This window comes from Pelomonas sp. Root1444 (assembly GCF_001426885.1).
In the GTDB taxonomy this organism is placed as follows: Bacteria; Pseudomonadota; Gammaproteobacteria; order Burkholderiales; family Burkholderiaceae_C; genus Pelomonas.
Genome location: NZ_LMFP01000026.1, coordinates 1 through 55,703, shown reverse-complemented (window position 1 = coordinate 55,703; position 55,703 = coordinate 1). Strand labels below are relative to the sequence as shown.

General features: G+C 66.9%; 55 protein-coding genes and 1 pseudogene (1 of these 56 running past the window's edge). 18 read left to right on the top strand and 38 right to left on the bottom strand.

Annotation, left to right across the window (positions count from 1 at the left end):
• From ASD35_RS16740 to ASD35_RS16640, 21 genes are all read right to left on the bottom strand, one after another.
• On the bottom strand, positions 1-518 hold the 5' portion of the coding sequence (locus tag ASD35_RS16740; RefSeq protein ID WP_056876100.1) for a pyridoxine 5'-phosphate synthase. It extends 250 nt beyond the left edge of the window; the window shows 518 of its 768 coding nt (coding positions 1-518); its start codon is at positions 516-518; its stop codon lies off the left edge, out of view.
• A gap of 119 nt (positions 519-637) precedes the next feature.
• A complete protein-coding gene (locus tag ASD35_RS16735; protein ID WP_157275619.1) occupies positions 638-1,066 on the bottom strand; it encodes a hypothetical protein in 429 nt (142 codons plus the stop codon).
• A 73-nt stretch (positions 1,067-1,139) separates the two neighbouring features.
• Positions 1,140-2,588 (bottom strand): hypothetical protein, encoded by a 1,449-nt coding sequence (locus ASD35_RS16730; protein ID WP_056876098.1) that lies wholly within the window; start codon positions 2,586-2,588, stop codon positions 1,140-1,142.
• Positions 2,589-2,711: 123 nt separating this feature from the next.
• On the bottom strand, positions 2,712-3,482 hold the full coding sequence (gene recO, locus ASD35_RS16725; RefSeq protein WP_056876097.1) for a DNA repair protein RecO: 771 nt from the start codon (positions 3,480-3,482) through the stop codon (positions 2,712-2,714).
• Positions 3,483-3,492: 10 nt separating this feature from the next.
• Complete coding sequence (gene era / locus ASD35_RS16720) at positions 3,493-4,404, bottom strand: GTPase Era (RefSeq protein ID WP_056876096.1); 912 nt, start codon at positions 4,402-4,404, stop codon at positions 3,493-3,495.
• The gene (rnc, locus tag ASD35_RS16715; protein WP_200956062.1) at positions 4,401-5,105 is read right to left on the bottom strand and encodes a ribonuclease III; all 705 of its coding nucleotides are present in this window, start codon (positions 5,103-5,105) and stop codon (positions 4,401-4,403) included. The genes era and rnc overlap by 4 nt, the downstream gene beginning before the upstream one ends.
• A 16-nt stretch (positions 5,106-5,121) precedes the next feature.
• Positions 5,122-5,508 carry a DUF4845 domain-containing protein gene (locus ASD35_RS16710; RefSeq protein WP_056876094.1) on the bottom strand — a complete coding sequence of 129 codons (387 nt, stop codon included), beginning with the start codon at positions 5,506-5,508 and terminating at the stop codon, positions 5,122-5,124.
• Positions 5,509-5,515: 7 nt separating this feature from the next.
• The gene (gene lepB / locus ASD35_RS16705; RefSeq protein WP_056876093.1) at positions 5,516-6,493 is read right to left on the bottom strand and encodes a signal peptidase I; all 978 of its coding nucleotides are present in this window, start codon (positions 6,491-6,493) and stop codon (positions 5,516-5,518) included.
• Positions 6,494-6,527: 34 nt separating this feature from the next.
• Complete coding sequence (gene lepA / locus ASD35_RS16700) at positions 6,528-8,336, bottom strand: translation elongation factor 4 (protein WP_056876092.1); 1,809 nt, start codon at positions 8,334-8,336, stop codon at positions 6,528-6,530.
• Positions 8,337-8,851: 515 nt separating this feature from the next.
• Positions 8,852-10,321, bottom strand: coding sequence for a DegQ family serine endoprotease (locus ASD35_RS16695; protein ID WP_056876091.1), 1,470 nt, complete (start codon positions 10,319-10,321; stop codon positions 8,852-8,854).
• 63 nt (positions 10,322-10,384) lie between these two features.
• Positions 10,385-10,930, bottom strand: a complete 546-nt coding sequence (locus tag ASD35_RS16690; RefSeq protein ID WP_056876090.1) for an RseA family anti-sigma factor — start codon at positions 10,928-10,930, stop codon at positions 10,385-10,387.
• Complete coding sequence (locus tag ASD35_RS16685; RefSeq protein WP_056876089.1) at positions 10,927-11,502, bottom strand: sigma-70 family RNA polymerase sigma factor; 576 nt, start codon at positions 11,500-11,502, stop codon at positions 10,927-10,929. Before ASD35_RS16685 ends, ASD35_RS16690 begins: the two co-directional genes overlap by 4 nt.
• Positions 11,499-11,918, bottom strand: coding sequence for a hypothetical protein (locus tag ASD35_RS16680; RefSeq protein WP_056876088.1), 420 nt, complete (start codon positions 11,916-11,918; stop codon positions 11,499-11,501). The genes ASD35_RS16685 and ASD35_RS16680 overlap by 4 nt, the downstream gene beginning before the upstream one ends.
• A gap of 12 nt (positions 11,919-11,930) precedes the next feature.
• Entirely contained in the window at positions 11,931-13,175 is a 1,245-nt protein-coding gene (gene fabF, locus ASD35_RS16675; RefSeq protein ID WP_056876087.1) for a beta-ketoacyl-ACP synthase II, read from the bottom strand.
• A 38-nt stretch (positions 13,176-13,213) separates the two neighbouring features.
• Complete coding sequence (gene acpP, locus ASD35_RS16670) at positions 13,214-13,453, bottom strand: acyl carrier protein (RefSeq protein WP_056204266.1); 240 nt, start codon at positions 13,451-13,453, stop codon at positions 13,214-13,216.
• 87 nt (positions 13,454-13,540) lie between these two features.
• Positions 13,541-14,284 carry a 3-oxoacyl-ACP reductase FabG gene (gene fabG / locus ASD35_RS16665; protein WP_056876086.1) on the bottom strand — a complete coding sequence of 248 codons (744 nt, stop codon included), beginning with the start codon at positions 14,282-14,284 and terminating at the stop codon, positions 13,541-13,543.
• 1 nt (position 14,285) lies between these two features.
• Entirely contained in the window at positions 14,286-15,233 is a 948-nt protein-coding gene (gene fabD, locus ASD35_RS16660) for an ACP S-malonyltransferase (protein ID WP_056876085.1), read from the bottom strand.
• Between the two features lie 56 nt (positions 15,234-15,289).
• On the bottom strand, positions 15,290-16,288 hold the full coding sequence (locus tag ASD35_RS16655; protein ID WP_056876084.1) for a beta-ketoacyl-ACP synthase III: 999 nt from the start codon (positions 16,286-16,288) through the stop codon (positions 15,290-15,292).
• A complete protein-coding gene (gene plsX / locus ASD35_RS16650; RefSeq protein WP_056876083.1) occupies positions 16,285-17,379 on the bottom strand; it encodes a phosphate acyltransferase PlsX in 1,095 nt (364 codons plus the stop codon). Before plsX ends, ASD35_RS16655 begins: the two co-directional genes overlap by 4 nt.
• A 105-nt stretch (positions 17,380-17,484) precedes the next feature.
• On the bottom strand, positions 17,485-17,670 hold the full coding sequence (gene rpmF, locus ASD35_RS16645; protein ID WP_056876082.1) for a 50S ribosomal protein L32: 186 nt from the start codon (positions 17,668-17,670) through the stop codon (positions 17,485-17,487).
• Positions 17,671-17,834: 164 nt separating this feature from the next.
• Positions 17,835-18,398, bottom strand: coding sequence for a DUF177 domain-containing protein (locus ASD35_RS16640; RefSeq protein ID WP_056876081.1), 564 nt, complete (start codon positions 18,396-18,398; stop codon positions 17,835-17,837).
• Between the two features lie 32 nt (positions 18,399-18,430).
• Here ASD35_RS16640 and ASD35_RS16635 point away from each other — a divergent pair, with 32 nt between their 5' ends.
• Together ASD35_RS16635 and ASD35_RS16630 are read left to right on the top strand one after the other, a co-directional pair.
• On the top strand, positions 18,431-19,006 hold the full coding sequence (locus ASD35_RS16635) for a Maf family nucleotide pyrophosphatase (protein ID WP_056876080.1): 576 nt from the start codon (positions 18,431-18,433) through the stop codon (positions 19,004-19,006).
• Complete coding sequence (locus ASD35_RS16630) at positions 19,003-19,764, top strand: SAM-dependent methyltransferase (RefSeq protein WP_056876079.1); 762 nt, start codon at positions 19,003-19,005, stop codon at positions 19,762-19,764. Before ASD35_RS16635 ends, ASD35_RS16630 begins: the two co-directional genes overlap by 4 nt.
• On the opposite strand, the gene ASD35_RS16625 is transcribed toward ASD35_RS16630, so the two are convergent.
• On the bottom strand, positions 19,761-21,230 hold the full coding sequence (locus ASD35_RS16625) for a DEAD/DEAH box helicase (protein ID WP_082580225.1): 1,470 nt from the start codon (positions 21,228-21,230) through the stop codon (positions 19,761-19,763). The genes ASD35_RS16630 and ASD35_RS16625 overlap by 4 nt on opposite strands.
• A gap of 38 nt (positions 21,231-21,268) precedes the next feature.
• Positions 21,269-22,360, bottom strand: a complete 1,092-nt coding sequence (locus ASD35_RS16620; RefSeq protein ID WP_056876078.1) for a glycosyltransferase — start codon at positions 22,358-22,360, stop codon at positions 21,269-21,271.
• Between the two features lie 113 nt (positions 22,361-22,473).
• Between ASD35_RS16620 and ASD35_RS16615 the strand changes: the two genes are divergently transcribed.
• The 14 genes and pseudogenes from ASD35_RS16615 to ASD35_RS16550 all read left to right on the top strand — a co-directional run bounded on the left by ASD35_RS16615 (position 22,474) and on the right by ASD35_RS16550 (position 37,668).
• Positions 22,474-24,345, top strand: coding sequence for an SLBB domain-containing protein (locus ASD35_RS16615; RefSeq protein WP_082580224.1), 1,872 nt, complete (start codon positions 22,474-22,476; stop codon positions 24,343-24,345).
• A gap of 55 nt (positions 24,346-24,400) precedes the next feature.
• Positions 24,401-25,576, top strand: a complete 1,176-nt coding sequence (locus tag ASD35_RS16610; RefSeq protein WP_235538376.1) for a Wzz/FepE/Etk N-terminal domain-containing protein — start codon at positions 24,401-24,403, stop codon at positions 25,574-25,576.
• Between the two features lie 56 nt (positions 25,577-25,632).
• A pseudogene (locus tag ASD35_RS28595) lies at positions 25,633-25,869 on the top strand (GDP-mannose 4,6-dehydratase); the annotation flags it as partial.
• Between the two features lie 281 nt (positions 25,870-26,150).
• Positions 26,151-27,467: a class I SAM-dependent methyltransferase gene (locus ASD35_RS16600; RefSeq protein WP_056876076.1), complete on the top strand. Its 1,317-nt coding sequence runs from the start codon at positions 26,151-26,153 to the stop codon at positions 27,465-27,467.
• A gap of 5 nt (positions 27,468-27,472) precedes the next feature.
• On the top strand, positions 27,473-28,831 hold the full coding sequence (locus ASD35_RS16595; protein WP_235538375.1) for a hypothetical protein: 1,359 nt from the start codon (positions 27,473-27,475) through the stop codon (positions 28,829-28,831).
• Positions 28,828-29,394, top strand: a complete 567-nt coding sequence (locus ASD35_RS28135) for a DapH/DapD/GlmU-related protein (protein WP_056876074.1) — start codon at positions 28,828-28,830, stop codon at positions 29,392-29,394. The genes ASD35_RS16595 and ASD35_RS28135 overlap by 4 nt, the downstream gene beginning before the upstream one ends.
• 21 nt (positions 29,395-29,415) lie before the next feature.
• Positions 29,416-30,387 carry a hypothetical protein gene (locus tag ASD35_RS27655; protein WP_056876073.1) on the top strand — a complete coding sequence of 324 codons (972 nt, stop codon included), beginning with the start codon at positions 29,416-29,418 and terminating at the stop codon, positions 30,385-30,387.
• A gap of 23 nt (positions 30,388-30,410) precedes the next feature.
• Positions 30,411-31,253: an alpha-1,2-fucosyltransferase gene (locus ASD35_RS27650; protein WP_162254478.1), complete on the top strand. Its 843-nt coding sequence runs from the start codon at positions 30,411-30,413 to the stop codon at positions 31,251-31,253.
• A gap of 9 nt (positions 31,254-31,262) precedes the next feature.
• Positions 31,263-32,324, top strand: a complete 1,062-nt coding sequence (locus ASD35_RS16575) for a hypothetical protein (RefSeq protein WP_157275617.1) — start codon at positions 31,263-31,265, stop codon at positions 32,322-32,324.
• 11 nt (positions 32,325-32,335) lie between these two features.
• Positions 32,336-33,328: an SDR family NAD(P)-dependent oxidoreductase gene (locus tag ASD35_RS16570; RefSeq protein ID WP_056876070.1), complete on the top strand. Its 993-nt coding sequence runs from the start codon at positions 32,336-32,338 to the stop codon at positions 33,326-33,328.
• Positions 33,329-33,336: 8 nt separating this feature from the next.
• A complete protein-coding gene (locus ASD35_RS16565; RefSeq protein ID WP_056876069.1) occupies positions 33,337-34,164 on the top strand; it encodes a glycosyltransferase in 828 nt (275 codons plus the stop codon).
• Positions 34,161-36,104, top strand: coding sequence for an HAD-IIIA family hydrolase (locus tag ASD35_RS16560; RefSeq protein WP_082580221.1), 1,944 nt, complete (start codon positions 34,161-34,163; stop codon positions 36,102-36,104). The genes ASD35_RS16565 and ASD35_RS16560 overlap by 4 nt, the downstream gene beginning before the upstream one ends.
• Positions 36,101-37,087 carry a GHMP kinase gene (locus ASD35_RS16555; protein WP_056876067.1) on the top strand — a complete coding sequence of 329 codons (987 nt, stop codon included), beginning with the start codon at positions 36,101-36,103 and terminating at the stop codon, positions 37,085-37,087. Before ASD35_RS16560 ends, ASD35_RS16555 begins: the two co-directional genes overlap by 4 nt.
• 8 nt (positions 37,088-37,095) lie before the next feature.
• Positions 37,096-37,668, top strand: coding sequence for an SIS domain-containing protein (locus ASD35_RS16550; protein WP_082580220.1), 573 nt, complete (start codon positions 37,096-37,098; stop codon positions 37,666-37,668).
• 52 nt (positions 37,669-37,720) lie between these two features.
• Here the strand turns inward: ASD35_RS16550 and ASD35_RS16545 are convergent, their stop codons facing one another.
• The 8 genes from ASD35_RS16545 to ASD35_RS16510 are packed head-to-tail and all read right to left on the bottom strand — an operon-like array spanning position 37,721 to position 46,164.
• Positions 37,721-39,592, bottom strand: coding sequence for a nucleoside-diphosphate sugar epimerase/dehydratase (locus ASD35_RS16545; protein WP_056876066.1), 1,872 nt, complete (start codon positions 39,590-39,592; stop codon positions 37,721-37,723).
• A 9-nt stretch (positions 39,593-39,601) separates the two neighbouring features.
• Positions 39,602-40,186, bottom strand: coding sequence for a sugar transferase (locus ASD35_RS16540; protein ID WP_056876065.1), 585 nt, complete (start codon positions 40,184-40,186; stop codon positions 39,602-39,604).
• Between the two features lie 8 nt (positions 40,187-40,194).
• On the bottom strand, positions 40,195-41,355 hold the full coding sequence (locus tag ASD35_RS16535; protein WP_056876064.1) for a DegT/DnrJ/EryC1/StrS aminotransferase family protein: 1,161 nt from the start codon (positions 41,353-41,355) through the stop codon (positions 40,195-40,197).
• A 19-nt stretch (positions 41,356-41,374) separates the two neighbouring features.
• On the bottom strand, positions 41,375-42,043 hold the full coding sequence (locus ASD35_RS16530; RefSeq protein WP_056876063.1) for a class I SAM-dependent methyltransferase: 669 nt from the start codon (positions 42,041-42,043) through the stop codon (positions 41,375-41,377).
• On the bottom strand, positions 42,040-43,266 hold the full coding sequence (locus tag ASD35_RS16525; RefSeq protein ID WP_056876062.1) for a glycosyltransferase family 4 protein: 1,227 nt from the start codon (positions 43,264-43,266) through the stop codon (positions 42,040-42,042). Before ASD35_RS16525 ends, ASD35_RS16530 begins: the two co-directional genes overlap by 4 nt.
• The gene (locus tag ASD35_RS16520) at positions 43,263-44,351 is read right to left on the bottom strand and encodes a glycosyltransferase (protein ID WP_056876061.1); all 1,089 of its coding nucleotides are present in this window, start codon (positions 44,349-44,351) and stop codon (positions 43,263-43,265) included. The genes ASD35_RS16525 and ASD35_RS16520 overlap by 4 nt, the downstream gene beginning before the upstream one ends.
• A complete protein-coding gene (locus tag ASD35_RS16515; protein ID WP_082580219.1) occupies positions 44,348-44,941 on the bottom strand; it encodes an acyltransferase in 594 nt (197 codons plus the stop codon). Before ASD35_RS16515 ends, ASD35_RS16520 begins: the two co-directional genes overlap by 4 nt.
• On the bottom strand, positions 44,938-46,164 hold the full coding sequence (locus tag ASD35_RS16510; RefSeq protein ID WP_056876060.1) for a lipopolysaccharide biosynthesis protein: 1,227 nt from the start codon (positions 46,162-46,164) through the stop codon (positions 44,938-44,940). Before ASD35_RS16510 ends, ASD35_RS16515 begins: the two co-directional genes overlap by 4 nt.
• Before the next feature lie 43 nt (positions 46,165-46,207).
• On the opposite strand from ASD35_RS16510, the gene lysS reads away from it, so the two are divergent.
• Entirely contained in the window at positions 46,208-47,725 is a 1,518-nt protein-coding gene (gene lysS / locus ASD35_RS16505) for a lysine--tRNA ligase (protein WP_056876059.1), read from the top strand.
• A 97-nt stretch (positions 47,726-47,822) separates the two neighbouring features.
• Here lysS and ASD35_RS16500 read toward each other — a convergent pair whose 3' ends face one another.
• From ASD35_RS16500 to ASD35_RS16470, 7 genes are all read right to left on the bottom strand, one after another.
• Positions 47,823-48,203 carry a DUF4148 domain-containing protein gene (locus ASD35_RS16500; RefSeq protein ID WP_056876058.1) on the bottom strand — a complete coding sequence of 127 codons (381 nt, stop codon included), beginning with the start codon at positions 48,201-48,203 and terminating at the stop codon, positions 47,823-47,825.
• A gap of 183 nt (positions 48,204-48,386) precedes the next feature.
• Positions 48,387-49,175 carry an enoyl-CoA hydratase gene (locus ASD35_RS16495; RefSeq protein ID WP_056876057.1) on the bottom strand — a complete coding sequence of 263 codons (789 nt, stop codon included), beginning with the start codon at positions 49,173-49,175 and terminating at the stop codon, positions 48,387-48,389.
• The gene (locus ASD35_RS16490; RefSeq protein WP_162254477.1) at positions 49,172-50,260 is read right to left on the bottom strand and encodes a DUF3108 domain-containing protein; all 1,089 of its coding nucleotides are present in this window, start codon (positions 50,258-50,260) and stop codon (positions 49,172-49,174) included. Before ASD35_RS16490 ends, ASD35_RS16495 begins: the two co-directional genes overlap by 4 nt.
• 7 nt (positions 50,261-50,267) lie before the next feature.
• The gene (locus ASD35_RS16485; RefSeq protein WP_056876055.1) at positions 50,268-51,974 is read right to left on the bottom strand and encodes a M61 family metallopeptidase; all 1,707 of its coding nucleotides are present in this window, start codon (positions 51,972-51,974) and stop codon (positions 50,268-50,270) included.
• Complete coding sequence (locus tag ASD35_RS16480; protein WP_056876054.1) at positions 51,974-52,411, bottom strand: DUF3429 domain-containing protein; 438 nt, start codon at positions 52,409-52,411, stop codon at positions 51,974-51,976. Before ASD35_RS16480 ends, ASD35_RS16485 begins: the two co-directional genes overlap by 1 nt.
• Before the next feature lie 4 nt (positions 52,412-52,415).
• Positions 52,416-53,117 carry a DsbC family protein gene (locus ASD35_RS16475; RefSeq protein ID WP_235538374.1) on the bottom strand — a complete coding sequence of 234 codons (702 nt, stop codon included), beginning with the start codon at positions 53,115-53,117 and terminating at the stop codon, positions 52,416-52,418.
• Positions 53,118-53,168: 51 nt separating this feature from the next.
• Positions 53,169-54,290 (bottom strand): FAD-dependent monooxygenase, encoded by a 1,122-nt coding sequence (locus ASD35_RS16470; RefSeq protein WP_056876052.1) that lies wholly within the window; start codon positions 54,288-54,290, stop codon positions 53,169-53,171.
• Positions 54,291-54,428: 138 nt separating this feature from the next.
• Here ASD35_RS16470 and ychF point away from each other — a divergent pair, with 138 nt between their 5' ends.
• A complete protein-coding gene (gene ychF / locus ASD35_RS16465) occupies positions 54,429-55,520 on the top strand; it encodes a redox-regulated ATPase YchF (protein ID WP_056876051.1) in 1,092 nt (363 codons plus the stop codon).
• The last annotated feature ends 183 nt before the right edge of the window (positions 55,521-55,703 follow it).

Here is a 55,703-nt window from a genome sequence, read left to right as displayed (position 1 = left end):
GCGCTGGCGAAGGTCTCGGTGTAGAGCTCGATGCGGTCGGCGCCCAGTTCGGCCACGGCCGCCATGGCCGCCGGGTTCGGGTCCATGAACAGGCTGACGCGCACCCCGAGGTCCTGGGCTTCGCGGATCAGCGGGCGCAGCCGCTCGGCATCGGCCGGCAGCGTCCAGCCATGGTCGGAGGTGAACTGCTCCTCCGAGTCGGGCACGAAGGTGACCTGGTGCGGCCGGTGGCGGCGCACGAAATCCATCAGGTTCTGCGTCGGGTTGCCCTCGATGTTGAACTCGGCCTGGGGCCAGTCCTTCAGGAAGGCGGCGAGGTCGTCCACGTCGCCCGTGCGGATGTGGCGCGCATCGGGCCGCGGGTGCACCGTGATGCCATGCGCCCCGGCCAGCAGGCATTGCTCGGCCGCACGCAGCACGCTGGGAATGCCGAGGTGGCGGGTGTTGCGCAGCAGCGCGACCTTGTTGACGTTGACCGACAAGGCGCAACGGACACTGGAGGGAGCGAAAGGGTTCATCCTGGAAGCAGCGGCGGGGGCGGCGGGTAGCCCGGATGGTAGTGGAGCGGGAACCGCCGCCTCGCCGGGCACGGTAAAGCCGTCGGCACCTGGCCCGGCGGCTGCGACGAAGCGGCTTTTCAGCGCGCCGAGGCCGTGCGCAGCACCATCAGCAGGCCATCGCGCACCTCGCCGACGGGCGGCAGCCACACGATGGCGAAGCGCTGCGCGGGGTCGCCTGCCGCGATGAAGCGCTGCTGCCGGGCCGGGTTGCCGGGGTCCACCCGGGCGGGGCCGGCCGCGGGCCTCCAACCAGGCGTCGTCCTCTGCTGGTAATGGCCCAGCACCCGCTCCCAGGGGGCATCGCCGGGCAGGCGGTAGAGCTGGGTGTCCACCGCCACGTTCACGCCGGCGGCCGGCAGCAGCAACTCGCGGCTGGCCGCCACGTTGGCACGCCGCGCGGCGGACAGCGACGGCTCGCCGAAATGGTCCCAGTCCACCGCGACGGCGCCGGCCGGCGGGGCGGGCAAGGCGACGGCGGGTGCGGCGTCCACGACGGCGCTGCTCATGGCCAGACCCGCGGCGAGCCAGAGGCTGGTGCGCAACCGCGCGCGGCGAGCCGGGTCTGCAAGGATTTGTCGTTCATGGCTTGGCATGTTCGCGGGTGACGATCCAGGTGCCGTTGAAGGCCGAGCCGGCGCCACTGCTGGCGGCCTGCTCCAGGTCCGGCAGGCCGTTCGGCAGCTGACGCGTGGCGACGCTCGGCACCAAGGCCCAGAACAGCTTGTCGTCGGCACTGACCTGAGCGCTGATCTTCGCATCCATGGCCGCCTTGACGCCGAACTGCGTCCACTCCTTCAGCACCGAGGCGGCGATGCCCACGCCGGGATGGGCGCGGCCGGCGGTCTTGTCGACGATGGTCAGCACGCTCTTCAGCGTCGCGTTGATCAGGTCGCCCTGCTCCTTGGCGTCCGTCGTGATGCTCTTGACGGCCGCGCTCACCGCGCCGGCGAAGTAGCCGGCGGTCTCCGCGTTGACGTAGCGCTGGCCGCCGCCGGGCGCCTGCACCTGGGCCTCGAAGCGGGCGGCCGGATCCTCGTTCTTGCCGTTGCCCAATGAGATCTGCGCCTGGATCTCGCCGAGGGCGTCGAAGTCCTTGGCATTCAGCGAGGCCTTGGCGTAGGACGCCAGCGCCGAGCCGTTGGCGGTCTCGCGGTTGGCGGCCAGCTCGCGCATCACGCCGTTGGTGTCGCTGAGAACGAGCTGGCCCATGCTGCGCCGCACGCTCTCGGCCGCGTCGCCGCGGCCGCGGCTGGCCAGGTCGGTCATCACCGAGGCGGCGTCGGCGAAGACGCGCGCCTTGGTGTCGGCATCGCCGATGCGGCTGGCAACCTTCAGCAGTTGCTCGAGCGCCGCCGTGTCGGTGCGCACCGCGCCGACGCCGCCCATGGCGCCGCCGACGAGGAGGGTCTCGTTGGCTGCCGCCTTCAGCACCGCCAGGCGCTGATCGGGCTGCAGGCTCTGCAGCGCCTGCTGCGCGGTGGCGGGGCTGTTCTCCATGCTGCCGATCACCTCGGCGATCGCGCGGGCCTGCGGGTCGTGCAGGCGCGACTCGTGCATCGTGTCGATGGCGGTCTGGTCGGTGGACGCGCCGGCCAGCTGGCCGATGAAGTCGAGCTTGGTCTGGTTGCTGCCGTGCTGGCCGACGGCGGCGGCCAGCGCGGTGATGTTGTCGTCGGCCAGCAGGCGGTCGCGCGAGGTCTGGCGGCCGGTCGTGCGGTCAAAGGCCTGCGACAGCCTGGCCAGTTCGGCGCCACCCAGGTCGCGCGCCATCTCGTTGAAGAAGTCGCGGCGCTCGCCATGGCTCAGCCCGCCATTGCCGAACCACGCGTCGTCGTTCATCTCGTCGGCGATCTTGCGCAGCTCGTCCGCGCCGAGCTTGCCGATCACCGCGCGGCTGTCTGCCGCGTCGAGGTTGGACAGGATGGACTTGACGCTCTTGATGTCGTCGTTGGTGACGGGGTTGAACCACCCCGTCTCCATGTGATGGCGGATGTCCTTGACGGCGGTGTCGACGGTATTGGGCGGCATGGGAGGCGCTTTCGTTTGGACTGCAAGGCACCGGGGCTGCCATGCAGCACCAGCTCGTGCGCACATTCTTCGCAGCGACCGGCCGCGCCGAAAGCTGCGTCTGCCCCTAGCCCCGGCGCGACCCTAGCTGCGGCTGACCCTAGCGCCGTCCAGCAACTGCTGCACTTCGACCATCAGCGAGCGGGTGCGCAGCGACTGGTGGCCCAGGTGGTAGTGCAGCAGCCCGCGCAGCGTCGTCTTCAGCGCCGGCAGCTCGGCCGCGCAGGCCTGGCGCAGCGCGGCCGGGCTGCCATGCAGCAGGGCCGCCTGCAGCTGGATGAGCAGGCTGCCGGGCAGGTGGGCGTCGCCCGTGGGCGGGATCAGGCCGGATTCGGGCGAGAGCTGATACCGCCGCGCCGGCTCGATGGGCGTCTGCGTGGGCGTGACGACGCTGAGGTCGGGCAGCAGCCCGAGTTCGGCCAGCAGCTTGATCTCGAAGGCGCGCAGCGCGGCATCGCCCTCGGCCAGGTGCGCCAGCGCATCGGCGTAGGCGTCGAAGAGCTGCGGGTGCGGGTCGTGGCGGGCCAGCAGCTTGAGCAGCAGCTCGTTGAGGTAGTAGCCGGAGAACAGCGCGGCGCCGCTGGGCAGCGTGGCGCCGCCGCCCCACTCGGCGCTGCGCAGCGTCTGCACCTCGCCGCCATCGGCCTTGGCCGGCTTGCTTAGGCTGACCGAGATGCGCTGCAGCGGCAGCAGCACCGCGCGCAGCTGCGAGTACGGACGCTTGGCGCCCTTGGCCGCCACGGCGACGCGGCCGGACTCGCGCGTGAACAGGTCGAGGATGAGGCTGGACTCGCTCCAGTCGTGCTGGTGCAGCACGTAGGCCTGCTGAAGCGCCGGCGGGCGCGTGAGCCTCATCGTGTGGCGATCACTCGTAGCCGTAGCTGCGCAGATGCTCTTCGGTATCCGCCCAGCCCGAGCGCACCTTCACCCACAGCTCCAGGAACACGCGGCCGTCCATCAGGTGCTCCAGCTCCTGGCGCGACTCCGAGCCGATGCGCTTCAGGCGCTCGCCACCCTGGCCGATGATCATGCCCTTGTGGGCGTCGCGCTCGACGACGATGCTGGCGCTGATGCGGCGCAGCTCGCCCTCCTCCTCCCACTTGTCGATGACGACGGTGGACGTGTAGGGCAGCTCGTCGCCGGTGAGGCGGAACAGCTTCTCGCGGATGATCTCGCTGGCGAGGAACTTCTCGCTGCGGTCGGTCAGCGCGTCTTCCTCGTAGAACCAGCCCTGCTCGGGCAGGTAGGGCTTGAGGATCTTGAACAGGCGCGTGACGTCGGCCTCCTTCTTGGCCGACAGCGGCACGAACTCGGTGAAGTTGCGGCGCTCCTGCATGCCCTTGAGCCAGGGCGCCAGCTCGGCGCGGCGGTGCACGGCGTCGAGCTTGTTGGCGATCAGCACGACCGGCTTGTCCTCGGGCAGCAGGCCCAGCACCTTGGCGTCGTCCAGCCCGAAGCGGCCGGCCTCCACGACGAACAGCACCAGGTCCACGTCGGCCAGCACGCCGTGCACGGTGCGGTTCAGCGTGCGGTTCAGCGCGGCGTTGTGCTTGGTCTGGAAGCCCGGCGTGTCGACGAACACGAACTGCGCCTCGTCCACCGTGCGCACGCCGGTGATGCGGTGGCGCGTCGTCTGGGCCTTGTCGGAGGTGATGCTGACCTTCTGCCCGACGAGGGCGTTCAGCAGCGTGGACTTGCCGACGTTGGGCCGGCCGACGATGGCGATGAGGCCACAGCGCTGCGGAACTTCGGATGCGGGCTTGGTGGTCTCGGTCATGGTTTGCCTCGTTCGGCGGTCGATCTGTCCTGAAGGCGATCCAGCAGGCGGCGGGCGGCCTCCTGCTCGGCGATGCGGCGCGAGCGGCCTTCGCCCAGTTCTGCCACGTCGAGCGCCGGCACCGCGCATTCGACCTCGAAGGTCTGGGCATGCGCCTGGCCGCGCGTCGCCACGATACGGTAGCTGGGCACCGCGATGCGGCGGGCCTGCAGCCATTCCTGTAGAGCGGTCTTGGCGTCCTTGCCGAAATCGCCGGTGCTGCTGGCGCTGGCGATGGTCTCGGCCAGCAGGCGACGCACGATGGCCAGCGCCGCGTCGTAGCCGCCGTCGATGTAGGCCGCACCCAGCACGGCCTCGACCGCATCCGCGAGGATGGACGGTCGCTGCGCGCCGCCGCCGCGGGCCTCACCGTCGGACATCTTCAGCACCGCCGGCAGGCCCAGGGCCAGGCCAAGCTTATGCAGGCTGTCCTCGCGCACGAGATGGGCGCGCACACGCGTCAGGTCGCCTTCGTCGGAGCCGGCGTGATGTTCGTAGAGCAGGCTGGACACGGCCAGGCTGAGCACGGCATCGCCGAGGAATTCCAGGCGCTCGTTGTGGTCGGCACCATAGCTGCGGTGGGTCAGGGCCCGCGCCAGAAGCTCGGGTCGCTGGAAGCGGTGGCCGAGGCGGCGTTGCAGGTCGTCCAGCGCGGCGTTCATCGGCACGGGGCTGGCGTCAACGCGACTTGCCCCGGTACTTGATGAGCAGGTAGACCGGCCCGGCCAGGTCGATCTCCTTGTCATAGGCGAACTCGATGACGACCTTGTCGTTGCCGTCCTTGCTGATCGAGAGATCGCTGCTCTTGATGCTCTGGATGGAGTACTCGACCTGGGTGGCCCTCTCGAACTCCTGGCGCACCTGCGGCACGGTGGCCGGGTTGCCGGCGGCGATGCGGTCGACGACCTTCTTCACCGTGTAGTACTCGAGCACGGTGGGAAAGACCTTCATGGCGACGACGGCCAGCACCGCGATGATGCCGCCCCAGAACAGCAGGCCGATCAGCGAGAGGCCGCGCTGCGGGCGGGAGGATGACGATGGCGTGGAACGACGGCAGGAAGTCATCTGGGCATCAATCGAAGAAGGTACCGACACGCTTGAGGTTACCGAAATTCATCCAGACCATGAAGGCGCGGCCGACGATGTTCTCGTCCGGCACGAAGCCCCAGAAGCGCGAATCGCGCGAGTTGTCACGGTTGTCGCCCAGCATGAAGTAGTGGCCGGCCGGCACCTTGCAGGTCACGCCTTCGATGGTGTAGCGGCAGTTCTCGCTGAAGGGGAACGGACCGTCGGCGCGGTCGGCGCGGAAGAAACGCTGCGCATCGGGCTGCACGAGGATCTGGTGCTCCCGCTCGCCGAGCTTCTCCAGGAAGCGCGGGCGGTAGACGCGGGCGTCCTCGTCGTAGAAGTTGCCCTGGGGCTGCACGGGCGCGGCCTTGCCGTTGATGTAGAGCTTCTGGTTGATGTAGCTCACCTCGTCGCCGGGGATGCCGGCCACGCGCTTGATGAAGTCGGTGCTCGGGTCCTCGGGGTAGCGGAACACCATCACGTCGCCGCGCTTGACGTCGTTGTTGGCGATGATCTTCTTGTTGATCACCGGCAGGCGCACGCCGTAGTGGAACTTGTTCACCAGGATGAGGTCGCCCACCAGCAGCGTCGGCACCATGGAGCCCGACGGGATCTTGAAAGGCTCGAACAGGAAGCTGCGCAGCAGGAACACGACCAGGATCACCGGGAACAGCCCGGCGGTCCAGTCCAGCCACCAGGGCTGCTGCAGGATCTGCTGGCGCGCCGGCTCGATGTCGCCGTCCACGCGGCTGATGCCTTGGGCGGCCAGCGTCTCACGGCGCTTGGCGTCGTTGTCGAGCAGGGTCTGCGCCGCCCGGCCACGGGCCGGCGCGAAATGGAAACGCTCGGCCAGCCAGTACAGCATGGTCACGGCCGTCAGCACGAAGAGCAGCAGCGCGAAGTTGCCGGTCCAGCGTCCGACGTACCAGCCGCCGAGGTAGGCCACCAGGGCCGCGTACAGGAGACCGGTCAGAACGCTCATCAGGGAGGTTTTCAAGGCGGGTGGGCGGTGGAGTTCAGTCGTCGACTTGCAGGATGGCGAGGAAGGCTTCTTGCGGCACTTCCACCGAGCCGATCTGCTTCATGCGCTTCTTGCCGGCTTTTTGCTTTTCCAGCAGCTTGCGCTTGCGGGTGATGTCACCGCCGTAGCATTTTGCCAGCACGTTCTTGCGCAGCGCCTTGATGTTCTCGCGGGCGATGATGTTGGCGCCGATGGCCGCCTGGATGGCCACGTCGTACATCTGCCGCGGGATCTGCTCGCGCATCTTGGCAGCCACGCCGCGGCCGCGGTACTGGCTCTGGCTGCGGTGCACGATCATGGACAGCGGGTCGACCTTCTCGCCGTTGATCAGGATGTCGACCTTGACGACGTCGGCCGCGCGGTACTCCTTGAACTCGTAGTCCATGGAGGCGTAGCCGCGCGACGCCGACTTCAGCTTGTCGAAGAAGTCCAGCACGATCTCGGCCAGCGGGATCTCGTACGTCAGCATGACCTGCTTGCCGTGGTAGGCCATGTTGAGCTGCACGCCGCGCTTCTGGTTGGCCAGTGTCATGACGACACCGACGTAGTCCTGCGGCATGTAGAGATGCACCGTGACGATGGGCTCGCGGATCTCGCGCATGGCACCGATCTCGGGCATCTTGGACGGGTTCTCGACCTGGATGACCTCGCCCGTGTTCAGCTCCACCTCATAGATGACGCTGGGCGCGGTCGTGACGAGGTCCTGGTCGAACTCGCGCTCCAGGCGCTCCTGCACGATCTCCATGTGCAGCAGGCCCAGGAAGCCGCAGCGGAAGCCGAAGCCCAGCGCCTGCGACACCTCGGGCTCGTAGCGCAGCGAGGAGTCGTTGAGGCTGAGCTTCTCCAGCGCGTCGCGCAGCTGGTCGTACTCGCTGGCCTCGGTCGGGTACAGGCCGGCAAAGACCTGCGGCTGGATCTCCTTGAAGCCGGGCAGCGCCTCGGTCGCCGGGCCGGCGTTGTTGGGCAGCTTCTTTTCCAGCGTGACGGTGTCGCCCACCTTGGCCGCGGCCAGTTCCTTGATGCCGCAGATGATGAAGCCCACCTCGCCGGCCTTGAGCCCGTCGCGGTTCTCGCTCTTGGGCGTGAACACGCCCATGTGCTCGATGGGGTAGACCGTGTTGGTGTTCATCATGCGGATGCGCTCGCCCTTCCTGAGCTCGCCATCCACCACGCGCACCAGCATGACCACGCCGACATAGTTGTCGAACCAGGCGTCGATGATCATGGCCCGCGGCGGCGCGTCCGGGTTGCCGCGCGGCGGCGGCATGCGGGCGATGACGGCTTCGATGATCTCGTCGATGCCCATGCCGGTCTTGGCCGAGCACGGGATCGCGTCGTCGGCGTCGATGCCGATGACGTCCTCGATCTCGGCCTTGGCGTTGTCAGGGTCGGCGGATGCCAGGTCCATCTTGTTCAGCACCGGCACCACCTCGACGCCGAGGTCCAGCGCCGTGTAGCAGTTGGCCACCGTCTGCGCCTCGACCCCTTGGCTGGCATCGACGACCAGCAGAGCGCCCTCGCAGGCCGACAACGAACGGCTGACTTCATAAGAGAAGTCCACATGGCCCGGCGTGTCGATCAGGTTCAGGTTGTAGACCTTGCCGTCCTTGGCCTTGTACTGCAGTGCTGCGGTCTGCGCCTTGATCGTGATGCCGCGTTCGCGTTCCAGGTCCATCGAGTCCAGCACCTGCGCCTCCATCTCGCGGTCCGACAGACCTCCGCAGCGCTGGATGATGCGGTCGGCCAATGTGCTCTTGCCGTGGTCGATGTGGGCAATGATGGAGAAGTTGCGGATGTGGTTCATGCTGACCTACTGCGCTGGGTGGCTGAAGACACAACGGCGAAGCCGTTGCACCGCAGACTCATATCGCGCAGCGATGTGAAGGCGCGGGAGCGCCGTGTCGTAGGTAAAAAAAAGGCACGTCGAAGAGGCGACGTGCCTTCCAACAAAAGGTATGGCAACTGCTTGTTGGGCTTTCATTGTAGCCAAAAGGGTCGGCCGGGAAACCGCACCAGCATTGGTTTTCCGGCCGTTGCAGCCTGCCAACAAGGAATTTCATACACAGGTTATCCACAAGTGCTTGTGGATCGCCTGTGGATCAAATCCGGCCATCGCCAACGGGCCGCGATTCCATCGCTGGATACCGCTTTCCCTTGCGCGTTCGGACTTGATTTTAGCGGTTCGCGCCAACAATCCCAGCCAGGCTAGCGAAGTTAGCCGGCGCCAACTTCCGCAAACGGTGGACAACATTGATCGCGCCGGCCATCGGCCTTGCCGCATCGCGGAAAGCCCGAGTGGCCGGCGGCGGTATCGGCGGGTCAGCGGGCCGCCGGCTTCAGCAACACGAAGCTGGTGACGTCATCGCGGCGCACGACAAGGTTCATGGACTTGGCCTTGTCAGCCTTGGCGATCTGCGCCTGGAAGGACTTGACCGAGGACACCTCGACGTTGTCGATCGACAGGATGAGGTCACCCTCGCGCAGGCCGGCACGCGCGGCCGCGCCGGTGGCACTGTCCACCTTGACGCCGGACTTGAGCTTGAGTTCCTTGCGCTGGGCGTCGGTCAGCTCCGAGACCTTGAGCCCCAATGCCGCGCTCGGGCCGTTGGCGGGCGCCGGCTCGCTGCCGCCTTCGGTACCGCTGCCGGGCTTCTTGCTGCGCTCGTCCTCACCGATGGTGACGACGATGTCCTTGGTCGTGCCGCGGCGGAAAACCGTCAGCGTCGTCTTGGCGCCGGGCTTCACGTTGGCGACCAGGCGGCGCAGGTCGGCCGCCTTGTCCACCGTCTTGCCGTCGACCTTGGTGACGACGTCGCCGCCCTCTACGCCGGCCTTCTCGGCAGGGCTTCCGGCGACCACCGAACGGATCACCGCGCCTTGCGGCTTGCCCAGGCCGATGGCCTCGGCGATTTCCTTGGTGATGTCGTCGGGCAGCACGCCGAGGTAGCCACGCACGACGCGGCCACCGGCGCGCAGTTCATCGGCCACACGGATGGCGTCAGCGATGGGGATCGCGAAAGAGATGCCCATGTAGCCGCCGTTCTGGCTGTAGATCTGCGAGTTGATGCCAATGACCTCGCCGCGCAGGTTGACGAGTGGCCCGCCGGAGTTGCCGGGGTTGATGGCCACGTCGGTCTGCAGCAGCGGCAGCAGGTCGCCGGTGTCGCGCTGCTTGGCGCTGATGATGCCGGCCGTCACCGTGTTCTCGAGGCCGAAAGGCGAGCCGATGGCCATGACCCATTCGCCCACCTTGGCCTTGTTGCTGTCGCCGACCTTGACGACCGGCAGCCCGGTGGCCTCGACCTTGACCACCGCGACATCGGAGCGCTGGTCGGCGCCGATCAGCTTCGCCTTGAGCTCGCGCTTGTCGGTCAGCGTGACGATGACCTCATCGGCACCTTGCACGACGTGGGCGTTGGTCAGCACATAGCCGTCGGCGCTGAGGATGAAGCCGGAACCTACGCCACGGCGCATCGGGCCGTCATCGTCCGGCGTGCCGCCGCCGCGCGGGGCGCCACGGCGCTGGTTGGGCACGGGGATGCCGAAGCGCCGGAAGAACTCCTGCATCTGCTCGTTCATCTCGGCCTGGCCTTCGGGCACCTTGACCTTCTCGGCGGTGCGGATGTTCACGACCGCGGGGCCGACGCGCTCGACCAGCTCGCTGAAGTCCGGCAGTTCGCGGGCCTGGGCGACGGCCGGCGCCTGGCCGAGCGCCAGGGTGAGCGCCAGTGCCGTGCTCGAAAGCAGGAAGCGCGCGCGCGCGGGATGGTGGCGGTTCTCAGCGTGCATATGGATTTCCAGGGAGGCGATACGGAAGAACGGACAAGACAGATGGGGCAGGCGCGACGCGCTTCAAGGCAAGGGATGCGAAGCCGCCGGCTCGGGCAGCGCCAGACCCCAATCGATGATCTCGGGTGGCGCCTCCACCGGCAAGCCGGCTTCCCGCGCCGTGCCCAGAGCCGGGAGCGTACGGCCTGCAGCGGTCTGCGCAAAGCTCATGCCGGCAAGGCCCTGCACGCGCGATGTGGCGGCCGGCGCAGCGGCGACAACGGCTTGCGGCGCCTGCGCGGGTCGCAGTGCGCCGACGCCGATGGCCATCGCGACAAAACCGGCCGCCACGGCCAGGGGAGCGAACCAGTCGCGGCGGCGCGGGTGCTCGACGACGGGCGCCGGCATCCGCGCATGCAGTGCATCCAGCAGGCGTTGCGGCTCCCGGTGCAGGGCAGGCAACTCGGCCGAACGCAGGCCGTCGCCGGCCGTATGCCACAGCGCCCAGCGCTCGCGCAGCCCGGGATCGCCCGCCCAGGCGGCATTCACCTGCGCCCATTCCTCGGGCGTGGCGCGGCCGTCCATCACGGCGGACAGCGCCTGATCCAGCGCAGTTCCGGCGGCGCTCATCGCCACCCTCCCCCACCCAACAGCGGCCGCAGCCGCGACGCCAGCGCTTCGCGGGCGCGGAAGATGCGCGAGCGCACGGTGCCCGGTGGGCAGCCCATCAAGTCGGCGATCTCGTCGTAGCTCAAGCCATCCACCTCTCGCAGCAACAGTGCCCGGCGCTGATCTTCGGCCAGGGATTCGACCGCCTCGTTGAGCCCGAGGGCCACCTGACGGCTGGCGAGCAAGGCTTCGGGGGTCGCATCGTCGCTTGGAGACGCCGAGGTGCCGAAAGTTCCCTCATCGTCGTCCAGCGACTCGACCGGCCGGTGCCGCGCGCGTTGGCGCTGGGCGGCGTTGATGGCGATGCGGTAGAGCCAGGTGTAGAAAGCGCTGTCGCCGCGGAAGGCCGGCAGCGCGCGGTAGGCAGCCAGAAAGGTCTCCTGGCACAGGTCGGCCACGTCCGCCGGGTTGTGCACGCTGCGCGACAGCAGGCGCTCGACACGGCGCTGGTACTTCAGGACCAGCATGTCGAAGGCGTTGCGATTGCCGGCCTGGGCTTCGCGCACCAGCAGCGTGTCGGCGTCGGCAGTCATCGCTGCACGGCTGCGCCGGGCGCGGAGAAAAGCGTCGCTCGCAACGCACCCCACTGTGCCGCCTGCTGGAGCCGGGCCAGCGGCAACCAGCGTGGCCCGGGGGTGGCGCGCAGGAGCAACCAGGCGTCGAGGTCGATCAGCACGGCGAGTTGAACAGCGGTTTCCTCTGCACGGTCGGATTCAGCAAGCCACCAGGTCTGGCCGTCCCAGCGCAGGCGGCGCGGCGCCACACGGGCGGCGCGCCAGGCGTAAAGCGTCGCGGCAGGCACGCTCAGCAGCGCAGGCCAGGCGGCTTGCTGATGGCTGAGGGCCCAGACCGCCAGGCCGGCCGAAGCAAGCGCGGCGATGAAGGCGACGACAGCCTGCACTGCCGGCTGGGGCTGCAGCCACACGACGACGGGCGGCGTGCGGCGCATTGCCGAACGTGCTTAGACCCGCTTGAAGATCAGCGTGCCGTTGGTGCCGCCGAAACCAAAATTGTTCTTCGCCGCGACGTCGATCTTCATCGGCCGCGCCTCGTTGGCGCAGTAGTCCAGGTCGCACTCGGGATCCTGGTTGAAGATGTTGATCGTCGGCGGCGCGACCTGGTCGCGGATGGCCAGCGCGGTGAACACCGACTCGATGCCGCCCGCGCCGCCCAGCAGGTGGCCGGTCATGGACTTGGTCGAGCTGACGACCATGTTCTTCGCGTGATCGCTGAAGGCCAGCTTGATCGCGTTGGTCTCGTTCACGTCGCCCAGCGGCGTGGACGTGCCGTGCGCGTTCATGTACTGAACCTCGTCGGGGTTGAGGCCGGCGTTGCGCAGCGCGTTGCGCATGGAGCGCTTGGGGCCGTCGACGTTCGGCGCGGTCATGTGGAACGCGTCCGCGCCCATGCCGAAGCCGGCCAGTTCGCAATAGATCTTGGCGCCGCGCTTCTTCGCGTGTTCGTACTCTTCGAGCACCAGCACGCCGGCACCCTCACCGAGCACGAAGCCGTCGCGATCCTTGTCCCAGGGGCGGGATGCAGTTGCGGGGTCGCCGTTGCGGGTAGAGAGCGCCCGAGCGGCGGCGAAACCGCCGATGCCCAGCGGCGAGACCGCGCCTTCCGAGCCGCCCGCGATCATCACGTCGGCGTCGCCATACTCGATGATGCGGCCGGCTTCGCCGATCGCGTGCAAGCCCGTGGTACAGGCCGTCACGATCGCCAGGTTGGGGCCCTGGAAGCCGAAGTTGATGGAGACGTGGCCCGAGATCATGTTGATGATCGACGCCGGGATGAAGAACGGCGAGATGCGGCGCGGGCCACGGTTGATCAGCTCGGTCTTGGTGTCCTCGATCAGCGGCAGGCCGCCGATGCCGGAACCCACGAGCACGCCGATGCGCTCGGCCTGTTCTTCGGTCAGCTGGTCGCCCGTGGGCAGGCCAGCATCACGTACCGCCTGGAAGGCCGCCGCCAAGCCGTAATGGATGAAACCATCCATGTGCCGGGCTTCCTTCGCGGGGATGTAGTCCTCGATCTGGAAGCCCTTGACCTCACCCGCGAAATGGCACGCCAGGTTGCTGGCGTCGAAGCGGGTGACGGTGGCGATGCCGGAACGCCCGGCGAGGATATTGGCCCAGCCTTCGGCAACGGTATTGCCGACGGGACTGATCAGGCCAAGACCGGTGACGACGACGCGACGACGGCTCATGCGGTGCGGATCAGATAACGGGAGAGAGAAGAAGGCCCTCAGGCCTTCTGGTGCTTGACGGCGTAGTCGATCGCCAACTGCACGGTGGTGATCTTCTCGGCCTCTTCGTCGGGGATCTCGATGCCGAACTCGTCTTCGAGGGCCATCACCAGTTCCACGGTGTCCAGAGAATCGGCGCCCAGGTCGGCGACGAACGCCTTCTCGTTCGTGACGTCGGCCTCAGCCACGCCGAGTTGCTCGGCGATGATTTTCTTGACTCGTGCTTCGATATCGCTCATGACTCCTCCAGGAGGGGTTTGCAGAAAACAGCCCAGCATTCTACGGGCTCTAGATGGGCGCCCCTAAATCGGCGCGCCCGGGCCAAATCAGGCCATGTACATGCCGCCGTTGACGTGCAGTTCGGTGCCCGTGATGTAAGCCCCGCCGGGTGACGCCAGGAAGACGACGGCGGCGGCGATTTCCTCTGGCGCGCCGAGGCGGCCTAGCGGGATCTGCGCCAGCAGAGCGGTCTTCTGCGCCTCGGGTAGCACCTCGGTCATGTCGGTGGCGATGAAGCCCGGCGCGACGCAGTTGACGGTGATGCCGCGGCTGCCCAGTTCACGGGCTAGCGAACGCGTCAGGCCCGCCACGCCGGCCTTGGCGGCGGCGTAATTGGCCTGGCCGGCATTGCCGGAGGCGCCGACGACGGAGGTGATGTTGATGATGCGGCCGCTGCGCTGCTTCATCATCGGCTTGGTGGCCGCTCGGGCGAGGCGGAACACGGCCTTGAGATTCGTGTCCAGCACGGCGTCCCAGTCGTCATCCTTCATGCGCATGGACAGCGTGTCGCGCGTGATGCCGGCGTTGTTGACGAGCACGTGCAGCCCGCCTTCCTTGGCGACGATGTCGTCCACGGCAGCCTGGCTGGCGGCGGCGTCGGTCACGTTCAGCGCAATGCCGCGGCCGCCGTGGGCGGCGAGCGCCTCGGTGATGCCGGCGGCGCCGGACTCGGTCGTGGCCGTACCGATGACGCGCCAGCCTTCATGGGCCAATGCCAGCGCGATCGCGCGGCCGATGCCGCGGCTGGCGCCGGTGACGAGGGCAACGCCCTTGCTTACGGATTCAGTCATGTCAGCCGCCTCCCAGCAGCGAGCGGGCCTCGGCCAGCGAGGCGGGGTCGAAGACGCAGGCGGCCTGCAGTTCAGCGTCGATGCGCTTGGCCATGCCGCTCAGCACCTTGCCGGGGCCGGCTTCGATCAGGTGGACGACGCCGCGCGCCTTCAGCGCCTGCACGACCTCGACCCAGCGCACCGGGCCGAAGGCCTGGCGGTACAGCGCGTCGCGCATCGCATCGTCGCTGTCGGTGACGGCGACATCGATGTTGTTGATGACCGGGAAAGCCGCCGCCTTGAATTGCACGCTCGCCAACTTCTCCTTCAGGCGCTCGGCGGCCGGCTTCATCAGGCTGGAGTGGAACGGCGCCGACACCGGCAGCGGCAGCGCGCGCTTGGCGCCCGCCGCCTTCAGGATCTCGGCCGCCTTTTCGGCGCCGGCCTTGCTGCCGGCGATCACGGTCTGCTTGGGGTCGTTGAAGTTGACGGCCTCGATCGCCTCGCCCGTTTCCGCCGCAGCCTGGGCACAGCCTGCGCGCACGGCGTCGCCGTCCAGCCCCAGGATGGCGTACATCGCGCCCGTGCCGACCGGTACGGCCTCCTGCATCGCCTGGGCGCGGAAGCGCACCAGCGGCAGCGCATCGGCCAGGCTCAGCGCACCGGCAGCGACGAGGGCGGTGTATTCGCCGAGCGAATGGCCGGCGGCCGCGACGGGCACCGCGCCGGTCTCGGCGACGAAGGCGCGCCAGCAGGCGATGCCGGCCGTGAGCATGACGGGTTGGGTGTTGGTCGTCAGGTCCAGCTGATCCTTGGGGCCGGCGTGGATCAGCGCGCCGATGTCCTCGCCGAGGACGGCGGAGGCTTCTTCCAGGACGAGGCGGACTTCCGGATGGTCGCCCCAGGCGTCGAGCATGCCGACGGCCTGCGAGCCCTGGCCGGGGAAGACAACGGCAAAAGGTGCAGTCATGTGATCAGTTCCAAATCAGTCGCGGTCGCAAGAGTGCCGGATGGCAAGCTTGGAGGTCAGTACTTCAGCAGGGCCGCGCCCCAGGTGAAGCCGCCGCCCACGCCCTCCAGCATGACCGTGTCGCCCCGCTGGATGCGGCCGCTGCGCACGGCGACGTCCAGCGCCAGCGGCACCGAGGCGGCCGACGTGTTGCCATGCTCGTCGACGGTGACGATGAGCTTGCTCAGGTCCATCTTCAGCTTCTTGGCCGTGCCCTGCATGATGCGGATGTTGGCCTGGTGCGGGATCAGCCAGTCGATGTCGGCGTCCGTCATGCCGGCCTTGTCGAGCACCGAGCGTGCGACCTTCTCGAGCACGCCGACGGCCAGCTTGAAGACCGCCTGGCCGTCCATCTTCAGCAGCGGCGTGCCGATGACCTGGCCGCCGCTGACGCTGCCCGGCGTGCAGAGGATGTCGACGTGGCGCGCGTCAGCATGCAGTTCGGTGGCGAGGATGCCGGGCTCAACGCTCGCGCCCAGCACGACGGCGCCGGCGCCGTCACCGAACAGCACGCAGGTGGTGCGGTCCTTGAAGTCGAGGATGCGCGAGAACACTTCGGCGCCGACGACCAGCGCCTTGCTCGCCGCACCACTCTTGATCATCGCGTCGGCCACGCTGAGGGCGTAGACGAAGCCGGAGCAGACGGCCTGCACATCGAACGCCGCACAGCCGTGCACGCCCAGCTTGCGCTGCAGCAGGCAGGCGGTGGACGGGAAGACCATGTCCGGCGTGGACGTGGCGACAATGATGAGGTCCAGCTCCTCGGCCTTGACGCCGGCCGCTTCGAGCGCGGCCTGCGCGGCCGGGAAGGCCAGGTCGCTGGCGGCTTCGTCCGGCGCCGCGAAATGGCGGGCGCGGATGCCGGTGCGCTCGACGATCCACTCGTCGGAGGTCTCGATGCCATCGGCCGCGAGGCGCGCGGCGAGGTCCTGGTTGGTCACGCGGTCGGCCGGCAGGAAACTGCCGGTGCCGAGGATGCGGGAGTAGCGGTGGGGGGTGGTTCCAGTAGGGCTCATGCAGCCTGCGCGACGGAGTTCGCCGCGTTGTCTCCAGCATCGCCCGCCCTGGCTTGCAGCGTGGCGACGATGCGGTCGTGGACCCGGTCAAGCAGCCGGTTGCGGGCGGCATCATAAGCGCGTGCCAGGGCCATCTCGAAGGCGAAGGCGTCGGCCGAGCCGTGGCTCTTGAAGACCAGCCCGCGCAGGCCCAGCAGCGCCGCGCCATTGAAGCGGCGGTGGTCGACGCGGTGCTTGAAGGCTTTCAGCACCGGCATCGCAATCAACGCGGCCGCCTTGGCCAGCAGGTTGCGGCTGAACTCCTCCTTGATGAAGGCGCCCATCATCGTGGCTAGGCCTTCCGAGGTCTTGAGCATGACATTGCCGACGAAGCCGTCGCAGACGACGATGTCCGTCGTGCCCTTGTAGATGTCGTTGCCCTCGACGTTGCCGAAGAAGTTCAGCCGGCCGGCCGCGCCCGCGGCGCGCAGCAGCTCGCCGGCCTGCTTGATGGTCTCGCTGCCCTTGATGGCCTCTTCGCCGATGTTGAGCAGGCCGACGCTCGGCTCCTCGTTGCCCTCGACGGCCGAGACCAGCGCGCTGCCCATGACGGCGAACTGCAGCAGATGCTCGGCCGTGCAGTCGACGTTGGCGCCCAGGTCCAGCACGGTCGTGAAGCGGCCGCGCTGGTTGGGCATGACGGTGGCAATGGCCGGGCGGTCGATGCCGTCGAGCGTCTTCAGCACGTAGCGGGCCACCGCCATCAGCGCGCCGGTGTTGCCGGCGGACACGCAGGCATGCGCCTGGGCGGGGTTGCCGTCGCGATCGGCCTTCAGCTGCTGGATGGCGACGCGCATCGACGAGTCGCGCTTGCGGCGCAGCGCCACCTCGATCGGGTCCTCCATCGTCACGACCTCGCTGGCCGCGAAGACGCGGCAGCGCGGCCAGGCTGCAGCGGCCGTCAGCGCCTCGGGCTTGCCGACGAGAATGAGTTCGGCACCGGGATGCTTGTCGAGGAAGGCGCGGCAGGCCGGCAACGTCACCGAGGGGCCGTGGTCGCCGCCCATGCAGTCGACGGCCAGCCGGATCGGTTCAGGCAGGGGCGAGGTCATGTGAGTGGTTTTTGTGGGCCACAAAGACCAAACCCGGCACTGCGCGGTACGCAGGCCGGGTCGGCAGATTCATCGGTGCGCACCGCCCAGGGGCGGCGCGGAGCATCAAGCCGCGTCGGCCTTGCTCTTCAGCACCTTGCGACCACGGTAGAAACCGGTGGGGCTGATGTGGTGACGCAGGTGCACTTCGCCGGTCGTCGGCTCGATGGCCGTGCCGGGCGTGACCAGGGCATTGTGCGAACGGTGCATGCCGCGCTTGGAAGGCGACTTCTTGTTTTGCTGAACAGCCATGAAATTCTCCAGACTCTGCGGAAATGGGGGACGCGACCCCTGGGAGCGAGATCAAGGCTCGAACTCCAGGCCGCAGAAAAGCCCGCGAGTGTAGCAGCGAATGCGCCGCCCGCCAAGCCGGGCCGGCGATGGCGGCGTCCGGCAAGGCGATGGCGGCCATGGCGTCAGGCGCTGCCGCCGCGCTTCAGCGCCGCGAGTGCGGCGAAGGGGTTGGGGCGCTCGGCCTCTTCTTCGGGTGCGGATTCCTCGGCGGCGTCCGGCACCGGCAGCGGCTCGGGGCAGATCTCGTGGCGCGGCACCAACGGCAGGGCCAGCAGCAGTTCGTCCTCGATCAATTCGCGCGCGTCGAGGTGGCGCGGCAGGGCCAGCACGTCGTCGTCGCTGTCCACGTCGAGCGCGGCGGCTTCAGCCTCGGTGTCGACGAAGCGAATCCAGCGGTCGACGTCGATGTCTTCCTGCACGGGCTTCAGGCAGCGTTGGCAGGTCAGCGCGACGTGCGCTGATGCCGTCAGGTGCAACCAGGTTTGCGGCGCCGCGGCCTTGGGCCGGCGGATCTCACCATCCAGGCTCCAGCGCAATGCCGGCCAGCCGCTGGCGGGCGCCTCGGGGTCGGCGGCATCGGCCAGGCGTTCCAGCGACGCAGCGGGCCACTCGCCCTGCAGGCTGGCGCCGTCGTGGGCGAGCGCGGCGACGTCGAGCTTCTCGGGAACAAAGGCGCGCGATTTCATGGGTGAGAGTTTAGGCGGGGGAGAATGCCCCGATGTCTGCATTGATCCTCGCCTCGACCTCGCGCTACCGACAGGAGTTGCTGGCGCGTCTGCGTATTCCCTTCGAGGCCGTGGCGCCCGAAGTCGACGAAACCGCCCAGCCCGGCGAGGCACCGGCGGCGCTGGCGGAGCGGCTGGCGTTGGCCAAGGCGCGGGCGGTCGCTGCACGTTTCCCGGGGGCGGTCGTCCTCGGTTCAGACCAGGTTGCCGAACTGGACGGGCAGGCCATTGGCAAGCCCGGCACGCACGAGAACGCAGCCGAGCAGCTGCGGCACATGAGCGGCCGCGAGGTGGTTTTCCAGACCGCCGTGGCGATCGTGGCGCCCGGCGTCGCGGCCATCGAGCGGGCCGAGGTGCGGGTGCGTTTTCGCGCATTGAGCGATGCCGCCATCGAGGCGTATTTGCGCGCCGATGAACCCTATGACTGTGCCGGAAGCGCCAAGGTCGAAAGCCTGGGTATCGCGTTGCTGGAAGCCGTTGAATCCGACGACCCCACGGCGCTGATCGGCCTGCCGCTGATCCGCACCTGCGCGCTACTGCGACGCGCCGGCCTGGAGCCGCTGGCATGAAGCCGGGTCGCCTGATCCTGATGCCGAACACGCTGGACTTCGGCGTCGACGACACGCTAGACCTGCGCGAGGTGCTGCCGCGGCGCGTCATCGAAACAGCAGCGCGGCTGACGCACTGGGCCGCCGAAAACGCGAAGACCACGCGCTCGCTGCTGAAGCGCGTCGACGCTATCGCACCGTTGGCCCAGCCGCTGCAGGCCGTGCAGATCGCCGAGCTGCCGAGGCCACCCAAGGGGGGCCGTGCCGGTGGCGACGACTCGGCCGCCTGGCAGGCGCTGCTGGCTCCGGCACTGGCGGGCCACGACCTCGGCCTGATCTCGGAAGCCGGCCTGCCTGCGGTGGCCGACCCGGGCGCGAGGCTCGTCGCGCTGGCTCACGAGGCGGGCGTCGAGGTGGTGCCGCTGTCGGGCCCGAGTTCGCTGCTGCTGGCGCTGGCGGCCAGTGGCCTCAACGGCCAAAGCTTCGCCTTCGTCGGCTATCTGCCGGTGGATGCGGCGGCGCGGACGGCGCGCATCCGCGAGCTGGAGGCGATGTCAGCCCGCCAGCAGCAAACCCAGTTGCTGATCGAGACGCCGTATCGCAACGAGGCGCTGCGCCAGGCGATGCTGGCGGCACTCAAGCCCGCAACGAGGCTGTCCATCAGCGTCGGGCTGACGCTGCCCGGTGGCTGGACTCAGACCGCGACGGTGGCCGATTGGCGCGCCAACCGCACCACCCTGCCCGACCGCATCCCTGCGGTCTTCGCGCTGCTGGCTTAGGACTCGGCAGACGCCGGCTTCTTGCCGCCGAACAGCGCCGCGACCTGCTTCTTGGGCTTGATGTAGCTGGACAGTCCCTTGACCGGCGCGGCGGCCTTGGTCTTCTCCCAGGCCGGCGGCTCGTCGCCGACGTGGCTGGCTTCGTAGGGCTTGTCGAAGAACGGGTCGCGGGACGGCGACGGCGGACGCACGGCGGGCCGGGCCGCAGGCCGGGCGGGAGCCGCCTCCTCTTCGTCGCGACGGCGCTCGAAGCGCGGCGGGCGCGCGTCCTGCAGCTCGAAGGGATCCAGGTCGATCTTGCGCTTGATCAGCTTCTCGATGTCCGCCACCAGACGCGCATCCGACTTGGCGACCAAAGTCACCGCCAACCCCGAGGCGCCGGCGCGGCCGGTACGGCCGATGCGGTGGACGTAGTCTTCCGCGTTGAATGGCACGTCGAAGTTGAAGACCGCCGGTAGATCGGCGATGTCCAGGCCACGCGCCGCCACGTCGGTGGCTACCAGCAGGTCCACCTCGCCGCGCTTGAAGGCATCCAGCGACTTCAGGCGCTCGTCCTGCGATTTGTCCCCGTGCAGCGCGGCGGTGCGCAGGCCGTCGCGCTCGAACGTTCGCGCCAGGCGCGCCGCGCCCAGCTTGGAGTTGACGAAGACGATGGCCTGGGAGATGGCACGCTCCTTCAGGATCTGCTTGACCACCGCGCGCTTGTCGTCATCGCTGACGGCGATGAAGCGCTGCTCGACCGTCGACGCCGTCTGGTTGGGCCGCGCCGTCTCGACGAGGATCGGGTCCTGCAGATAGCTCTGCGCCAGCCGCTTGATCTCGGGCGAGAAAGTCGCCGAGAACAACAGCGTCTGGCGCGCCTTGGGCAGGTAGCTCAGGATGCGCTGCAGGTCCGGCAGGAAGCCGATGTCCAGCATGCGGTCCGCCTCGTCGAGGACGACGTACTCGACCTGATTGAGCACGCAGTTCTTGGCCTCGATGTGGTCGAGCAGCCGGCCAGGCGTGGCGATCAGCACCTCGACGCCAGCCTTCAACGCGGCCGTCTGCGGCTTCATGTCGATGCCACCGAAGACGACGACCGAGCGCAGGTTCGTGTGCTTGGCGTACTTCTTGACGTTCTCGGCCACCTGGTCGGCCAGCTCGCGCGTCGGCGCCAGCACCAGCGCGCGCACGGGGTGGCGGGCGGGCGACACGCTCGGGTTCTCGTGCTTGAGCATGCGCTGCAGCAGCGGGATCGAGAAGGCGGCCGTCTTGCCGGTGCCGGTTTGGGCAGCGCCCATCACGTCACGGCCTTCCAGGACGATAGGGATCGCCTTGGCCTGGATGGGCGTCATCGTCAGGTAGCCCGAATCGGCCACCGCACGCAGGAGCTTGGGATCAAGGGGAAGGGTGTCGAAACGGGCCGGAGGGGCCGGTTCGGCGTCCGCAGTGGCAGGCACGACGGGGAGGGACGCGTTTTCACTCATAGCCGCCGATTATCGCCGCCCTGCCCTTTCCGAGCGTTTCAGCGCGTCACAACCAGCCACTTTGGCGTCTTGAAGCGCACGATGCGGCGGTAAAGCGCGATGTACGTCAGCGCGAACAACAGCATGCAAGCGCCGATCAGCGGCGTGGAATCCCAAAACATCAGGGCCGGGACGAGGGAGGACACGCACAGCATCCACAGGTAGGGCGCCGTCATGGAATTCCGACGTGTCATGGCGCGCGCGTCGCGAGCGCCAATGGCCCAGCGCATCAGGCGGCGGTAGATCAACGAATGCAGGTGGATGCCGTCAGGCAGCCCCGGCGGCACGTCGCGGACGATCTTGCGGCGGTAGATGGAGAAGATGGTTTCGAACACCGGATAGATGCAGACCATCAACGGGAACAGCGGCGACACCTCGGCGTTGCGGGCGATAAGGAGGATGCCGATCTCGGCCAGGTAGAAGCCAAGGAAGTAGGCGCCACCGTCGCCGAGGAAGATCAAGCCAGCGGGGAAGTTCCAGACGAAAAAGCCCAGCGCCGCGCCGACACCCGCCAGCGCCCAGAGCGCCAGCGGGATGTCGCCGACCTGGTAGGCGACATAGGCGAATACCAGCAGCATCAGGCTGACGCACATGGACGACAGCCCGTTGAAGCCGTCGATGATGTTGACGGAGTTGGCGACGCCGGCCACCGTGAACACGGTGGCGATCCAGGCGCCCAGCGCGGTTGAGACCAGCAGGTCCAGCCCCGGAACATCAGTCTTGGTGATCGTCGCGTCCAGCAGCCAGATGCCCAGCGCTGCCGACACGGCCGTGGCCAGCAGGCGTTTTGCGGGAGAGACCCGCTTGGTCAGGTCCTCGACCAGCCCCGCCAGGAAGGCTGGAAGGCCACAGACCAGTAGCAAAACGCCGAACCGCCAGTCAGGTCGGTTCGTCAGAACGGCCACCAACATGCAACACAGAAGACCGGTGAACATGCCCACGCCGCCGACGCGCGGAACAGGCTTGGCGTGGAACTTCTGGGGGCCGGAAAGATCCGCATCCGCAGACAGATGCGCGTGGCTGCGGGACGAGTGAACGACCAGCAGGGTCACCACCGCAGCGACAAAGAAGGACACAAGGAGATAGAGCATCGGCGGAAGTTTAATGAGCGCGCGCCGCCAGGTTCGTTCACGCACGCCCACTAGAATCCGCGACCATTTTGCCCAAGGCAGCCCCACCGGCTGCCTGACACGGACACCTACGAATGAACGACTTGCGCTTACGCCTGATCTCAGGCTTCGTGGCCACCGCGCTGCTGGGGGGCAACGCCGCGACTTTTGCAGCAACAGACACCGCTGATTCCGACAGCACGAGCGCCGTGCAAGGACCTGTTCGTCTGGGCAGCCCCGCACGCCCTCTTCAGACGACTGACGAGCAGGCGCGCCCTCCCCTGCCTGAAGAAACGCCGGTTCGCCCCTCGTCTTTCGCACCGGCCAAGCCTATCCTCAGCGAATTCGAGGCTTATGCCAGTCAGCTGGCCGGCACGACCATCCAGCGCCTGGGCAGTGACCTGATGCTGCCGTCGCGCAGCCTGGCCGCGCAGGAAGCGAATCGGCAGGTGCCGGCGGACTACCTGGTGGGCTTGGGTGATGAGATCCAACTCACGCTGTGGGGCTCTGTCGATGCCGATCTGCGACTGACGGTGGACCGCGCCGGCCGCATCGTCATCCCGCGTGTCGGGCCGGTGGTGGTCGCCGGCGTGCGCCACGCCGATCTGAACGATCTGCTAACGCGCCGCGTCGGCCAGGTATTCAAGAACTTCCAGCTCAGCGCCATGCTCGGACGGCTTCGCAGCATCCGCTACTACGTGACGGGCTTTGCGACGAAGCCCGGCGCCTACAGCGTGAGCAGCTTGGCCACTGTGATGACCGGCTTGGTTCAATCTGGCGGCCCCTCCGCCGCCGGTAGTTTCCGCAACATCGAACTGCGCCGCAATGGCCAGACCATCGGCCGCTTCGACCTCTACGATCTGCTGGTGCGCGGCGACAAGAAAGGCGACCTGCCGTTGCAGGCCGATGACGTCCTTCACGTGGGCCCCATCGGCCCGCAAATCGCCCTGATAGGCAGCGTGAACAAGCCGGCAGTGGTGGAATTAAAGCCGAGCGATACAGTCAATGATGCGGTCGCTTATGTGGCCGGCCTTTCTACCGTGGCGGATGCCAGCCGCATTGCTATCGAGCGGCTCAGCGATCGCAACGACCGTCGTGTGACCGAACTTGCACTGCCGCGCGAGGGCAACTTGAAAGTCGCCAATGGCGATGTACTGCGCGCTTTCAACAGCGTGACGGCCGCACTGCCACAGGCCAAGCAATACAAGAACGTGCGCATCGAAGGCGAGGTGGCCCGTCCCGGCGACTATGTGCTGCCCCCAACGAGCACGCTGATGGACGCCGTTAAGGCAGCGGGCGGATTTACGCCGCAGGCCTATGTGTTCGGCACTGACTTTTCACGCGAAAGCGTGCGCAAGGTGCAGGAGGTGCAGTACGACCGCGCGCTCCGGGACCTTGAAACCGACTTCACGCGCAACACGTCGACACAGAAGGTCAACACGGCCGACGAGGCGCAGGCTGCATCGCAAAAGCAGGCTAGCACCAGCCGGCTCATCGAACGCCTGCGTGCCGTGCGCCCTAGTGGGCGCATCGTGCTCGACCTCACGACCGACACTCAGGGGCTGCCAACCTTGGCCGTTGAAGATGGTGATCGCCTGTATATCCCTCCACGCCCGACCACGGTCGGCGTGTTTGGCAGTGTCTTCAACGGCGGTAGCTACCTGCTGAAATCCGGTAACTCCATCGACGACATGCTACAACTGGCCGGTGGCGCCACCCGTGGTGCCGACACCGGCAGCATCTTCGTCATTCGAGCCAACGGTTCGGTGGCCAGCGCGCGGCGGAACAACACCGGCTGGTTGAGTATCGGATCCGCTATGACCAATATCCCAGCCCTGCCAGGCGACACGATCTTCGTTCCTGAAGAGATAGACAAGACGAGCTTCCTGCAGGAGGCAAAGGATTGGACGCAAATTCTGTATCAGTTCGGCCTGGGTGCCGCGGCATTGAAGACTATCAAGAACTGATTGCGAGCGGGAGTGATCTTTGACCACAAGCAGCACCAGCAACCCCAATAGCAGCATGCCTCTCCCGATCTCCGAACCGCCATCAGGTGATCACAGCTATCCGGGCGAATTCGAAGGGCCCGACATGTTGGAGATCGGCACTGCGCTGGCCTTGCACTGGCGCAAACTCATCCTGACTCCAGTCATTACGGGCGCTGCAGCACTAGGTTGTACCTTCCTTATCAGTCCGACCTTCACGGCCCGTACCGTGTTCCTGCCTCCGCAGCAGCAGCAGAGCGCAACAGCATCCGCCCTGGCATCTCTGGGCTCGCTGGCCGGTATTGCGGGCGGGGCGGCTGGTGCGATCAAGACGCCTGGCGATCAGTACCTCGCTCTGTTGAGCAGCGTGAATGTCGGGGATCGCATTATCGACCGCTTCAAGCTCATGGACGAGTACAAGACCGAGTACCGTGCCAGCGCGCGAAAGCGACTGGAACAAGACGTCCGCATCAGTCTGGGCAAGAAAGACGGATTGATCGCAATCGAGGTCGATTCCGGTTCGCCGCAAATGGCGGCAGATATTGCCAATCAGTTCGTCGCCGAGCTGCGTCGCCTATCCAGCGATCTCGCATTGACAGAAGCTCAGCAACGCCGGGTCTTCTTTGAAGGCGAATTGCAACGCGCCAAAGTCAAACTGACAGAGGCTCAACTCGCTCTGCAGCGAAGCGGCTTTACCGAGGGCGCGCTGAAGGCCGAACCAAAGGCCGCCGCAGAAACGTTTGCCCTGCTGCGCGCAGAGCTGACCGCTGCAGAAGTCAAATTGCGGACACTGAGTCACGTTATGGCTGAAGGTTCTCCGGAGCTGCAAACACAGTCCGCCAAAGTCGGCGCTTTGCGCGCGCAAGTGCAACGTCTGGAGTCCAGTTCCAGCAGTACAAATGACGCCAACTACATTGGACGCTACCGCGAGTTCAAGTATCAGGAAGCGCTCTTTGAACAATTCGCCCGCCAGTATGAGATCGCGCGTGTGGACGAGAGCCGTGAAGGCGCTCTACTCCAAGTCGTTGACATAGCCACGCCGCCAGAACTGAAAAGTAAACCCAGGCGGCTGGCGATTGCGGCCAGCATTGGCGCCGGAACTTTCGTACTGTTCGTGATTGCCATTCTCACTCGCCATCTCTGGCGTCGGACCACAACAGACCCACGCAACGCCGAGCGTTATTCCAGATTCCGTCTGGCCCTGCGTCGCTAAGCTTACAAGACGCCCTTGTCGAGCAGCTGCCATTTGCGCAGCGCATTACAGAACACATATGTCACAACGCAAAGTCGCCTCCCATCACGGGCGTAACGGGCCAAGCCGGTTCCTATCTCGCCGAGTTGCTTATGTCCAAGGGCTACGAGGTGCACGGCATCAAGCGCCGCAGCAGGCTGTTCAACACCGATCGCGTCGACCACCTCTATCAAGACCCGCACGTCGACAACCAGCGCTTCAAGCTGCACTACGCCGACCTGACCGACTGCAAGCTCGTGGCCGAGATGGTCGAGGCCGACTACACCGCTGCGCGCCACGACAGCCTCGTCAAGGCCGCCGGTTCCGCGCCTACGATCACCATGAGTGATTCGGCACACGCTATGAAGAATCCGTGCAGCCTTCGCATCGCCCTGCTGCTGGCATTGTTGCCCTTGTCCGCGCACGCCTACGTCGACCCGGGCGCCGGGATGCTACTGGTGCAAGGATTAGTTGCCCTGGTAGGCGCGATCATCGTGTTCGTGAAGAATCCGCTCGTCGCGATCAAAGCCCTGATCTCCCGACTGCGCAAGAAAAAATGAGGGATCCGATCGGACGGGTCGAGGTGACGGCCGACAGTGTGCTCAGGCACGCCTACTCGCCACTGCCTTCACCGCACTTCCTTGATTCGCCGTCCGCGGCGGAACTGGTGAAGCGCGGTCTGTTGACGCCGTTCGCATTCGAGGGGCGCCAACTGATCCGGGCACGTAAGGTGGGGTTCACGACCTACCCTTGGGAATGGACGCACGGGCAGTTTCTGCAGGCAGCAAGCACGACGCTGGACGTCGCGGAGACAGCACTGGCAGAAGGCCTAGAGCTGAAGGATGCCTCGGCGCTCAATGTGTTGTTCGAGCGCGAGCGGGCGGAGTTTTGCGACCACTTCTCGGTGCAGCCGATTGAGCGTCGACAGTGGTGGGCCTACGGCCAGTTCCTTCGTCACTTCGTGTTTCCACTGGCAGCGTCATGCCACCGAGGCATAGAACCGTCGGACGTGTTCAAGGCCGGCCTTGACGGACTGTCGCCGGAGTCGGCGCGCGCGCTGCTGGGGACCAAGCGCTGGACCTCGCGGATCAGCATCGCGCTGATGCAGTCGTCGGGTGGCAATGCCGCTGCATCTTCGGAGCCGGCAGCGTCAAAGGCCACGCTGCTGAAGCCGCTGCACAAGGGGCTGATCGATTTTCTGCGTTGGCAGCTCGCGGGATTGCATCGCGCGCCGCGGGCTTCGATGTGGGCCGCGTACGAGCAGACGCGCAGCCACTATCCCGCGGTCGATCTTGCGCGCAAGCGCGCGATCGTTGCTCGCTGGCTGTCCGGCGTGTCGCCGAGTTGGGTCGCGGATCTGGGCTGCAACCAGGGTGAGTACTCGCTTATCGCCGCGGACGTCGCGAGCGCGGGCGTGATCGCGGTGGACGCGGACATGCCGGCGATCGAGCATCTGCGCACGCGTATCACGGCCGCCACGCCGATCTACACGGTCTGCACGGGCTTGGACGATCTGCCGACCGGTCGGGGTTGGATGGGGCGCGAGTATCGCGGCCTCGTTCAACGGCTGGGCGCGCAGGCGGACGTCACGATGGCGCTGGCCTTGATCCACCATTTAGCGATCGGGCGCAGCATTCCGATGAGCGAGGTGGCCGCGCTAATGGCAGCGTCCACGCGTCGTCATCTGATCGTCGAGTATCTCGAGCCCCAGGATCCGATGGTCCAGGAGCTGCTGACCAACCGCGATCGCGCCGACGGCGCGGGCTTCACACTCGAGGCCCAGCGTCATGCCTTCGAAGAGCGCTTCCGCACCGTCGAGGAAATCGCGCTGGAAGGATCGTCGCGCCGGCTGGCGTTGCTGGAGAAGCTGTGAGCGGGATGAGCGTTGCGGCAAGCCCGCGTCGTCTGGGCCATTGGGTCGCGCACGCAATGATCGTGGCGTTGCTGATGCTGCTGTCTCGCGCGGACTGGGTCTTGAGCAGCCTATATCACGGCGATCAGTCGCCGGGCGGCATTTGTCTGGCCGTGGTCGCGTTGTTCGGCGTCGTGCTGCTAGCCCTGGTGCCGCTGGCGTTGCTGCTACCCGCTTGGCTGGCCGAAGCCGCGCTGCGCGTGCTGACGGTCGCCGCGGCGGTCTACGTCTTCCAACCCGCGATCCGGGCGCTGCCGCTTTTTCCCGTTGAGCTGGGCGCCGTTCACAAGATCGGACTCGCACTCGGCACGCTGCTGCTGGCCTGGCTGGCGGCGGCCAAGTTGTCGTCGGCGCACTGGCGGCGCATGCAGGCGGCGCTGGTCGTTGGCGGCCTGCTGTTCGTGACCTTTCCGATGCTGGCCGTGCGGGCGATGGATCCGGTTTACGTGCGCGTGCCGACGGGTACGTCTGCGCAGGGCGCGACGGTCGTGCTGCTGCTGGACGAGCTCAATGCCGAGGCGGGCGAGCAGATCGCGGCTGCGATCACGCAAGCTGGCGGTGCGCCGCGCACGCATCGGATCAGGACGGTCGGTGCTTCGACGATCACGGTGATTCCGGAGATGTTCGGCGGCCCGCACGTGCCGCAAGCGCGCGTATGCACACCGACGGCGGTGTGCGATCGCACGGGCACGTTTGACTTCTCGCGTCTGCGCTTTGATCCGTCGGATGGCGTGCACATCGTCGGCTTCCATCACCCGTACTGCGCCGCGAGCGGCCAGGCCTCATGCGCCCGTTTCGCGCCGCCGAGTAGGCCGCCCGTCAGCAGCCTGCTGTGCAGCTTTGGGCGCTTGCTGCCCGGGCGAAAGGCCAGCGATTGCGACTGGTTCGCGGCGGACGATTGGAAAGCCTTTCGTGAGCGAGTGCGCGACGCGGCGATGCAATCGCCGTTTTGGCAGAGCGGGGGGGGGACGCTGTATGCACATCTTCCCTTCCCTCATCCGCCGGGCCATCTGCCCAGTGCCGGACTCGCGGCCGACTACGCGGACAACCTGCAGCTCGCGGGGCAGATCGCGGCGCAGATGTGGCGGCAGGGCCATGAGCGCTTCGGCGCCGGCTTTCGGCTGATCGTGATTTCGGATCACCCTTTGCGGCCGACGGTGTGGTGCAAACACGCGAAGTACCGGGAGACGGGCTGCGACGTCCAGCCGACGGCGTATGAGGGACAGGTGCCGTACATCGTGTCCAGCGGCGACGACTCCGACAAGACGGTGCCTGCCGACAACGCTCATCTTTTTGAATCCACTTCTTCCCGAGGCTCACGATGAGCGCAGCCCCTGAAGCAGAAGCGGCAAAGCCGCGGCCCGCGAACGCTCTCAAGACGCTGGCCCGCCTGTGGCCGGCGGCCCTGCTGATTCCTTTCCGGGCGCTGAGCAAGGGACGACGAGCGCTGTACTTCCGCCATCCGCTCGCGACGCTTTCCGGTGAAACGCGCATCGGGCGCTTCGCGGAGATCGGTGCGCACGTGTACATCAACGCGGGCCAGGATGGCGTGGACATCGGCGCGTACTCGCAGGTCAACGCGTTGACCGCGGTCGTCGGCAATGTGCGCATCGGCGATCGGGTGCTGATCGCGCCTGGCTGCTCCATCGTCGCAGGTGGTCACCGCTTCGGCAAAGGCGTGCAGCCGCGATTCTCCGGCGGTGGCGGAGAGAAGCTCATCGTCGTTGAGGATGACGTCTGGATCGGTGCTGGCGTGACCATGGTCGGTCAGGTCACGATTGGGCGCGGATCCGTCATAGCGGCCGGCGTCACCGTAGATCGCGACGTGCCACCTGAGACCCTGGTGCGACGCGGTGCGTCAACGCTGGTCTTTGAACCGCTGCGCTGAACGGTATACGCACGCTCGATCATGCTCAGGCGTTTCCTGCTCACCCTGCTGTCGTCGTGGATCGTGAATCCGCTGGGCATCCTTGTCGCACAAGGATTCGGGGTGGCGAACTCGCCTGTCGTGATCCTCGTGCTGCTCGCCACGGGCGCATGCGTCCCGTTCCAGTTGCTGATGAACGAATGCATCGCGGCGACCGAGTCGCGAGGACAAGCCCATGCAGGGCGATTGCAGATCGGACTGCTACTGTCCGTCCAGGCCATGGCCTGCGCCGTGACAATCTATGGCTTGTCAGTGCAACGCTTTCCGGTGCCCCTCATCTCAGTCGTGGTCGTGCTGCTTGCGATGAATACCGGGCTGTCCTATCGGGTGTCGCTACGATACTACCGGCTGGTGACGCAAGCCGTCGTGTCGATGCGTGCCGCTGTCGTGATCGGGATCATTCCCGGCGTCACCAGCCTGCTCTTGTATCTGACTTACTCGCTCGCAGCGACCCGTGTGCCGCAGACGGCGGCTGGTTTCATCTTGGCCAGCACGGTGCTGCCATCGCTGGTCCAGTGGTGGTACCTGCAGACAATCCCGTACGGGGCGGATCAAGCCACGTCGGTTTCCACGAGCTCGCGCCCAAGGCTGGTCGCCGGCTGGCTACTGGCCTCTGTCATGGCGCTGGCGGCGCTGGCGGCGGCATCGACGCGCCTGCGCGAGATGGTGGCCCACCTGAGCGCCAACCATGTCGCCCTGTTGCTCGTGGCACTAAATTCGATGCTCAGCCTGATCAACACGTCGACGCGCGCGGCCTTCATCAGCCGCGCTGGAAGCGGTCAGCAACGTGCATTGGGCATAGCGGCAATGGCGATAGCTATTACCGGAGCAGCTGCAGCCACGGTCGGTTGGCAGGCGACGCCGCTGATCGCGCTGATCGCCACGCAGTTGGCGATCGCGTGGGTCATCGAAGCGGCCAGGCGCATGCCTGTCTCGCTTGCCATTCGTCCTTGACGGCACTACCGCCTCTACCTGCCATGATCTATCTGCGCCTGTCCGGTGGCCTTGGAAATCAGCTGTATCAACTTGCTGCGGTGGCTCTGCTCTCACAATGCAGACAGACGCCCGTCACAGTGTTCACCGACGCTCTACAGAGGTACGACTCGCCACGAGACCCGGACTCGATCAAGCTGTTGATGGACAACCAATGGCTTCACGTAGCATCGACTACGGAACTGCGCATCCGTCGCTGGCTATCGGTATCCGCGCGCGCGGGCCGGTTGCTACCGGGTCTGGGAGTCAACGATAAGACGTTCTGGCAGAGCAACAAAGCAACCCGTTCGCGGTTGCCCTTCTTCGCCGACGGCTACTTTCAACACGGCTGGACGCAGGAGACGTTTGCAAGGGCAATAAGCGCGATGCAAGTTCGGCCGATCGCCGCCCGAGCCGCCGAGCGCCTATTGGTGGGTGAGATCGCCGTTCACATTCGAGGAGGCGACTTCCTGGAGCTCCCTCGTTTCCAGGTGGTCAATGCGCCCTTCTACGTTGACGCAGTGAGGCAATCAATGGCACGGGGCTTCACACGCTTCGCGGTGATCACCGATGACGCGACGTACGCGGCAAAGGTATGCAACGCCGTCCAGGGCCAGTGCCCTGGCGCTACCTTCCGAATGCTTGAGCGCGGGGCGAATGCTCTGGAGGACTTTGATACGCTGCGTAGTGCGCCGGGACGAATAATTGGCAACAGTACCTTCGCGTGGTGGGCGGCGGCCTTCGGAGACCCTGCCGCTCCGACGTGGTCGCCTCCCATGTTCACGACAGACGCCCCCCGCGACTTCTTCCTTCCGAATGAGCGGCAAATCGCTTGCGCGTCCGAATAGTCCATCCAAATGCGCAGATCGGTCCGTCCCTCCGCTCTCGGCAATCTGATTGCTGCGGTGTTGTTCGTGGGTCTTTCCGCGACCATCTGGTTTCTCGTAAACGGTTTCGAAGTCGCCCGCGAGGAAGGATTTGACCCCCTCCGATACGAGTACTTTGCTCGCTCCGACCTGCCTGAATATTTGGCAGACTCCTCCTCCTATACCATCGTTTTGCTGCTTAAGTTCATCTATCAGCATCTCCCTTTTTACATTGGCTTTGTTGCATTTATTGGCCTTTGCGTATTCGCGGTGCTGAACGGCGATGACCGAAAAGAGCTTCGCTACGCAACACTTTCCCCGCTCGCATTTTTCTACGTTGCTCAAACGGGGAAGGATGGGCTTGCAATCTTGGCGCTGGCAAGCATAGCCATCATCGCGACCAAACGAATTTCAGTATGGCATGCCGCGCTGGCGATCGTGATTTCGATTGCCGTGCTTGTGCGTCCTGCACTGGTTCTTTTCTTACCACTGGCTTTTGTTTCCATCCGCTACGGGCTTAGGAAGGCAACTGCGTTTGCAGTCGTTGTGTCCGCTGTTTTCCTTGCAACCGGAACTGGCGAAGAGTCGTTGTCCATGCTGGAAGGAATCGTCTCGGACGAGGGTTCGGGCGCGTTGGCGCAGTTGGGGCGTGAACTCACGCTTGGCTATTCTCCGATTCCCGTCGCTGGCCGTTCGATCCTCCTTCTCGTTTCTCCCTTCATTCAGCCGCTGGGCTCCGTCGTTAAATTTCTCAGCGGCGCGGATCCATTTGTTATTTTTGAGGGCGCGTGCCAGTTATTATTCCTTTTCGCCCTGATACGTCATCGAATCCTTACGACGTTTATCGTTAATTCGATTCCTTTCATCGTCGTTGTAGCCGCGGCATCGCCGTTCTACCACTTTAGGTACATGGCCATCTTGTATCCGGTGATTTTCTCGATTTCCATCCTCTCAAGACAGAGAACTTCCCAACTAAGCGAATATCGCAATCTGAAGCGAGCCCATCAAGCGAATCCAACGGCGCACCTGCGATTGCAGGGGCATGAATATTGAGAATAGAAATCATGGAAAATCATTCGATTCAAGGCAACCGTGCGTCCATCGTCGCCGGCGGCGCCGGCTTCATCGGCGCCAATCTTTGCGAACGCCTCCTTGAGGAAGGCCGCACCGTCGTGGTGATCGATAACCTGCTGCGTGGCAGCCGCGACTATCTGAGCGTCGGCAGCGCCACCTCGCGCCTGCATTTCATCGAAGCCGACCTGGCGCAGCGCGCTCCAGCACAAGCCGCTTTCGCCCAGGCCGCCACCTTCGGTGCCATCGACGAAGTCTGGCATTTGGCCGCCAACTCCGACATCCCGGCCGGCGTCGCCGATGCCGACGTCGACCTGAAGGACACCTTCCTCACCACCGCCGAGATCCTTCGCTGCATGAAGGCCAACAAGATCGCCAAACTCTACTTCGCCTCCAGCTCCGCGATCTACGGCGACCTCGGCGATCAACCTCTGCACGAGGACATCGGCCCCCTGCTGCCGATTTCCAACTACGGCGCCATGAAGCTCGCTTCCGAGGCCTTAATCAGCGCCGCCGCCGAGAGCCACCTCGAGTGCGCCTGCCTCTTCCGCTTCCCTAACGTCGTCGGCGTGCCCGCGACCCACGGCGTCATCCTCGACTTCGTCCGCAAGCTCAAGACCACCGGCAACAGCCTCGAAGTCCTGGGCAACGGCACCCAGCGCAAGGCGTATCTGCATGTCAGCGATCTGGTCGCAGCCATGCTGCTCGTCCGCTCGCGCGCCGACATCCCCAAGACACTACCGATCAACGTCGGCCCGGTCGACGAGGGCGTCTTCGTGCGTTGGATCGCCGAGCAGGTCGTCAAGCGCGTGGCACCCTCCGCCCACATCCAGTTCGGCACGGGAAATCGTGGCTGGGTCGGCGACGTGCCCAAGTTCCATTACTCGACCGCCAAGATTCAGGCTCTGGGATGGAAGCCGGCGCTCGGCTCCGAGGCCGCCGTCCTGCGCGCCATCGACGAGATCGCCCGCCAAGAAGGCTTCTGAGGTCCGGCATGACCGCTTCAACTCCCCTCGTCACGGTGGTGATGCCCTCGTTCAACGAGGAACCTCACATCGTCCGTACCAGCCTTGAAAGCATCCGCGCCCAGACCTTCACCGACTTCGAGTGCATCGTCGTCGACGAGAGCAACCGCCCAGAACTGGCCGAGGCCTGCCGCGCCGTCTGCGCCGAAGATCCGCGCTTCATCTACGTCCATCCGACCGCACGCCTGGGCCTGCCCGGAAGCCTGAACCTGGCCATCAGCAAGGCTCGCGGCAAATTCATCGCCCGCTTCGACTCGGACGACGTCTGCATGCCCGAGCGGCTGGCGCTACAAGTGGCGTACCTGCAGGCACATCCGGAGATCTCGGTCGTCGGCGGCGCGCTCGATATCATCAGCAACGATGGGCAGTTCCTCGCCCATCGCAGCTACCCCCAGACCTCGACAGCCATTGCCAAGGGCATGCAGCTGACCACCACTATCGCGCACCCGACTGTCATGTACCGCAAGGAGGCGATCGAGCGGCATGGCGGCTACAACCCCGATTTTCGCTTCGCGGAGGACCTGGACCTGTGGCTGCGCTGGATGAACGCCGGACTTCGCTTCGCCAACCTGCCTGAGGTGCTGGTCCAGTACCGGCAGGACAACACGCGTCGCGACCCACGTCACTGGCGTTTCAACCTCCGCGCTCGTACCTCCAACTTCAGTAGCCAGCACTCGATTCGACGCGTGATCGGCATCGCCTGCATCGCAACCTGGGTCGCCATACCGCAGCAGGCCCAGGAACAGATTTTCAAGGCGCTGATCCTGCGACGCGGTCGCAAGGAGGCCTCCCAATGAACGCATCCCTCACGAGAAGTCAGGTCGCCATCCTCGCCGGCGGCATGGGCACCCGCCTGCGAGAGCGCAGCGGCGACCTGCCCAAGCCGATGGTGCCGGTGCTCGGCAAACCTGTCCTGCATCATCAGATCGACCTCTGCCGCAAGCACGGCTTCACCGACATCGCGCTGCTGGTCCAGCACCGGCACGAGAAGATCTCCGAGTACTTCGGTGACGGCTCGGCCTTTGGCGTCAAGCTGATCTACGCCATCGAAGACGAGCCGCGCGGCACCTCCGGCGCCCTGCGCGACGCGCTACCCCTGCTCGCCGACCGCTTCCTGCTGCTCTACGGCGATACGTTCATGGACGTTGATCTGCGCAAGCTCTGGAACGCCCACGAGGCCTCCGGCGCCGTCGGCACGCTGTTCCTTCATCCTAATGACCATCCACAGGACTCCGACCTGGTCGACATCGACTCGCACGGGGCTGTCCGCGCCATCCTGCCGTACCCACATCCCGAAGGCCGCGAGGTCCGCAACCTCGTCAACGCGGCGCTGTACGTGCTGGATCGCGCCGGGCTGGAGGACGTCACACCCGCCGAAGGCAAGGCCGACATCGCCAAGCACATGTTCCCCCGCATGCTCGAGCTTGGCCGCCGCCTGCACGGCTACGTCACGCCCGAGTACATCAAGGACATGGGCACGCCGGAACGCCTGGACAAGGTCGAGCGCGACTTCGTCGCCGGCCTTCCCGAGCGGCTCTCCGGTCGCCAGTTGCGCAGCGCGGTCTTTCTGGACCGTGACGGCACCATCAACCGCGAGGTCACCCACCTCAAGTCACCCGACCAGCTCGAGCTGCTGCCTGGTGCCGCCACCGCCATCCGCCGCCTCAACCGCAGCGGCACGCTGGCTGTGGTCATCACCAACCAGCCCGTGGTTGCGCGTGGCGACGTGAGCTTCGAAGGACTGGACCGCATTCACGCCCGCCTGGAGTCCCAGCTTGGTGCCGGCGGCGCCTTCCTCGATGGCCTCTACCTCTGCCCGCACCACCCAGACAAGGGCTTTCCCGGCGAGGTCCCGGCGCTCAAGGGCCCCTGCAGTTGCCGCAAGCCCGAGCCGGGCTTGATCGATCAGGCTTGCCGCGATCTGGGCATCGGCCGCCGTGACTCCTGGATGATCGGCGACACCACCTCGGACGTCGAAGCCGGCCGCCGCGCCGGCGTTCGCACGGTCTTGCTGCGCACCGGTCACGCGGGGGCAGACGCCAAGCATGCAGTCCGCCCTGACTACATTGCGCCCGACCTCGCGGACGCGGTGGAATGGATCTTGGATGGTCACGCTGCACTGACGCGACGCCTGGCGCCGATCGCCATCGAGGCCAGCCAGGGACGGCGTCTCGTGCTCATCGGCGGCCTGGCCCGCGCAGGCAAGAGCTATGCCGCGCAGGTGCTCAAGGAGCTGCTGCATGCGCTGGGGCGCCAGGCCCATGCGATCTCGCTGGATGGCTGGCTCAAGCCCAAGTCCGACCGCGTCGAAGGCTCCGGCGTGCGCGAGCGCTTCGACCTGGTCACCGCATCGGCCGCCATAGCGGCCGCAGCGGACTCGAGCTCGCGCGTCGTGCTGTCGGAACCTGTGTACGACCGCATCGCCCGCAACGCCGGCGCCCAGCACATCGAGCATTCCGTCGGCCCCGAGGACGTTCTCATCGTCGAGGGGGTACCCGCCCTGCTGATGGACGACCTGCTTGGACGGCCCGACACGATGAAGATGTACGTGGATGTGGCACCCGCCACCCGCGAGGCGCGGCTGAAGCAGGACTACGCTTGGCGAGGCACGCCGGACGAGGAACAGTTAACGACCCTGGCTGCACGGGAACTCGATGAAACCCCGACTGTTGAGCGATCGCAGATAATTGCAAGTTTTGTTGTTGAGCTAGCGCCAAAGCCCGAGGGAGAAGAATGATCGTCAGCAAGACCCCGTTGCGAATGAGCTTCGTGGGCGGAGGAAGCGACCTGCCCGCGTTCTATCGCGAAGAGGTGGGCGCCGTACTGTCGACGTCGATCGACAAGTACATGTACATCTGCGTCAACAAGAAGTTCGACGGTCGCATCCGTGTCAGCTACACGCGCACCGAAGATGTCGAGCGACGTCAACAGGTCGAGCATCCGCTCGTGCGCGAGGCGCTGGATCTGGTAGGCATTGACGGTGGCATCGAAATCGCGTCGATGGCTGACATTCCGTCGAAGGGCTCCGGTCTGGGCTCGTCCAGCACATACACCGTCGGCCTGCTCAACGCCCTCTACGCCTATCGCAACCAGTTCGCGCCCAAGGAGAAACTCGCTCGTCAGGCCTGCGAGATCGAGATTCATCGCTGCGGAGAGCCGATAGGCAAACAGGACCAGTACGCGGCGGCCTACGGTGGCCTCAATCTGATCCGCTTCCATCCGGACGATTCAGTGTCCGTCGACCCTGTCATGTGCAAGCCAGCGCTGTTGCAGGAGATGGAAGATGCGACCCTGGTGTTCTTCACTGGGCGCACGCGCAGTGCATCTGCCGTGCTGGCCAACCAATCGGAAGCCATGAAAGCAACCGATCGTCGCGCACTCATGCGCCGGATGGTCAAGTTGGCCTTCGAGATGAAGGAGCAGTTGGAGTCCGGCACACTTGAGCACCTTGGTGATCTGCTGGACGAGAATTGGCGCCTCAAGGCCCAATTGACAGCCGGCATCTCCGATCCGCAGATTGATGCTTGGTATGCCGCAGGCATGGCCAGTGGCGCCCTGGGTGGCAAGTTACTCGGCGCGGGCAATGGCGGTTTCATCATGTTCTATGCCCCTCCCGAGCGTCACGTGACAATCACCGCGGCGCTCGCCGATTTGCAGCCGGTCAAGTTCCGTTTCGACCGTACCGGCGCCCAGATCGTGTTCTACCAACCCACCGAATGACGTCCCCCATGGCTACGAACTTCACTGTCTCCAACTATCTGGCCGCGCACGCGCGACTGGCTGTACAACTGAACACCGATGCCTTCCAGCAAGGGATCGACATGGTCAAGGCCGCTTTCGACAGTGGCAAGAAGATCCTGACTTGCGGCAACGGCGGCAGCGCGTCGACCGCCTCGCACTACATCACCGATTGGAACAAGATGGTCAATCTGGCCACGGGCAGGAAGTTCCGCGGCGTCTGTCTGTGCGACAACATGGGCCTGATCACGGCCTACGGCAATGACCTGTCATACGCCGACGTTTTCGCCGGCCAGGTCGACGCACTGATGGACGAGGGCGACTTGCTGATCGCGGTGAGCGGCAGCGGCAACTCGCCGAATGTGCTCAAGGCCATTGAATCGGCGCGCCGCGCTGGAGGCAAGGTGCTGGGCGTGGTCGGTTACGACGGCGGCAAGATGATGCCCATGTGCGACCACAGCGTCTGGGTCAACTCCTTTGACATGCAAATGTGCGAGGACGTTCACCTGATGTTCGGCCACATGGTCATGAAAACCTTGTGCAGCACGCCGATCAAGGAGTGACTACAGGGTTCGCCTGATACGAAAAGGGGGCCTGCAGGCCCCTTTTCCACATTCAAGTGCCGCCGATGCGGTACTCCGTCGGGATCAGTTCTCGCAACTTCTCTCTTACTGCGTCATCGCCTTCTGCGCTCGCTGACAACGCAGACTCCATCCAGTCCAGGACACGCTGTGCGGCGTCCGTGCTGTTCAGCCTCGCGATGCTCAGCGCGGCGATTGGTGTGGGCAGCGTGCTGTCCCGATCGTTCAACAGTTCCTCGTAGAGCTTTTCCCCGGGCCTCAGTCCCGAGAACTCGATACGGACATCTCTCGCGTCGCGTCCGCTCATACGGATCATCGTCCTCGCTAACTCGGCGATTTTCACAGGCTCACCCATGTCGAGCACAAAGACCTGACCTGACTCGCCGATTGAGCCGGCCTGAACGACCAGACGGGCCGCCTCGGGGATCGTCATGAAGTAGCGCGTGATCTCCGGGTGGGTCACCGTCACTGGTCCACCTTTGGCGATCTGCTCCTTGAACTTCGGGATGACGCTGCCGCTCGAACCGAGCACGTTGCCGAAGCGGACGGCCATGAACTTCGTCGCATGGCCTTGCGCCGCCATGTGGCTGATCACCAGTTCCGCTGCGCGTTTGGTGGCGCCCATCACGTTGGTGGGATTCACCGCCTTGTCCGTCGAGATCAGCACGAAGCGCTCTGTGCCGTGTTCTGCGGCAGCCAGACACGTTTGATAGGTTCCCAACGTGTTGTTCCGCAGCGCTGCCCACGCGTTCTCCTCTTCCATCAGCGGCACATGCTTGTACGCCGCCGCATGGAACACGATCTGCGGCTGGTACTTGCCGAAGACGTAGCGCAGGTGCTCCAGATCCTTCACGTCACCGATCAGCCGCAAAAGCGGGATGTGCGGGAACTTCTCGCCCAACTCCTGCTCGATGGTGTACAGCGCGAACTCGCTCAGTTCGTACAGCACGATCTTTGAGGGGCCGTAGCGCGCTACCTGGCGACACAACTCGGACCCGATGGAGCCGCCAGCCCCGGTGATCAGCACAACCTTGCCACCGAGGCATTCGCTCATGCCGCCCTCGTCCAGTTCCACCGGCTCCCGGCCCAGCAGATCCTCGGGCTCGATGTCGCGCACCTGATCCACATGACGGCCCGCCAGCAGTTCCTGGCTGCTGGGCACCGTCAGCACCGGCAGGCCGGCCTGGCCAGCGAGATCCAGCGCACGGCGGCGCTGGGCCGTTGTGGCGGCCGGCATCGCGACGACGATGTGGGTGATGCCGTGCAGTGCCACAGAACGCGACGCCTCTTCCAGCGCGCCTAGCACCGGCACGCCGGCCACGCGGGCGCCGCGCTTCTCGGGTGCGTCGTCGAGGAAGCCCACCACCACCCAGCCTTGGCTGTGCTGAATACCTGCAACCAGCAACCGCCCCGCATCGCCGGCGCCCATGACCAGCGCTCGACGCTGCTCCTGCGCGTTGCCACTGATACGGCTGCGCATGTGCTCGTACAGCATGCGGTAACCCATGCGCATCATCGCCTGCAGCATCAGCGTGAAGACCGGATGCAGCGCCAGCACGGCGCGCGGCACCTGGGGCAGTTGGGCAATCAACACCGCCACGGCCACGATGAGCCCTGCCGCAACACAAACGGCCGCCAGACGCTTGATCTCGCCGAAGCCGCTGAACCGCCACATACCTTTCGGCACCTTCAGCAGTTTCAGCAGCAGCCCGTAGACCGCCACAACGCCCAGCAGCACCCAGTGGTCGTAGTCGGGTCGAGCGCTTAACCAGCGTTCGAAGCCGAGGCGGAACAGGTAGGTGGCCTGCCAGGCCAGCGCCACGGCCGCCATGTCGAGGGCCAGGGCCAGGGTCTCGCGTTGGGGGCGGATGCGCGTCAGCCAGGCATCCAGGGACAACCAGTTCATCGTCAGGTCTCAGTTCTTCAACGTACCCAGCGTCGCCAGGATCAGCCGCAGGTCGCCCATCAGGCTGGCGCTGCGCACATAGTCGGCGGCCAATCGCAGCTTGGTCGGCATCACGACCTCGACATACTCGCGCTCCGGGTCCGCCGCCAGGGCCAGCAGCTCGCTCTCGTTGCGAAACTGCAGTGACGCCGGGTCCGTGATGCCGGGCCGCACGGAGAGCACCACCTCGCGCAGTTCGGCCGGGTACAAGGCCACGTACCGAGGCACCTCCGGGCGCGGGCCGACCAGACTCATGGCGCCGCGCAGTACGTCCCACAGCTGTGGCAGTTCGTCGAGTTTGGTGGCGCGCAGCAGCCGGCCGGCGCGGGTGATGCGCGGGTCTTCGCCCACCGTGATCTGCGCACCCGGCGCGACGCGCATCGTGCGGAACTTGTGGATCGTGAACGGCACACCAAAGCGACCGACGCGGGTCTGGCGGAACAGGGCCGGTCCCGGCGAATCGAGCTTGATCCAGACGGCCGCGGCCAGCAGCAGCGGCGCCAGCAGCAGCAGGCCCAGTCCGGAGCAGATCACGTCCAACAAGCGCTTGGTCAATGCGTGCCTCAGACCAGCAGCTTGCGCACCGCGGCGATGACGCGTTCCACATCCGCATCGCTCATCGCCGTGTACAGCGGCAGACTCACCGTGTGCTCGAACGCGTTCTGCGACTGCGGGAACTGTTCGGGCGTCAGCCCGTAGCGGTCGCGCCAATAAGGATGCAGGTGCAGCGGCACGTAGTGCACGCTGCAGCCGATGCCGGCGGCGTACATGCCTTCGATGAAGGCGTCACGCGTAATGGGCGCGTCGTCGGCCAGGCGCACGACGTAAAGGTGCCACGCATGCGTATCGCCCTCGGGCGCTTCGGGCGGCAGGATCAGCGGCAGGTCGGCAAAGGCGTCATTGAACCGATTCGCAATCTGCTCGCGGCGGACCTGGAACTCAGGCAGGCGCTTGAGCTGGTGCAGCCCCAGCGCCGCCGCGATGTCCGTCAGGTTGTACTTGAACCCCGGCGCGACGATTTCGTAGTACCAGCTCGGCACCTTGGCCGTGAAGCGGTCGAAGGCGTCGCGGCTCATGCCGTGCAGGCGCATGACACGGGCGCGCTTGGCGAGCTCAGGGTTTCGCGTGACCAGCATGCCGCCCTCGCCGGTCGTCATTGTCTTGTTGGCGTAGAAGCTGAACACCGTGGCATCGCTGCCGAGTGTGCCGATCAGCTCCTTCTCCAACGTCGTCGGCAAGGCATGGGCCGCGTCCTCGATGACGCGCAGGCCGTGGCGCCGGGCGATGTCGAGGATGGCCAGCATGTCGACGGCCAGGCCGGCGTAGTGCACCGGCAGGATGGCCTTGGTGCGGGGCGTGATCGCCACTTCGACGGCGGCGATGTCGATGTTCAGCGTCGCGGGGTCGATGTCGACCAGCTTCACGTCGGCGCCCAGATAGCGCACGACCTCCGCGGTCGCGGTGAAGGTGTGCGTCGTCGTGATGACCTCGTCGCCAGGGCCCAGGCCGATGGCCTCCAGCGCCAGGTGCAGGCCGGCCGTTGCCGAGTTGACGGCGATGCATTCGATCTGCGGGTCACCCAGGAATTCGGCGAAGGCCTGCTCGAAGCGCTTGGCCTTGGGGCCGGTGGTGATCCAGCCGGATTTCAGCGTGTCGACGACCTCGGCGATTTCGTCGTCGCCGATGTCGGGCAGGGCAAAGGGAAGGAAGGGCTGGGCAGTCATCGGGCGGGATTTTCGTGCATCAGGGCTTGTCGATCAGCACCAAGCGGTGCGTGCGCAGCCAAGGCACGAGGTTGAAGACCGGATAGGCGGCCGGAAAGGCCCGCGCCAGCGGCGGCGCGAGCGTCACGCGGCGCGCCGTGAAGCGGCCTTGTGGGAACAGCACCCGCACGCGTTTCAACGGCACGCCGCGCACATCGGGGTTGCGCGGGTTGTTGACGGTGAAGTCGTACCAGACGACGGCGCCACCCGGCTTGAGCCAGCGCCACATCGCATCCGCCACGCGCTGCTGCAGCGCGTCGTCGAGGATGGAGGAGAACACGGTGGATTGCAGCACGAGGTCCTGGCTGGCGGGCGCCATCTCGGCCGTGGCGGCATCGCCGGCCAGCAGGCGCACGCCCTCGGGCAACGCCGCGCGGGCGGCGACCAGACGTTCTGGCAGCAGCTCGATGCCGGTGAGATGGGCGGGCAGCACGCCCAGGCGCAACAGGTCGAGCAGGTTGCCGCCGGCGCCGCAGCCCACCTCGGCGGCGTGCCACTCGGCCGGCGTGCCGGGCCGCGCGGCCAGCAGCTTCAGCAATTCGCGCTGGCGTTCCTGCCACATCTGCCAGACCTCCGGGCGCAGCAGGCTGTAGCGGTCGCTGGCATCGCGGCGGGCGTAGCGTTGCGCAATCTGCTCCAGCTCGGTCATGTCAAGGCCTGGATGAAGCGCGCCGCGAGCACCGGGTAGGCGTGGTGCGCCATGGCGAAGGCGCGGCCACGCTGGCCCATCTCCGCGCGCTGCGCCGCCGTCAACGCGGCCAGCGCGAGCAGCCCGTTCGCGACGGCCTCGGGGTGTTCGGGCGCGACGGTGAGCCCCGCGCCGGCCTCGGCCACGGGGTCGTTCCCGGCCTCAACGGAATGCAGCACCGCGCGGCCGGCCATCAGGTAGTCGATGAGCTTGTTGGGCGCGATGCCGAAGCGGTAGATGGGCGTTCGCTGCCAGCCGATGTAGGCGATGTCGAAGTGCGACAGCAGCGTCGGGATCTGCGCCTTGGGGATGGGAGCGAAGAAGCGGACGTTCGTCAGCCCTTCGGCGGCTGCCCGTTCGGCCAGGCGTGTGCCCTCATGGCCGCTGCCGACCAGCACGAAGCTCAGCGGCGCGTCCTTCACGCGCGCCGCGGCATTGAGCACCACGTCCAGCGCATTCGGCAGGCCCATGGAGCCGGCATAGCCGACGACGACGCGGCCGGCCGCACGCTCGGCGTCCAGGTGAGCCGCGAGCGTTGCCCCGAGCGGCGCGGACTCGCCCTGCCATTCCTCGGGCGCAAAGCCATTGGGCACGATATGCAGCTTGCGCAAGTCCAGGCCCCGGTGCGTCATGTGCTCATGCACGCAGGGCAGCATGGAGACGACGACGTCGGCATGCCGGTAGGCATCGCCCTCGGCCTTGCCGCAGAGCATGGCGAACGGGTGGCGCGGCGACATGCCGGACAGCTCGATCAGCGACAGCGGCCAGAGGTCGTGCACCTCGTAGACGAGCTTGGCCTTGGCCAGTCGCGCCAACTTCCTGGCCACCCAGATGTCCATCGGGTAGGTGCTGGACGCGATGACCGCGTCGGGCCGGATCTCCCGCGTCAGCCGCCAGGCGTCGGCGCGCAGTTGGCGGAGGAACGACAGGATGTTGCGCAGCCGGCCGACACCGTTGCCGGCGTAGTGCGGCGTGGGCAACCAGCGGTAGCGGATGCCGTCGATGATCTCCTCGCGCGGCTCGCCCGCGACCTCGGGCTGCACCGCGCGCACATGGGAGTACGAGGCCGCGACGATCGTCACCTCGTGCCCCTCCCTTACCCATTCGCGGGCCAGGTAATAGGGCCGGAACTCCATGCCGTGGGCGGGAGAGCCGGCGTAGTGGTTGACGAGCAGGATCCTCATGCGGGCGTCAGCTCCTTGAGCCGCGTGAGGAAGCGCTGCACATGTGGCTCGAACAGGCCGTGGGCAGCCACCCAGTCACGGTTCACAGCGGCAAGCTTGGACGTGTCGAGCGCCGCCATGCGCGCCGGCAAGTCGTCGAGCGAGGCGACCTGCATGCCGACAATCAGACCGCGGGCCGAATCGCCGATCACCTCGCGGTTGGCCGGCAGGTCGGACAGCAGCGGCACGCAGCCATGGCCCATCGCCTCCAGCACGGAAACGGAGACCGAATCGCTCTGCGGCAAGCTGAGCAACCAGGTGGCGCGGGCGTAGTGCGACGCCTGCGCCTGCGCGTCCAGGCGCCCGACAAAGCTCACGCGGTCTGCCAGGCCGCGGGCGGCGACGTCGGCCTCCAACGCGACGCGCAGCGAGCCGTCATTGGCCACGACGAGCCGCGCCTCAGGCTGTGCGGCCGCGATGCGCGCAAACGCATCGACGACAAGCTGCGGCTGGTAGATCGGCTCCAGCCCACGGTTGGCGAAGCACAGCCAAGGCTGCTTCTTCGCGTTGTTCTTCGGCATCGCCTCCAGGCCGAAGGGGAAGACCATGACCTCGCCCGCGCCCAGCTCGCGCATGCGCTCAGCCATGTGGAGCGAGTCCGATGTCGTGATGGCGCAGTGACGCAGCACCTTCTTCGTCATCCAGCGCCAGGCACCGCCGCGCTGAGGCGTGACGAGGATGTCGCTGCCCCAGGCCGAGCCGGCGATCTGCGCGCGCAGCCGCCAGCCCAGCTTGGCCGCCCAGGCCAGCGAGCCGTGGGAGGTCAGGTAGTGGGCGTGCAGCCAGTCGGCATCGGTGTCGGCCAGCCAGGCGCCGATGCGTGGCAGCTGCTTGATCAGCGCGACATTGCCGCCCGCGTGGTCGGGCTGGGTGTTCAGCGCCAGCCGGCGCGCATCGGGCAGCAGTTGCAGGAACTCGGGCAGGAAGCCGCGTGACGAGATGGCGTACAGCTGCACGCGGGGCTGCAGCGCTCGCGCCCACTTCAGCAGGTGCGGGCTTTCGCCGTCGCCGATGAGGACGAGCTTGAGGCCGCCGCCGAGGCTCATGGCAACTCTCCAGCCCAAGCCTGGTAGTGCACGGCCAGCTCTGGATGCTGGCGCAGCAGCTGGGCATCCTTGCGACGAGTGTCGCCGACCTGCTTGGCAGGTTGCCCGGCCAGGATGGCGTAATCGGGGAACTCACCCTGCACTTGGCTGTAAGCGGACACCAGGCTGCCCTTACCCAGCCGAGTGCCCGGCAGCACGGTTGCATGCGCTCCAACGAAGCTGTAGGCGCCGATCACCACCTGCGCGGTGTGATAAGCCTGCTTGTGCGACACCTTGACGTACTCGCGGCCGTAAAGACGAACGGCAGCGTGGCTGGAATGGGTAAACACGCCAGTGAAGAAGCCGATCTGGCAACCCTCGCCGATGCTCAGGCCGTAGGTCGCGTCAAGCACGCTGAAATGCCCGATGAACACGTGATCGCCGATTTCGAGCTTATCGGGAGCGAACACGACGGCGCTGTTGCTCAGCCGCGTGTTGGGCAGGAACTCGCCGTCGCCGCGTACGAAGCCATACACCATGCGTGGGCCCCACAGCCGCGAGACGAGCCGCTTGACGGGCTGCCACAACCGCCGTGCCAAGCTTGCTTTCAAAGCGTCTCCCCGTGTGCAGGGGCCCATTGCAGCAGCCCCCAGAAAAAGTAGCCGAAGTAGACCAGCATCGCCGCCGACACGCCCCAGCCCGCGCCGGCCAAGCCGCCCAGGTAGATGCCCGCGGCCAGCCCGCCCACGAACATCAGCTGCCCCGCCAGCGCCAGCTTCAGCGCCCAGGCCTGCGCACCCCAGGCCATCGTGACGACGGACAGCGGCGAGGCGATGAAGTGCAGCGCGACATAGGGCGCCAGCGACCGCGCCAATTCGCCCGCGCCGCGCCATTCGGGGCCGAAGACGGTCGCGAACAACCAGGGGCCAAAGGCCAGCAACGCGATCATCAGCGGCAGCGCGACGGCGGCCAGCAGCCGCAGCTTGCGGCGCACGAGCTCGCGCGCCTCGCCGCGGCTGGCGGCCTGCGTGAGCCGCGGATAGAGCACCTGCGACAGCGACCCGCCGACCAGGCTCGCCGGCGCCTTCAGGTAGCGCAGCGCCAGCGCCCAGGCGCCGGCCTCGGGTGCGCCCAGCCACGCCGTCAGCAGCGTGATCGCCAGCGTGTCCTGCAGCGCGCCGGCAAAGGCATGCGGCGTGTTCAGCAGCGGGAAGTCGCGGTGCTTCTCGGCCGTGCCGCGCAGCGGCCGCGAGGCCAGCAGCCCGCGCCAGCCGCCCGCTGGTGCGGGCCGGGCTTGCAAGGCCGCAGCCGCCGCCGTGGCCAGCGCCGCACCGCCCGCCAACCCCCAGGGCCCCGCCTGCATCAAGCCGAAACCGACCTGCGCCAGCGCGCCGCCGCCCCACTGCACGACGCGGCCCCACGCCAGCACGGCGAAACGCCCCGCGCGCGCGGCCCACTGCGCCAGCGCCTGGCTGGCGGCCAGCGCCAGCACGACGAGCGGCAGTGCCGCGGCGAGGGAGAAGTTGGCCCACACGAACCACGCGGCGCCGACGACGAAGGCCATGCCCGTCATCGCCAGCAGCATGCGCAGGCACAGTGCCAGCAGCGCCGCAGCGCCCTCGTCGCCCGTCTCCAGCGCCAGCGCGAACTCGTAGCGCGCGCAGCCGACGACGGCCAGGTTGCTCGCCACGGTCCACAGCAGCGAGAACTGCCCGTACTCCGCGGGCGTGTACAGCCGTGCGATCCACGGCCCCAGCAAAAGCGGGACGGCCTGGGCCAGCGCGCTGCCGGCAAGCAAGGTGAGGGTGGCGCGCTTCAGGCTGTGTGGGGTCATCGAGGCGGGCGATTCTAAAATCGCCGATTCACCAAGGCCCGCAATGACCCAAACGACACCGACCACCCAAGCCCCCGCCCAGGCTGACGACAACCAACTGATCGCCGAGCGCCGCGAGAAACTGGCCGCGCTGCGGGCCGCCAACCCGGTGCCGTTCCCGAACGATTTCAAGCCCCAGCACCGCGCCGCGCCGCTGCACGCGCAATACGGCGAGACCGACAACGAGGCGCTGGAGCCGCAGGCCGTCAAGGTCAGCGTGGCCGGCCGCATGATGCTCAAGCGCGTGATGGGCAAGGCGAGCTTCTGCACGCTGCAGGACGCCACCGGCCGCATCCAGCTGCGCGTGACGGTCGACAACGTCGGCGCGGAGGTCTACGACGCCTTCAAGCACTGGGACCTGGGCGACATCCTCGGCGGCGAAGGCACGCTGATGAAGACCAAGACCGGCGAGCTGACCATCACCGTCACCACGCTGCGCCTGCTGACCAAGAGCCTGCGCCCGCTGCCGGACAAGTTCCACGGCATGACCGACCAGGAGCAGAAGTACCGCCAGCGCTACGTCGACCTAATCACCGACGAGGACGCCCGCAAGCGCTTCACGGCGCGCAGCAAGGCCGTTTCGGCCATCCGCAGCTTCATGGTGGAGCACGGCTTCCTGGAAGTGGAGACGCCGATGCTCCACCCCATTCCTGGCGGCGCCAACGCCAAGCCCTTCATCACGCACCACAACGCGCTCGACCAGCAGATGTACCTGCGCATCGCGCCGGAGCTCTACCTCAAGCGCCTGGTGGTGGGCGGCTTCGAGCGCGTGTTCGAGATCAACCGCAACTTCCGCAACGAAGGCATCTCGGTCCGGCACAACCCCGAGTTCACGATGATGGAGTTCTATGCGGCCTACTGGACGCATCACGACCAGATGGACTTCACCGAGGCCGTGCTGCGCCACGCGGCGATTGCCGCCACCGGCGGCGCCGCGCTGACCTACGCCGGCAAGCCGGTGGCGCTGGACAAGCCCTTCGCCCGCGTGTCCGTGCGCGACTCGCTGATCCAGTTCGCCGGCCTGACGGAAGCCGAGGCCGACGACGCGGACGTGCTGCGCGGCCGCCTGAAGGCCGCGGGCGAGGAAGCGCCCACCCGCTGGGGGCTGGCCGAGCTGCAGTTCGGCCTGTTCGAGGCCGTCGTCGAAGAAAAGCTCTGGGAGCCGACCTTCATCATCGACTACCCCGTCGAGGTCTCGCCGCTGGCCCGCGCGTCCGACGCGAATCCCAAGATCACCGAGCGCTTCGAGCTGTTCATCACCGGCCGCGAGTACGCCAACGGCTTCTCCGAGCTGAACGACGCCGAAGACCAGGCCGCCCGCTTCCACGCGCAGGTGGCCAACAAGGACGCGGGCGACGAGGAAGCGATGTTCTTCGACGCGGACTTCATCCGTGCGCTGGAGTACGGCATGCCCCCGACGGGCGGCTGCGGCATCGGCATCGACCGGCTGATGATGCTGATCACCGACTCGCCGTCGATCCGCGACGTCATCCTGTTCCCGGCGCTGCGCCGGGAGTCCTGAGGCGCGGCGCCCTGGCCATCGCGCGCAACAGCGACGCGCGCCAATAAAAAAGGCGACCCCTGCGGGTCGCCTTTTTCGACTTTGAAGCCGCTTTGCTTCAGCGGGCGGCCAGCGCGGAGGCGCGGCGGGCGACCGGGGCCGGGAAGTCGCCCAGTTCACGGGCAGCGTTCTCGCCGTGGTCCGCGGCCTGGGCAGCGGCGAGTTTGTCGTCGCCACGCACTTCGGTCGGCTTGACCGTCAGCACGGCCTGGCGGGGCAGCTTGACGGTGGCGACGGCGGCGGCCTTGGCGCTGGCGGCGGTCGTCACCTCGACACCCTTCTCGCCCTGGATGGCGGCGAGTTCACCGCTGTTGCGGGCGGCGGCCAGTTCGGCGATGACAGCCTCGCGGGTCAGCGGGGCGGTGCCGGTGGCCTGGGCCGAGGCGGCGCCAGCGGCGATCAACAGGGTGGCGGCGATGACGGTGGACAGCTTGCTCATGACGGGCTCCTTCAGTGGCTGGCAGGGCGTCCTGCCTTCGGGTCATTCGGACATCGCGACCGCGGTGTCCATGGCCTGAACTGTAGGCAGCCGACCTCAGTAGAAACACCAGGCCCGCCGGAACTGACTATTCACACAACGTAAACAGTCGTCCCTAGGTTCGTCATCGTTTCGCCACAAGAGTCAACGGTGTTCGAAGCTGGGGGCGCGCTTGGCCAGGAAGGCTTCCATGCCCTCGCGCTGGTCATGGCTGCCGAACAGCGCGTGGAAGTAGCGCCGTTCGACGTTGACGCCATCGGTCAGCGGGGCCTGGTAGGCCAGGTTGACCAACTCCTTGATCAGCGCGACCGACGGGCCGCTGAAGCCGTTGATCTGCTCGGCCGCGGCCAGCGCCTCGGCCAGCAGCGTGTCCGCCGGCACGACGCGCGACACCAGCCCGGCGCTCTCGGCCTCGGCTGCACCCATCATGCGGGCCGTCAGCAGCATGTCCATGGCCTTGCTTTTGCCAACGGCGCGCGGCAGGCGCTGCGTACCCCCGGCGCCGGGCACGATGCCCAGCTTGATCTCCGGCTGGCCGAACTTGGCGGTGTCGGCGGCGATGATGAAGTCGCACATCATCGCCAGCTCGCAGCCGCCGCCGAGCGCAAAGCCGGCGACCGCGGCAATGACCGGCTTGCGCACTTGCAGGATGGTTTCCCAGTTCTTGGAGATCAGGCCGCTCTTGAAGGCCGTCGCGAAGGTGTGGGGCAACATCGTCGGGATGTCGGCACCGGCGGCAAAGGCGCGCTCCGAGCCGGTCAGCACGATGCAGCCGATGCCGTCGTCGGCATCGAACGCCAGCAGCGCCTCGCCCAGCTCGTCCATCAGCTGGTCGTTCAGCGCGTTCAGCGCCTTGGGGCGGTTCAGCGTGATGAGGCCGGTCTTGCGCGGGCCGTCGCCGTGGATGGCGGTGATGATGCACTCGTAGCTCATGGGCTCAATCTCCGGGGGATGTCGTTGGTCGATTCTGGCGCGGCTTGCAGCGGCGCGCTTTTGAGCATCAGGTCGACGTAGGTGCTGACGTCCTGGCGGATGACCAGGCGCACCGGCAGGTATTGCATCCCTGGCGCCAACCACACCTCGGCCGTCATGTCGTCGCCCTTCGTCGACCCGCGGGGTTTCAGATGCCAGGCCGGCACCCAGCCCGTGCCGGTCTCGACCCACTCCTCGCCGATCACTTCGTAGTCCCACTGCGGGTACTGCCGGTTGGGCAGAACGAGCGGAAAGCTCACGACCTGCCCTTTTTCCAGCACGGCCCTGCCCGTCAGGAACAGCCAGGTGAGCTGCACGAACTGGCTGGCCGAGTCCTGCGCACCCCGCTGCGCGGGTTGGCGCACGCCGCTGGCCAGTTGCACCTCGGTGGGCAGGAAGAACACGCTGGCACGGCGGCCGTCGCCGACGATGAATCTGGTTTCCTCGTCGTAGCGCTGCGGCGCGATGCCCTCCGGCGTCAGCTGGCCCTGGCTGCTCATGCGCCGTGTGATGAAGGGCGCGAAACTGGGGCCGACGTTGACGTCGAGGTGCACCTGGTAGTCGCTGCCCTTGCGCAGCCATTCGACCTGGGCCTCGCCGTGCACGGGACCGCGGTAGTTGCCGGTCAGCACATAAGTCAGGCGCGTGGACAGCGGCCATTCCGGGCCGGGCTCGTCGCCCGGCGCCGCCGAAGCCGCCTGGGCGACGGGCACCGGGGCCTCCTCGGCCGGTGCCGAGGAGGCCTGCGCCACCGGCTCTGGCGCGGATGGCAACGCCAGAGGTTCCGGCACCGAGGCCGGCTCGGGCGCCGGGCGCGCTGCTCCGGCCTTGACGACCCGCTTGGGCGGCGGCGGCAGGGTGCGAATGGTCACTGGCGGCGCCTGCAGCACCATCTCGCGCACGAACTCGACCTGCATGCGCGGCGGCATCGGCGGCGGCCCTTCGCTGACCCAGCCTTCATGGATGCGCTGCACCTCGCGCCCGAGCAGCAGGTGCAGGGCCAGCACAGCCAGCACCAGCAGCCAGGGCGGCCGCGGCTTCTTCATCGTGCGTTCAGGCGCCCAGCCAGCGGCGCCGGGCAGGCTGCGCGCCATCGGCGAGGGCCAGCGCCACGGCGGCGGGCCGCGCGAGTGGCAGCTCGACGTCCAACTCGACCAGGCGCTGGTCCCGGCCGACGAGCAGGCGCAGGCGCGCGTCGCCCGGTGCCAGCAGGCCCGGCGCATCGTCCAGCCGCCGCAGCCGCCAGCCATTGCAGCCGAGGATCTCGTCGCGCGCATTGAGGCCGCCCGCCTCACCCGCGCCGCCGGCCAGCACATGGCTGACCTGGACGCCCGTCAATGCCGATTCGCGCACGCGCAGGCCCAGCCGCTGGGCGACGTTCTGGCGGCCGTCGTCGCGCCACTCGACGCCGTGCGCCGCCAGCAGCTCGCGCAGCGGCAGCTCGCCCGTGCCATGCACCCAGCCATGCAGCTGCCCGGCGATCTCGTCGCCGCCCAGCACCCGGACGGCAGCAAGGATGTCGGCCTCGCTGACCGGCCCGCCGTCACTGGCCTTCCACAGCCGCAGCATCAGCGCGTCCAGGCTGGACTTGCACGCCCGCAGGCTCAGGTCCAAGCACAGCGCCACCAGAGCGCCCTGGGCGTAGTAGTTGCTCGTCGCGTTGGGGCTGTTCTCGTCCGGCCGGTAGTACTTGGTCCACGCTTCGAAGCTGGCCTGGGCCAGCGGCTGCACGGCGCGCCCGGGCGCTGCCAGCACGCCGTTGACGGACGCGCCCAGCAGCTTCAGGTAGCGCGCAGCGTCGACCAGCCCGGCGCGGCGCAGCATCAGTTCGTCGTAGTAGCTCGTGAAGCCCTCGAAGAACCACAGCAGCTCGGTGTAGTTCTCGCGCTGGTAGTCCAGGCGCGCGAACTCGGCCGGTCGCATCCGCTTGACGTTCCAGGCGTGGAAATACTCGTGGCTGAACAGGCCCAGCAGGCGCGCGTAGTTGTCGCTTGGCGCGGCGCTTTCCGCTGCCGTGGGCAGCTCGCGGCGCGCGCAGATCAACGCCGTGCTGGCGCGGTGCTCCAGGCCGCCGTGGCCGTCGTCCACGGCCCAGAGCAGGAAGCTGTAGTGCTCGAAGGGCGCGCCGCCCCAGAAGGCGATCTGCGCCTCGCAGATGCGCTGCACGTCGGCCAGCAGGCGCTCACCGTCGAAGCTGGGCCAGGCGCCCGCGACGACGACGCGATGCGGCACGCCCGCTGCGACGAATTCGCCCTGCCAGTGCGCGCCCATCTCGAAGGGGTGATCCAGCAGCTCGTCGTAGTCGGCGGCCTCGTAGCCGCCAGCGTGCTCGCGCATGGCGGTCGCGACGCGCCAACCCTTGGGCACGCGCGCCAGCGTGATGGCATGCGTCTCGGCCTCTCGGCCATGCGCGCGCAGGCACAGGCTGCTGGCATTGAAGAAGGCGCGCCGGCTGTCCAGCCAGGCGGTGCGCACCGAGGCGTCGAACGCATAGACGTCGTAGCTCAGCGTCAATGCCGCACGGCCGCTGCAGCGCACGCGCCAGCTGGCCTTGTCGAGCTGCTCGACCGGCAGGTCGCGGCCCGCCTGGCGCGCGGTGAGCCCGCTCAGGTGCTTGGCGAACTCACGCACCAGGTAGCTGCCCGGGATCCACACCGGCAGGCTGAAGTCCTGCTCAGGGGCCGGGCTGGCCAGCGTCAGCGTGACGCGATAGCGGTGCGCCGCGAGGTCGGCCAGCTCGATACGGTAGCTGACGGCCATCAGCTGCCCGCGGCGGCCAGGAAGCAGCTCAATGCAGCCACTGCCGTCAGGCGAAAGCGCAGCGTCAGCCAGTCGCCCGCGCCGAGCTGCGGATACACGCGCCGGTCGACGCCATAGCAGGCGATCAGCACGGCGCCATGCCATGCCAGGCCAGCATAAGGCGCCATCAGCACGCCCAGCCAGCCGAGCAGCGCGGCGCCGACACCCCAGGCCAGCGGCTGGCGCCCAGGCAGCCCGTGCGCGAAGGACAGCCCCCAATGGATGCCGCCGAGGAAGGCGATGACGAGGCCCGCATAGGCTGACAAGGCCAGGCTGACGAAGGCGTGCTGGTCGAGGTCGCGGTCGCCGATCAGCCAGATCAGCGCGCAGCCCAGCACGAAGGGGATCAGCCCGGCATAGCCGAGCCGCTGCGCGAACTCGCGGTGGGCGGCGTTCATCGGGTCAGGACTTGCCGGCCGGCGTGGCCAGTGCCTGCAGGCGCTTCTCGAGCTCGGCCGGGCCGACGGCGCCCGGGATGCGGTTGCCGTCTTCCAGCAGGATGGCCGGCGTGCCGTTCACATGGATGCGGCGCGACAACGCGAGGTTGCGCTCGATGGCGGCGTCGTCGCAGGCGGCCGGCGCCTTGGGCGGCTGCTCGCTCTTGAGCATCCAGCCCAGCCAGGCGCCGGTGCGGTCCTTGGCGCACCAGATGGCACGGGTCTTCTCGGGCGAATCGCCGCCGAGGATGGGGATGAGGAAGGTGTAGACCGTGACGTCCTTGAGCTCCTGCAGCGAAGCCTCGAAGCGCTTGCAATAGCCACAGTTGGGATCGGCGAACACGGCGATGCGGCGCTTGCCGCTGCCGTTCTTCCACACCAGAGCGTCCTTGAACGGCAACGCTGCGAAGTCGACGCGGTTGATCTGCGCGACGCGCTCCGCGGTCAGGTTCTTCTTGGCCTTGAGGTCGATCAGTTCGCCCTCGATCAGGTACGTGCCGGTGGCGTCGGTGTAGCGCACCTCGTTGCCGATGCGGATCTCCCACAAGCCGGGCATGGCTGCGGGTTTGACCTCGTCGATCTTGGGCGCATTGGGCATGCGCTCGGCAATCGCCTTGCGGATGACGGCCTCGTTGGCCAGGGCGGGCAGGCAGGCTGCAAGCAGCAAGGCAGTCAGGAATCGGGCGATGGTGGATGGCACGGTACGACGAGGAGGGAGTTAGAGCCCGAGGGCGCGCTGGGTCAGCCAGCGCTTGACGGGAGTGAGTTGGTTCAGCGCATCCATTCCACGGTTGCGCAAGCCTTGTGCGGCCGGGGAGCCGTGTGCGAAAAGGCGCTGCAGCACATCTGTCAGCTCGCCCATCGCCAGCGTCGGTGCGAGGCGCTCGCGCGCATAGCGACGCAGCAGGCGCTCGTCGCCCAGCGGCCGCCAGGGCTCGCGCTGGGCCAGCACGCGGCTGAGCGCCGCGACGTCGCCAAGACCCAGGTTCAACCCCTGGCCCGCAAGCGGATGGACGATGTGGGCCGCATCGCCCAGCAACACCCAGCCGGCGCCGCTGACTGCGTCGGCACGCGCCACCGCCAATGGCCAGCTGGAACGCTCGCTGGCCAGCTTCAGTGCGCCCGCAGCGGCACCCGTCGCGGCGTTGAGCTCGCGCTCGAAATCTTCTGTCGGCAGCGCCTGCAGTTGCTCCGCCCGCGCCTCGGCACAGGACCACACCAGGCCGTAGGACGCGCCGGGCGCGGGTCGCTCGAAAGGCAGCAGCGCAAGCACCTCGCCGCCGGGCTGAAACCACTGCCGCGCGACACCTTGATGCGAGCGATCCGCCGTCAACCGCGCCGCCAGCGCGCGATGCCCGTACGGCTTGGTCGTGAAGCCGACGCCCAACGCGGCACGCGCCGCCGATTCGCGCCCTTCGCACAGCGCGGTCAGCGCGGCTGGCGTTTGATCTGGAACGCCATGCACATGGGGTGAGAAGCGCAGCGCCGTGGCGAGCTGTGCATCCAGCGCCGCGGCGTCGACGATGACGGCCAGTTCGCCGAGCCCCTGTTGCCAGGCGGAAAAGCTCAGCCGCCCGGCCGGCTGCTCGCTTGACGCGTCGCCACAGACGACCATGTCGTAGACCGGGCTGACGGCATCGGCCGGCAGGCTACCCCAGATCTTCAACTCGGTGAGCAGCGCGACCGAGGCGGCGTTCAGCGCATAGGTGCGCACATCGTCCGGCCGGGCTGCCTCGGCGGCGCCGGTCATGCCGACGCTCAGGCCCTGGGCGGCCAAGCTGAGCGCCAGGCTGCTTCCCACCGCACCTCGGCCCCTGACCAACACGTCCACGCTTTGCATGCAGCGATTGTAGGCAGGGGGTATGGCTGCTCTGCAGCCGGGCCGCGCGGCCCAAGGGGTCTGCCCGCCGGCCGACTAAAATCGCCGGCTTGCGTGCGGGCCTGTGGCCGGCCGCCCTCCCCAACGGAAAGTCTTGCCATGAGCCTCAAATGCGGCATCGTGGGCCTGCCCAATGTCGGCAAGTCCACGCTCTTCAACGCCCTGACCAAAGCCGGCATCGCCGCCGAGAACTATCCGTTCTGCACGATCGAGCCCAACGTCGGCATCGTCGAACTGCCCGACCCGCGCCTGGCGGCGCTGGCTGAGATCGTGAAGCCCGAGCGCGTCATGCCCGCCGTGGTCGAGTTCGTCGACATCGCCGGCCTGGTCGCTGGCGCCAGCAAGGGCGAAGGCTTGGGCAACCAGTTCCTTTCGCACATCCGCGAGACCGACGCCATCGTCAACGTCGTGCGCTGCTTCGAGGATCCGAACGTCATCCACGTGAACGGCAAGGTCGATCCGATCTCGGATATCGAGGTGATCCAGACCGAGCTCTGCCTGGCGGACCTCGGCACCGTCGAGAAGAGCCTGCACCGCTACAACAAGGTGGCGCGCGCCGGCGACAAAGAAGCCATCGCGCTGGTCAAGGTGCTGGAGAAGTGCCAGGCCGCGCTGGACCAAGCCAAGCCCGTGCGCACCATCGATTTCAGCAAGGAAGAGCTGGCCATCCTGAAGCCGCTGTGCCTGATCACGGCGAAGCCGGCGATGTTCGTCGCTAACGTCTCGGAAGACGGCTTCGAGAACAACCCGTTCCTCGACCGCCTGCAGGAATATGCAGCGGCGCAGAAGGGTCCGGTCGTAGCGATCTGCGCCAAGACCGAGTCGGAACTGTCGGAGATGGACGATGAGGACCGCGCCATGTTCCTGGCCGAGATGGGCCAGGACGAGCCAGGCCTGAACCGCCTGATCCGCGCCGCATTCAAGCTGCTGGGCCTGCAGACCTATTTCACCGCTGGCGTGAAGGAAGTGCGCGCCTGGACCATCCACATCGGCGACACCGGCCCGCAAGCCGCGGGCGTCATCCACACCGATTTCGAACGCGGCTACATCCGCGCGCAGACCATCGCCTACGACGACTTCATCCAGTACCGCGGCGAACAAGGCGCCAAGGATGCCGGCAAGATGCGCGCGGAAGGCAAGGAATACGTCGTCAAGGACGGGGACGTGCTGCACTTCCTGTTCAACGTTTGACGGGTCGCAGGCCGGCCGCTTCGATCGCCCCGCGCGCACCACAGGAACCCGCCACGGCGGGTTCCTTTACTTATGAAGCGTCCAGTTGTGCACGATCTCGTGATGTCCTAGTCCCAGGTGACGTAGGCGTCCGCCGAACACACCTTGACGGTTGCAGCGCGGGGAGCGGTGCAGATTCCCAGC

Bases quoted from the DNA above. Each gene is read 5' to 3' on its own strand.
- ASD35_RS16495 (WP_056876057.1), bottom strand. From the start codon at position 49,175: ATGAGCTACGAGTGCATCATCACCGCCATCCACGGCGACGGCCCGCGC.
- fabG (WP_056876086.1), bottom strand. From the start codon at position 14,284: ATGACTGAATCCGTAAGCAAGGGCGTTGCCCTCGTCACCGGCGCCAGC.
- ASD35_RS16625 (WP_082580225.1), bottom strand. From the start codon at position 21,230: ATGAGTGAAAACGCGTCCCTCCCCGTCGTGCCTGCCACTGCGGACGCC.
- ychF (WP_056876051.1), top strand. From the start codon at position 54,429: ATGAGCCTCAAATGCGGCATCGTGGGCCTGCCCAATGTCGGCAAGTCC.
- ASD35_RS16565 (WP_056876069.1), top strand. From the start codon at position 33,337: ATGACCGCTTCAACTCCCCTCGTCACGGTGGTGATGCCCTCGTTCAAC.
- ASD35_RS16630 (WP_056876079.1), top strand. From the start codon at position 19,003: ATGAAGCCGGGTCGCCTGATCCTGATGCCGAACACGCTGGACTTCGGC.
- ASD35_RS16635 (WP_056876080.1), top strand. From the start codon at position 18,431: ATGTCTGCATTGATCCTCGCCTCGACCTCGCGCTACCGACAGGAGTTG.
- era (WP_056876096.1), bottom strand. From the start codon at position 4,404: ATGACCGAGACCACCAAGCCCGCATCCGAAGTTCCGCAGCGCTGTGGC.
- ASD35_RS16695 (WP_056876091.1), bottom strand. From the start codon at position 10,321: ATGCACGCTGAGAACCGCCACCATCCCGCGCGCGCGCGCTTCCTGCTT.
- ASD35_RS16730 (WP_056876098.1), bottom strand. From the start codon at position 2,588: ATGCCGCCCAATACCGTCGACACCGCCGTCAAGGACATCCGCCATCAC.
- ASD35_RS16570 (WP_056876070.1), top strand. From the start codon at position 32,336: ATGGAAAATCATTCGATTCAAGGCAACCGTGCGTCCATCGTCGCCGGC.
- ASD35_RS16480 (WP_056876054.1), bottom strand. From the start codon at position 52,411: ATGAACGCCGCCCACCGCGAGTTCGCGCAGCGGCTCGGCTATGCCGGG.
- ASD35_RS16615 (WP_082580224.1), top strand. From the start codon at position 22,474: ATGAACGACTTGCGCTTACGCCTGATCTCAGGCTTCGTGGCCACCGCG.
- ASD35_RS16550 (WP_082580220.1), top strand. From the start codon at position 37,096: ATGGCTACGAACTTCACTGTCTCCAACTATCTGGCCGCGCACGCGCGA.
- ASD35_RS16490 (WP_162254477.1), bottom strand. From the start codon at position 50,260: ATGAAGAAGCCGCGGCCGCCCTGGCTGCTGGTGCTGGCTGTGCTGGCC.
- ASD35_RS16555 (WP_056876067.1), top strand. From the start codon at position 36,101: ATGATCGTCAGCAAGACCCCGTTGCGAATGAGCTTCGTGGGCGGAGGA.
- ASD35_RS16685 (WP_056876089.1), bottom strand. From the start codon at position 11,502: ATGACTGCCGACGCCGACACGCTGCTGGTGCGCGAAGCCCAGGCCGGC.
- ASD35_RS16680 (WP_056876088.1), bottom strand. From the start codon at position 11,918: ATGCGCCGCACGCCGCCCGTCGTCGTGTGGCTGCAGCCCCAGCCGGCA.
- ASD35_RS27655 (WP_056876073.1), top strand. From the start codon at position 29,416: ATGCTCAGGCGTTTCCTGCTCACCCTGCTGTCGTCGTGGATCGTGAAT.
- fabF (WP_056876087.1), bottom strand. From the start codon at position 13,175: ATGAGCCGTCGTCGCGTCGTCGTCACCGGTCTTGGCCTGATCAGTCCC.
- ASD35_RS16595 (WP_235538375.1), top strand. From the start codon at position 27,473: ATGAGCGTTGCGGCAAGCCCGCGTCGTCTGGGCCATTGGGTCGCGCAC.
- ASD35_RS16735 (WP_157275619.1), bottom strand. From the start codon at position 1,066: ATGAGCAGCGCCGTCGTGGACGCCGCACCCGCCGTCGCCTTGCCCGCC.
- ASD35_RS16510 (WP_056876060.1), bottom strand. From the start codon at position 46,164: ATGACCCCACACAGCCTGAAGCGCGCCACCCTCACCTTGCTTGCCGGC.
- ASD35_RS16485 (WP_056876055.1), bottom strand. From the start codon at position 51,974: ATGGCCGTCAGCTACCGTATCGAGCTGGCCGACCTCGCGGCGCACCGC.
- ASD35_RS16710 (WP_056876094.1), bottom strand. From the start codon at position 5,508: ATGACTTCCTGCCGTCGTTCCACGCCATCGTCATCCTCCCGCCCGCAG.
- ASD35_RS16575 (WP_157275617.1), top strand. From the start codon at position 31,263: ATGCGCAGATCGGTCCGTCCCTCCGCTCTCGGCAATCTGATTGCTGCG.
- ASD35_RS16520 (WP_056876061.1), bottom strand. From the start codon at position 44,351: ATGAGCCTCGGCGGCGGCCTCAAGCTCGTCCTCATCGGCGACGGCGAA.
- ASD35_RS16640 (WP_056876081.1), bottom strand. From the start codon at position 18,398: ATGAAATCGCGCGCCTTTGTTCCCGAGAAGCTCGACGTCGCCGCGCTC.
- ASD35_RS16690 (WP_056876090.1), bottom strand. From the start codon at position 10,930: ATGAGCGCCGCCGGAACTGCGCTGGATCAGGCGCTGTCCGCCGTGATG.
- rpmF (WP_056876082.1), bottom strand. From the start codon at position 17,670: ATGGCTGTTCAGCAAAACAAGAAGTCGCCTTCCAAGCGCGGCATGCAC.
- ASD35_RS16560 (WP_082580221.1), top strand. From the start codon at position 34,161: ATGAACGCATCCCTCACGAGAAGTCAGGTCGCCATCCTCGCCGGCGGC.
- ASD35_RS28135 (WP_056876074.1), top strand. From the start codon at position 28,828: ATGAGCGCAGCCCCTGAAGCAGAAGCGGCAAAGCCGCGGCCCGCGAAC.
- lepA (WP_056876092.1), bottom strand. From the start codon at position 8,336: ATGAACCACATCCGCAACTTCTCCATCATTGCCCACATCGACCACGGC.
- ASD35_RS16610 (WP_235538376.1), top strand. From the start codon at position 24,401: ATGCCTCTCCCGATCTCCGAACCGCCATCAGGTGATCACAGCTATCCG.
- rnc (WP_200956062.1), bottom strand. From the start codon at position 5,105: ATGAACGCCGCGCTGGACGACCTGCAACGCCGCCTCGGCCACCGCTTC.
- recO (WP_056876097.1), bottom strand. From the start codon at position 3,482: ATGAGGCTCACGCGCCCGCCGGCGCTTCAGCAGGCCTACGTGCTGCAC.
- lepB (WP_056876093.1), bottom strand. From the start codon at position 6,493: ATGAGCGTTCTGACCGGTCTCCTGTACGCGGCCCTGGTGGCCTACCTC.
- ASD35_RS16500 (WP_056876058.1), bottom strand. From the start codon at position 48,203: ATGAGCAAGCTGTCCACCGTCATCGCCGCCACCCTGTTGATCGCCGCT.
- ASD35_RS16545 (WP_056876066.1), bottom strand. From the start codon at position 39,592: ATGAACTGGTTGTCCCTGGATGCCTGGCTGACGCGCATCCGCCCCCAA.
- ASD35_RS16600 (WP_056876076.1), top strand. From the start codon at position 26,151: ATGAGGGATCCGATCGGACGGGTCGAGGTGACGGCCGACAGTGTGCTC.
- ASD35_RS27650 (WP_162254478.1), top strand. From the start codon at position 30,411: ATGATCTATCTGCGCCTGTCCGGTGGCCTTGGAAATCAGCTGTATCAA.
- ASD35_RS16525 (WP_056876062.1), bottom strand. From the start codon at position 43,266: ATGAGGATCCTGCTCGTCAACCACTACGCCGGCTCTCCCGCCCACGGC.
- acpP (WP_056204266.1), bottom strand. From the start codon at position 13,453: ATGAGCGATATCGAAGCACGAGTCAAGAAAATCATCGCCGAGCAACTC.
- lysS (WP_056876059.1), top strand. From the start codon at position 46,208: ATGACCCAAACGACACCGACCACCCAAGCCCCCGCCCAGGCTGACGAC.
- ASD35_RS16530 (WP_056876063.1), bottom strand. From the start codon at position 42,043: ATGACCGAGCTGGAGCAGATTGCGCAACGCTACGCCCGCCGCGATGCC.
- ASD35_RS16535 (WP_056876064.1), bottom strand. From the start codon at position 41,355: ATGACTGCCCAGCCCTTCCTTCCCTTTGCCCTGCCCGACATCGGCGAC.
- plsX (WP_056876083.1), bottom strand. From the start codon at position 17,379: ATGACCTCGCCCCTGCCTGAACCGATCCGGCTGGCCGTCGACTGCATG.
- ASD35_RS16470 (WP_056876052.1), bottom strand. From the start codon at position 54,290: ATGCAAAGCGTGGACGTGTTGGTCAGGGGCCGAGGTGCGGTGGGAAGC.
- fabD (WP_056876085.1), bottom strand. From the start codon at position 15,233: ATGACTGCACCTTTTGCCGTTGTCTTCCCCGGCCAGGGCTCGCAGGCC.
- ASD35_RS16620 (WP_056876078.1), bottom strand. From the start codon at position 22,360: ATGCTCTATCTCCTTGTGTCCTTCTTTGTCGCTGCGGTGGTGACCCTG.
- ASD35_RS16655 (WP_056876084.1), bottom strand. From the start codon at position 16,288: ATGAGCCCTACTGGAACCACCCCCCACCGCTACTCCCGCATCCTCGGC.